The following is a 51,947-nucleotide window of genomic DNA, read 5'->3' as shown; positions in this document are numbered from 1 at the left end:
CGACGCCTTCGCGAGCAAGCCCGCTCCCACATTTGCTTGCGCGTTGCAGCTTAGAGGCTGAAATCACCCTCAGCCGCCAACTCGCTCAACGGTCGACGCGGGCTTGGCGCTTCACGGGCCTGCAGGTACTCGGCCAACGTCGCCTTGTCCCCCAGTTTGCCGATCGCCACGGCCGCATGCAGGGCATAGCCCTCGGGAATGTTCAGTTCCTTGCGGGTCAGTTCCTGATCGAAACCGGCCATGCCGTGGGTGTGCCAGCCACTGATGCTCGCTTGCAGCGCCAGATGGCCCCAGGCCGAACCGGTGTCGAAGGTATGCCACAGGGCCGGGGTTTCTTCGGTGGCGCCAGGTACTGCGAAGGTGGTTTTCGAGATCACGATCACCAGCGCCGAGGCGTGTTGCGCCCAGCCGCGGTTGAACTCGTTCAGCAGGCCCAGGTAACGCTCCCAGTTCGGCGTGTCACGACGCGCATACAGAAAGCGCCACGGCTGCGAGTTGTAGGCCGATGGCGCCCAGCGCGCGGCCTCGAAGAAGCTCAGCAGGGTTTCTTCCGGGATGGTTTCGCCGGTGAACGCGCGTGGCGACCAGCGATCGGTGAACTGAGGGTGGATGGCGTAATCGGCAATGCGCGGGTTTGCACTCATCAAGAGATTCCTTGCTACGTTTGAAAGTGAAGAGGTTTGAAACCTGCGGGCGCAGTTGAGCTGAGCGATAAGGTCTGTCGGGAGCCGAAGTCACTGGCCCTGATGCAACGCGGTCGAGCGTTAATGGCATTCGGGCAGGGCTCCTTGCGACTGGCAAAGCTACGTGTCGGGACAAAAACTGACAAGCCCTGATCTACCGGCAGTCGCCAGTGCTTGGCCCGCAGGGCGGTGGGCACTAGACTGGCGGCCTTTTCACCACCTGATGCAGATGCTTGAGCCATGGCCGCCAAAGTCGAACCGTTCTGGATACGCAAAACCCTCGATCAACTCGATCAGGAGGAATGGGAATCGCTGTGCGACGGCTGTGGCCTGTGCTGCCTGCAAAAGCTTGAGGACGAAGACGACAACAGCGTCTATTACACGCGCATCGCCTGCAAGCTGCTGGACCTCAAGACGTGCCAGTGCACGGATTACCCGAACCGCCGGGCTTCAGTGCCCGACTGCATCCAGCTCACGCCCGGGAAGGCCGACGAATTCAAGTGGTTGCCGCCGACCTGTGGATATCGTCTGGTCAGCGAGGGCAAGGATTTGCCTCTGTGGCATCACTTGGTATGCGGTGATCGTGATGCCGTGCACCACGAACGCATCTCCCAGTCCGGGCGTATGCTCGCCGAAGGCAGCGTGCCGGAAGATGACTGGGAAGACCATTTGATTTTCCGGGCGGGTTGAGCGTCCGGGCGATTCCAGGTTTCAACAAGGAGTGTGTATGGCTGTGGAATGGCGACGGGCACTGGTTGTTGGGCTGCTGACCTTGAGTTCGCCCGTGTGGGCGGCGAAGAAGGTCGATCTGGATTACCACGTGCGCCTGTTGCCCCAAAGCGACCAGGCTGAAGTGCGTCTGACCCTGGCCCAGGGCTCGGCGGTGCGCAGCCTGGATTTCGACCTGGGCGACGGCAGCCATTACAGCGACTTCAAGGCCGACGGCCAGTGGCAGTTGACGCCGGGCGCGCAGGCCCGTGGTAGTTGGCATCCGGCCACGGACAAGGCCAGCCTGACTTACCGCGTGCACGTCAGTCATGGCCGCAAGAGCGGCAGTTTCGACACACGCATGACCCCGACCTGGGCATTGCTGCGCGGCGAGGATCTGGTGCCTCCCGCCAAACTCGATCAGCAGGACGGCACCGAGCTGGTGTCGCGCCTTGAATTCGAGCTGCCCAACGGCTGGAAGAGCGTTGAAACCGCCTGGCCGCGCATCGGCAAGAACAAGTTCCGCATCGACAACGCCTCTCGGTTGTTCGACCGGCCGACCGGCTGGATACTCGCCGGTCACCTCGGCAGCCGGCGCACGCGCCTGGGGGAGACCGAAGTCACCGTCGCTTCGCCCCTGGGGCAGGGCATGCGACGCATGGATGTGCTGACGTTGCTGACCTTCGTCTGGCCGCAAGTGCAGGCCGTCTATCCGCGACATCCCGCCAAGCTGTTGATCGTCGGCGCCAACGACCCGATGTGGCGCGGCAGCCTGGCAGCGCACGAGTCGATCTATCTCAACAGTCGCCTGCCACTGGTCAGTGAAAGCGGCAGCAGTGCAGTGGTACGGGAATTGGCTCAGTTGTTCGGGCGGATCAACGACCAGCATCGCAGCGACTGGATCAGCGAAGGCTTTGCCGAGTATTACGCCATCGAACTGGTGCGCCGGGCCGGCGGCATGAGTGACGAGCGTTATCAGAGTTTGCAGGGGCGGCTGGTCAAGGCAGGGCAGAAAGTCACCACCTTGCGCGGCGAACAGATCAACCCGGCGCAGGTGGCCAAGGCGGTGATATTGATGCAGGAACTGGATCGCGAAATTCGCCTCAAGACCCGCAACAAGCGTTCGCTGGACGATGTGTTGAGGGGGGCGATGCGGTTGGGGAACGTGGACACCAAAGATTTTGTTCAGCTTTCGGAAACCGTTATCGGCGATTCCTCAAAGGTGCTGGACACCGAGTTGCTTCAGTAGTACCGCATTCGCGGGCAAGCCTCGCTCCTACAGGCGAACGACACAACCCTGTAGGAGCGAAGCTTGCTCGCGATGAGGCCTTGACTCTCACCTGACGATCCGGCTCAAACCCCGGCTTTCGGCGATTTCAATGAATCGTTGCCAGTCACGGTCGCGGTGTTGGTCGCCGCCTCGGCATTGGCCTTCAATTTGGCCAGGTCTTCGCCGGCACGCTGGATCTTTGCCCGCACGTTATTCATGTCCTGACGGCTCTTTTCCAAAAGGCTTTTCGCCGAACTATGCCCGGTGATGCCCCGGGCCAGGGCGACCCCACCAATGGCCACCTGGATCAGGCCGAAGATGCCGCCGCGACGCAGGCCCTTGCCCACCATCACCACGCCGCCGGCCAGCGAGCCGATACGCTCCCAGCCCTGTACGTTCTGGTCTGCAGGCGTCTGGAATGGGGTGGATTCGATGCGTTCCACGCGTTTGAGTTCGCTCATGATCTGTCTCCAGGCAGGAAGGCTGCTTCGTTGGTCGATAGTTAAGCTGACTGCCATAGCCCTCAGCTTGTTCCATCCAATGTTGCGCAATCTAGCGGAATTTCGGACCTGAGCGCGTGTTCAGGCCTTTGGCCATGCGGTCGTAAAGCACGACGTTGACCGTGGCAGCCAGGTTCATGCAACCGGTGGTGGGGATGTAGACCACGTCTTCGCACCAGTCGCGAATCTCTTTATCCAGCGAGCCGTCTTCCGGGCCGAAGATGTACAGCGCGCGGTCCGGGTGAGTGTACTCGGGCAGCGGGCGGGCACCCTCGACCAGTTCCACGGCGACCGGGACGCAATTGAGCGGCAGGATTTTCTTCAGGTCGTCGATACCGATCAGCGGGATGTCGTAGTGCACGCGCTTGGTGTCGGTGACGAAGTCGGCGGCGCGCTCATAGCGCTTGCCGGTGTAGAACACCGACGCCACGCCATAACAGCCAGCGGCGCGCATCACGGAACCGACGTTTTCCGGTGATTTGGGGTTATACAGACCAATGCAGCTGTACCGTTTGTCTGCCACGAGCGGGGTGCCTTTCGGGAAAAAAGCGCGATTATACGGGGATTGGAGGAGGGGTGGTCAGTTTGAGATTGGTGGTGTCTGTACGATCGTTTTCGCGAGCAAGCCCGCTCCCACATTTGATCTGTGTCGTGCACAAAACCAATGTGGGAGCGGGCTTGCTCGCGAAGAGGCCGGCACCGGCCCTGAAGATGTTCAGTCTTCTTTTTTCATCAATCCAGCCAACGCAGCGAACGGGTTATGCGTAGCCTTGGCGATCTTCGGCGTGCTCAGCGAACCCTCGCCAAAATACTGCTGGTCGGTATAACGCGAGTGCTCGTTGTCGTGGCAATACAGGCACAACAACTCCCAGTTCGAACCGTCCTGCGGGTTGTTGTCGTGGTTGTGGTCGCGGTGGTGCACGGTCAGTTCGCTCAGGCGTTTGCCGGAAAATTCCCGGGCACAGCGACCGCACACGTGCGGGTACATTTTCAGGGCCTTGTCGCGGTAGCCCATTTCCTTGTCGCGCTGGTTGTCGGCGAGGATGCGGTCCAGCTTCGACGTGTTGGTTGGGGTGGACGAACTCATGGGTTCACCTTTGTAAAAAAGACTAATGACGGTTATGGGTGAAGTTTAGCTCAGCCCTTGAGCTTCTCGGCAATCCAGATGGTGTGGCGGGTGCCCTTGTTGCCATGGGCGAAGACCTGCACTTCCTCGGCCTTGAACCCGGCTTTCTTCAGTTTGTCGGAAAACTGCCGGTCAGCGCTCGCTGACCAGACGGCCAGCACGCCCTTGGGTCGCAGGGCTTTGGCGCAGGCACTGAGGCCACCGGCGGAATAGAGCCAGCTATTGGCCTTCTGAGTCAGACCTTCCGGGCCGTTGTCGACGTCGAGCATGATCGCGTCAAAACCTTGCGGTTCGGCTTGCAGCACCTTGGCCACGTCTTCCATGCGGATCACCGTGCGTGGGTCGAGCAACGGGTTGCCGGCCTTCTCGCCCAAGGGGCCGCGATTCCACTCCACGACACCCGGCACCAGTTCGGCGACCACCACTTCAGCGGTCTTGCCCAGGTGCTTGAGCGCCGAGGCAAGGGTGAACCCCATGCCCAGCCCGCCGATCAGCACTCGCGAATTTGGCCGCCCGGCGACCTTGCGGCAAGGAATCTCGGCCAGGGCATCCTCGGAGCCGTGCATGCGTGTGTTCATCAGTTGCCCGCCATCGCCGCCCTGGATCTTGATGACGAAATCCTCCCCGTACTCGAACAGGCACAAGGCGCCGCCGTTATCGGGGATAGGGGTGGTGTCGAGCAGAACGAAACGTTTCATGGGGCTCACTTGAGGACAAAATGGCGGCAGAGGGGAAGGCAAAGGGACGCAGTTGGGAGTAGCCTGCACATGACAACAAGGCCAACGGAGCCATTGATGAAGCGCACCATTCTAACGGTCATTGCCCTGGCCGCGCTCTCGATTACTGCAGTGCAGGCCCAATCGCTGCAAGCTACGCCCGTCAGTCCTGCACCGATGCCCGGTTCGCCCGGCACCGCGACGCCCACCCCATACCCGCAAATCACCCCGGCACCGCTGCCGAAAGTCGGCCCGGGCAGTGGTGGCCCACCGCTGGTGCCCATCGAAATGCCCAGCCCGCCCACCAAGGATCAGCCCGTGCCGGGGATCGAGCAGAACCCGCCCAAGGTCAAGTCGCCCGGCGGTTAGACCTGTTGCGACAGCAGTTGCCCGTCGACCATGCGCAAGCGTTTGGACAGGGAAACGGCGAGGGCGCGGATGATCTTGGCGGCAATTTTCGGCGCGTCGTTGAGCATTTTTTCCAGCGAATCCTTGCCCAGGTTGAGCAACTGACAGTTGCTCGCCGCCACGCAACTGGCTGAACGGCGCTCGCCATCGAGCACCGCCATCTCGCCGAACGAGCGACCACTGCGCAACGTGGCGATAGTCACCAGTTGGCCGTCGCTGGTGGTCTTCTGCACGGCTACTTGGCCGGTGTGGATGATGCACATGAAGCTGCCGGCATCCCCCTCATGGAAAATCTCTTCGCCCTGGGCGATGGTGCTGATGCTGAAATAGCCCGAGGCCGCGGCAAAGTCTGCAGGCAACAGCTGGTTGAACAGGCCGCAGTCCATCAGCCAGTCGCGGATTTCATTGTTCAGCAGGGTGGTTTCTGACATGGCGTGCGGTCTTTGTTATGTCGGGTTCCGGTTTTTTTTGGTATCCACAATCCCCTGTGGGAGCGGGCTTGCTCGCGAAAGCGGTGGATCAGCCGGCACCGATGTTGACTGACATACCGCTTTCGCGAGCAAGCCCGCTCCCACAGGAGGCGTTTGTGTTGTATCGGCTTGCGGTGTCTGGAATTAAGACCGGTTCATCGGACCAAGTTCCTCAGGCAATCCCCAAAACCTTGAACAAAAACGCGTATTCGAGCGCTACGTCACGCAATCCCTGGTAGCGACCGCTCATGCCGCCATGCCCGGCGCCCAGTTCGGTCTTGAGCAACAGCAAATTGTCATCGGTTTTGCACGCGCGCAATTTGGCCACCCATTTGGCGGCTTCCCAATACTGAACGCGGCTGTCGTTGTAGCCGGCGATCACCAGCGTCGCCGGATAGGCCTGCGCGGTGACGTTTTCGTAAGGAGCGTAGGCCTTGATCCGTTCATAGACCTCTGGCTCCTGAGGATTGCCCCATTCGTCGTATTCGGTGACCGTCAGCGGCAGGTCCGGGTCGAGCATGGTGTTGAGTGCATCGACGAACGGCACTTCGGCAATCGCTGCGCCGAACAGCTCGGGTCGCATATTGAGCACCGCACCCATCAACAGGCCGCCGGCGCTGCCACCGCTGATTGCCAGTTGTGGCGCGGTGGTCAATCCGTTGGCGATCAAATGCTCGGCGCAGGCAATGAAGTCGCTGAAAGTGTTGTGCTTGTGTTCCTGCTTGCCGGCGCGGTACCAGGCTTCACCCAATTCGCCGCCGCCGCGTACGTGGGCGATGGCAAATGCCATGCCGCGGTCGAGCAGGCTCAGGCGTGCGTGGGAAAACCAAGGGTCCAGGCTTTGGCCGTAAGCGCCATAACCGTACAGATAAAGCGGCGTCGGCTTGCCCAGCGACTCACGCTTGACCACCAGGCTGATCGGCACTTGCGTACCGTCAGGCGCCGTTGCCCACAGGCGCTGACTGACGTAGTCGTCGGCGTTGAACGGGCCGAGTACCGGCGTTTCCTTGAGGACTGCCTGCTGGCCGTTGACCAGTTCCAACTGACGGATCTGCGCCGGACGGTTCAACGCCTCGTAGCGCAGGCGAATCCGTTCGCTGACGAACTCCAGGCTGTTCTGCACATGCAGGCTGTAGGCCGCGTCGGGCAGTTGCACGCGATAGCTCGGCAAACCCTGTGGATGCACCTCGATGATCGGCAATCCCCCCTCGCGCAAGCTCAGGGTCATGGCGCCGGCGTTCAGGCTCATGCCGTCGATCATCACCGTGTCGCTGTGGGCAATCAGGTTTTGCCAAGTGGATTCCAATGGCGCCGCGCCGGTGTCGACTGCGGTGTACAGGGCAAAGTTGATGCCGTCGCGGTTGCTGCGAATGAACCAGGTCCACTGGCCGTCGAGCGCGCCGTGATCGACGTCGTACTCATGGGCTTCGACCCGTGGCGCGATGCAGGTGAACGCCTGCTGCGGCTGGTTGGCGTCCAGTACCCAGACTTCGCTGGTGGTCTTGCTGCCCAGGGACAACAGCAATTGCTGCTCGGAACTGGAACGGTAGCAATGCATGAAGAAGCGCCCGTCCGGCTCATGGAACACTTCTTCGGCCGCCGTGCCATCAAGGCGATAGCGGTACAGCTTGTGCGGGCGATGGGTGTCGTCCAGTTCGCCGAAAAACAGGGTCAGGCTGTCGTTGGCCCAGGTCATGCTGCCGTCGCAGTCCTGGAACTCCAGTTCACTGACACGACCGTCGGACAATTCCTTCACGAACAGTGTGTAGATCTCATCGCCCGTTGAATCGACGCTGTAGGCCAGGCGCTGATGGTCCGGGCTGATGCTGAACGCACCCAGGGAGAAGAAGCCGCCGTTGGCCAGCACATTCGGGTCCAGCAGCAGGACTTCCCGGGTTTCATCGAGGGTCAGGCTGTCGTCCGCCGGGCGCGGGCAACGGTAGTGCCGGGCATATTCGTCCCCGGCCGTGGTGCGGGTGTAATACAGATACGGCCCCCACGGGGAGGGCAGGGACAGGTCGGTTTCGAGAATCCGGCCCTTGATCTCCTCGAACAGGGTTTCGCGCAAGGCGGCCTGATCGGCGGTTTGCGCCTCTTGATAGCTGTTTTCGGCCTTGAGGTAGTCGAGCACCGCAGTGGTGTCGCGCTCCTGTAGCCAGGCATACGGGTCGGAGCCTTCGGCCTTGTGGGCAATCGGAGCGTCGATGTTGGCAGATAGGGACATGGAGGGCTCTCGGACGATGTATGGAATAGGACTTCGCACCCTGTGGGAGCGGGCTTGTTCGTGAAATCGGCGTGCCAGTCAATAGAGAGATTGAATGGGCTGGCCTTTTCGCGAGCAAGTCCGCTCCCACAGGTTCTGTCCATGCACCCACTGGCATTGGTGCAGCCTGACAGGCGAAAAGCCGTTATCATAAGCGCCTCTTTGCCTGCCTTGCCATGGACACCATGACCGAGAACGACTATCTGATCGCTTGGGGCCTATACGCCTTCGCCGCTTTGGGCTGCCTGTTGGTGTGGATGCGACTTACCCGCTGGATGTGGCGCTGGCTGCGCGAGCCGCTGCGTGTGCTGATGGCGGTGCTGCTGTTCAGCCCGACCATCATCGACCCGGTCAAGGAAAAGGTCGCCCCGGCCATCGCCATTACCGCCCTGGACCTGTTGTTCAAGGTCGGCAACAACGCATGGCGGGCGATTTCCGACCTGTTCATGTACGGCATGATCGCCTTCGGCATCTACCTGGTGTTCGTGGCGATCCGCTTTCCCATCGAACGCGCCTCCAGAGCCCGCAAGGAACAGGCTGAAGCCGCCAAGGCCGCGGCCCTGGCCGACGATCCGCAAGAGGATCATCCCTTTGGCGGTGCCGGCGATGACCGCTACGGTCGCCCACCTGTGCCGAGCAATCCCCAGCGTATGCGGGTCGAGCCCCGTTTGTAACCTTATCCCTGCGATTGAGCGAGCGTCCGAGCATGTGTGAGTTATTGGGCATGAGCGCCAATGTCCCGACCGATATCGTGTTCAGCTTCACCGGGCTGATGCAGCGCGGCGGGCGGACCGGGCCGCACCGGGACGGGTGGGGCATCGCGTTCTATGAAGGGCGGGGACTGCGCCTGTTCCAGGACCCGGCGGCCAGTTGCGAGTCGGAGGTGGCGAACCTGGTGCAACGCTACCCGATCAAGAGCGAAGTGGTGATCGGCCATATCCGCCAGGCCAACGTCGGCAAGGTCTGTCTGTCCAACACCCATCCGTTCGTCCGTGAGCTGTGGGGGCGCAACTGGTGCTTCGCCCACAACGGCCAGTTGGCGGATTTCCAGCCGAGCACCAGTTTTTACCGCCCGGTGGGCGATACCGACAGCGAAGCGGCGTTCTGCGATCTGCTCAATCGCGTGCGGGCTGCGTTCCCCGAGCCGGTGGAGGTCGAGGCGCTGCTGCCGGATCTGGTGGCGGCCTGCGCTCAATACCGCAGCAAAGGCGTGTTCAATTGCCTGCTCAGCGATGGCGACTGGTTGTTCTGCTATTGCTCGACCAAGCTGGCGCAGATCACCCGTCGTGCTCCATTCGGCCCGGCACGTTTGAAGGATGTCGACGTGATCGTGGACTTTCAGGCCGAAACCACCCCCAACGACGTGGTGACCGTCATTGCCACCGAACCCCTGACCGAAAACGAAACCTGGACCCGTTACGAACCGGGCCAATGGAGCCTGTGGCGACGCGGTGAATGCGTCAGCCAGGGCGTGACCGAATAAGGATTGCTCCCCATGTTGCTCAGTTATCTACGGCTGGTGTTGTTCGCGGCGGGCCTGTTGATCGGTGTCCAGGTGCCGGGGTTCATCAATGACTATGCCAAGCGGGTCGAAGCGCATCTGATTGAAGCGCAGGCCGGTTTGAGCGGGTTTCAGAACACCGCCAATCAATTCTTCAAGGGCGACATGCAGGCGCTGGTGGCCCATTACCGCGCCAGTGAGGATCCGATCTTTCGCAGCGACGCCGACAGTCTGAGCAACCTGCTGACCCGTCAATTGGCCCTCGATAAACAGTTCCAGGCCATGCAGGGCCCGTGGTACATCCGCTTGCTGCAAGTGGTGCTGGCCGCTGACCCGGACATTCGCAAGGAAACATGGAACGGCTACAGCTACCAGATCCTGCTGACGCCCGAAGCGATGATCTGGGGCATGAGCGGCGCGTTGCTGCTGTCGTTCGGCCTGGAATGCCTGTTCCGTTTGATCGACTGGGTGGTGCTGGGCGGCAAACGCCTGCGTCAGAGCCGGCCGATCGAAGAGCGGGATTTGCGCGGGCTTTGAGTCTGAGGGCGCTTGCGCTGTTTTTTGGGACCACGGCTAGCCGGCGATGGCGATCTCAATGGGCCATTGCGGGCAAGCCTTGCGCCCGCAGTCAGGGTTACGACTGACTGTCAGTCAGCCAGGTTGATGTAAGCCTGACCCACCCGATGCGCATACCCCTCCAGCACCTGCTGACACAACGTCACAATCTCCTCGACCCACTCCACCCCCACCCGCCACGACACCACCACCTGCAAATCCGGCGGCCGCTGGTCGATGGCCAGTAAGGTCAGTTCGCCACGGGCCAGTTCTTCGGCCACCAGCACCGGTGGCAAGGCGCCGATGCCGAAACCGTCGCGCAACAGCCGGGTGATCGCCGACACCGAATTCACGCAGTTCAGCCGGGGCGTCATGACGCCGTTTGCCTGCATCAGGGCGAGCACTTCCTGATGCGGATGGGAGTTTTTCGAGTAGGTGATGATCCGTTCATTGGCCAGGTCGGCGAGGCCCGAGTACTCACGGTTGTAGATGGAATTGCTGGCGACGATCCAGCCCATCGGGTGGCTGGCCAGTTCCAGGCTGCGCACGCTTTCCTGGCGCACCAGATCGGTTTGCAGGATCAGGTCGAGAAAGCCTTTTTGCAGTTGATCGCAGAGGTTGAGCGAGGTATCGGCCACCAGCTCGATTTCCACCAGCGGATAGTGCTCGGTCATCTGCGCCACCAACGGGCTGAGCCAGGTATGGATCACCGTGTCCATCACCCCGATGCGCACACGCCCGGCCTTGCTCGATCGGGTCTCGATCGACTGCTTGAGCGCCTGCATGGTGTCCATCATCTGCTCGGCATAATCGAGCACTTTCAGGCCTTCCGGCGTCAGGCTCACGCCCCGCGAGTCACGCAGAAACAGCTTCACCCCAAGCTCGCTTTCAAGCACCGCGATGCGGCTGGAAATCGACGCCTGGGTGGTGAACAACTTGTCGGCGGTCAGGCGAAAACTCTTGAGGCGAGCGACCCAGACGAAGGTCTCGAGAAACTTCAGGTTCATGGGATAAAAATTTCTTATGCCTAAGGCGGGTTTTTATTAGTTGGACGCGACAGGGCGGCGCGCCCAAAAATCTGGCCATCCGGTTCCCACGATAGGCGTCGTCGGGGCTCAGAACAATACCAATAAAATCAGCGCGGAGATTTGCCATGAGTGCGCCCGACACCCCCTTGATCGCGAAAGCCACGGCTCGCCCCGGACCTTTCGACTGGTACCGCAACATCAATCAGCAAGAGCGCCGCACCTTCTGGAGCTGCAAGATCGGCTATGGCCTGGACGGCATGGATACCCAGATGCTCAGCTTCGTGGTGCCGACCCTGATTGCCCTGTGGGGCATCACCACCGGACAGGCCGGGCTGATTCACACCAGCACCCTGATCGCGTCGGCCATTGGTGGCTGGGTGGCGGGGATTCTGTCAGATCGCATTGGGCGCGTACGCACCTTGCAACTGACGGTGCTGTGGTTCGCCTTCTTCACCTTTCTGTGCGGTTTCGCCCAGAGCTACGAGCAGCTGCTGATCGCACGCACCCTGATGGGCTTCGGGTTCGGCGGCGAGTGGACGGCCGGTGCCGTGTTGATCGGCGAGGTGATCCGCGCCCAGGACCGCGGCAAGGCGGTGGGCATGGTGCAATCGGGCTGGGCGCTGGGTTGGGGCCTGACCGCGATCCTCTATGCGTTGCTGTTCTCTGTCATGGCGCCGGAAGACGCTTGGCGCGCCTTGTTCATCTTGGGCATCGTGCCGGCGATTTTCGTGATCTTCGTCCGCCGCCTGGTCAAGGACCCGGAAATCTATCGTGAAGCCAAAGCCAAGGAAGCGCCGAGCAACCCTGCGAAGTTTTACGAGATTTTCGCCCCCGGCATGCTGTTCACCACGATTCGCGCTTCGCTGCTGACCACCGGCGCGTTGGGTGGTTATTACGCGATCACGTCCTGGTTGCCGACTTTTCTGAAAAACGAACGGGGCTTGAGCGTGCTGGGCACGGGCGGTTATCTGGCGATGGTGATCGTCGGGTCCTACGTCGGCTACGTCATCAGCGCGTATTTGACTGACATCCTGGGGCGAAAAAAGAACTTCATCCTGTTCGCGGTCGGTTCGTTCACCATCGTTCTGCTGTACACGCAAATGCCGGTCAGCAACGGTGTGATGCTGTGGCTGGGCTTCCCACTGGGCTTTTTCGCCTCGGGGATCTTCAGTGGCATGGGGGCGTTCCTGACCGAGTTGTTTCCAACCAGAATTCGCGGGTCGGGGCAGGGCTTCTGCTACAACATCGGCCGGGCGCTGGCGGCGTTGTTCCCGCTGTTGATCGGCCTGCTCAGCCAGACCGTACCGTTGAGCGTGGGGATCGGCGCCTTTGCCGCGGTCTCCTACGGTGTGGTGATCCTCGCCGCCCTGAGCCTGCCGGAAACCCGTGGCAAGCAACTCGACGCCCAGTAACTGATAATCTGCGGGCATGTCCTACGGATATGTCCCGCAGCACAAAAGAATAAAACTTACAGGAGTGTTCATCGTGAGCCGCCTGCTATTGAACTGCGATATCGGCGAGAGTTTCGGCAGCTGGACCATGGGTCTGGACGCGGAGGTCATGCCCTTCATCGATTGCGCCAACATCGCCTGCGGTTTCCATGCCGGCGACCCGAGCATCATGCGCAAGACCGTCAGCCTGGCCCTCAGCCATGGCGTGCAGATCGGCGCCCACCCGGCCTATCAGGACCTGGTGGGGTTCGGCCGCCGTTCCATGGCCTACGCCACCCAGGAACTGCAGGACATTCTTCACTACCAGATCGGTGCCCTCGACGGTATCTGCCGGGCCCAGGGCGGCCGGGTCAGCTACGTCAAACCCCACGGCGCGATGTACAACGACATGATGGCCAACCCGGCGCAATTGCGCGCGGTGCTGCAAGCGGTGGCCTCGTATGACCGCAGCCTGCCGTTGATGCTGATGGCGACCAAAGACAACAGTGCCGCCCAGCAATTGGGCGACGAGTACGGCGTGACCCTGTGGTTCGAGGCTTTCGCCGACCGCGCCTACGACAGTGCCGGCAGGCTGGTCTCGCGAAGCCTGCCGGAGGCGGTGCATCACGAGCCGGAAAAAATCATCGGCCAGGCGTTGACCATCGCTCGCGGCGATCACCTCACCGCCAGCGACGGCAGCGCCTTGCACTTGCAGGCCAACACCCTGTGCGTGCACGGCGACAACGCCAGTTCGGTGGCCGCCGTGCAACGTATCCGCCAGGCCTTGAACGAGCAGAGCGTGTCATGAAACTGCGGGTGGAAGTGGTGGCGCTCGACTGCCTGATGGTGCGTCTGTTCGATGAGATTGCCGAAGCCAACATGCCGTGGATGCTGGCGGCCAGCGAGAGTCTGCGGGCTGCATTTGGCGAGCATTTGATCGATCTGGTGCCGTCCTACACGACCTTGATGGTGCATTACGACCTGACTGCGTTGAGCCCGGCTCAGTCTAGGGAGCTGATCGCCAACGCGTTGATCGATCTGTCGCCCAATGCCCGCACTCGCGGCACCTGCCACGTGCTGCCGGTGTGGTACGACTTGAGTGTCGGCCCGGAGCTGAGCCTGTTGTCGCAACGCAGCGGCCTGGCGGTGGAGGAGGTGATCCGCCGTCACAGCGAGCGTGAATATCAGGTGTTTGCCCTGGGCTTTGCGCCGGGGTTTGCCTTCATGGGGCTGGTGGAAGAAGCGCTGGCCGCACCACGGCTGAATACGCCGCGCAAGAGAGTCGCCGCGGGCAGCGTCGGCATTGCTGAACGACAGACGGCGGCCTATCCGGTGGTGTCGCCGGGTGGCTGGAACCTGATCGGCCGCACCCCAGCCAGATTGTTCGACCGCAACCGTGATGGCTACAGCCTGATGCAGCCGGGGGACACTGTGCGATTCGAGGCGGTTGGCCACGCCGAATTCATCAACCTGGGCGGCGACGACACGCCTCTGGAGGCCCTGGCATGAGCCGTCTGACGATTGAGGCGAGTACGCCGTTGTGCCTGTTGCAGGACGCCGGGCGATTTGGCGTGCGGCACCTGGGCGTGACCCAGGGTGGCGCGCTGGACTGGCGCTCGATGGCCTGGGCCAACTGGCTGCTGGGTAACGGCTTGAATGCGGCGGTGATCGAAATTACCCTCGGTGGTTTCACGGTAGTGGCCGAGGATGATTGCGTGCTGGCGCTGGCAGGGGCTGATCTGGGCGCCAAGATCGACGGTGAGCCGCTGGCGCCGTGGCGCAGTTTCAGACTGCACAAAGGTCAGCGTTTGCAGTTCACCCAACCTTTGCTCGGCGCCCGCGCCTATCTGGCCGCGCCGGGCGGTTTTGAAGCGCCAAAGGTGCTGGGCAGCAGCGCGACGGTGGTGCGTGAAGAGCTCGGTGGTCTCGATGGCATGGGGCGTGCGCTGGGCAAAGGTGCGAGTTTGAGCTATTCGGGCAATTCGGTGATGTTGCTGCGGGAGTTGAGCGAAGAGCAGCGGCCCGACCTGAAACTGGATGTGCCTCTGGACCTGGTGCTGGGGGCGCAAATCGGAGAATTCAGCGGCCAGAGTCTGTTCGATGCATTCAATGCCGTGTGGAATCTCGACAGCCGCGCCGACCGTATGGGCATTCGCCTGCTGGGCACGGCGCTGCAGTACCAGGGCAAACCGATGATTTCCGAAGGCATTCCGTTGGGTGCGGTCCAGGTACCGCCGGACGGGCAGCCGATCGTGCTGCTCAATGATCGACAGACCATTGGCGGTTATCCGCGCCTGGGGGCATTGACGCCGTTGGCGTTGGCCCGTTTGGCGCAATGCCTGCCGGGAGAGCAGGTGAGGTTAAGGCCGGTGGTGCAGGACGTGGCGCATCGTGAGCAGATCGGGTATCTGCGGCGGTGGGTAGACGGCTAGAAGCTTCGCGAGCAAGCCCGCTCCCACATTGAAACGCATTTCAAGGGTGGGAGCGGGCTTGCTCGCGAATAGGCCCTTTCAGGCAACTCTACTTGGACAAAAACCGCATCCCTTCTTCCAACCCGCGCAACGTCAGCGGATACATCTGATCCTCGATCAAGTCCCGCACGATATTGGTCGACGAGGTATAGCCCCAGGTGTCCTTCGGATAGGGGTTGATCCAGATGAGCTTCTTGTATTTTTCCTTGAAACGCTGCATCCACACGTAGCCGGCTTCTTCGTTCCAGTGCTCGACGCTGCCGCCGGGCTGGGTGATTTCGTAAGGCGCCATGGCGGCGTCACCGATGAAGATCACTTTGTAGTCGGCACCGTATTTGTGCAGCAGGTCCATGGTCGAGGTGCGCTCGGAGGTACGGCGCATGTTGTTCTTCCATACCGATTCGTAGATGAAGTTGTGGAAGTAGAAGTACTCCAGGTGTTTGAACTCGGTCTTGCAGGCCGAGAACAGCTCTTCGCAGATCTTCACGTGGGCGTCCATCGACCCGCCGATGTCGAACAGCAGCAACAGTTTGACCGTGTTGCGTCGTTCCGGACGCATCTGGATGTTCAGCAGCCCGGCATCCTTGGCGGTGTGGTCAATGGTGCCGTCGATGTCCAGCTCTTCGGCCGCACCCTGGCGGGCGAACTTGCGCAGGCGGCGCAGGGCAACCTTGATGTTGCGCGTGCCAAGCTCCACCGAGTCATCGAGGTTCTTGTACTCGCGCTGGTCCCAGACCTTGACCGCTTTGCCCTGGCGCTTGCCGGCGTCGCCCACCCGAATGCCTTCCGGGTTGAAGCCGCCGGAACCGAACGGGCTGGTGCCACCGGTGCCGATCCACTTGTTGCCACCGGCATGGCGTTCCTTCTGTTCTTCCAGGCGTTTCTTGAACTCTTCGATCAGCTTGTCCAGCCCGCCGAGAGACTGGATCGCCGCCCGCTCTTCATCGGTCAGGGAACGTTCGAATTCCTTGCGCAGCCAATCTTCGGGGATCAAGGCCTGCAAGTGGTCGTCGAGTTTTTCCAGTCCGTTGAAGTAGGCACCGAAGGCTCGGTCGAACTTGTCGAAATGCTTTTCGTCCTTCACCAGGATCGCCCGGGACAGGTAGTAGAACTCGTCCATGTCGGCGAAGGTCACGCGCTGTTTCAGCGCGTTGATCAGGTCCAGCAGCTCGCGCACCGAAACCGGCACCTTGGCTGCGCGCATTTCATTGAACAGGTTGAGCAGCATGGCGATTGCCCTTTTTAGCGAGAGCCGCGACGGCTCATGAACGCCAGGCGTTCGAGCAGTTGCACGTCCTGTTCGTTTTTCACCAATGCACCGGCCAGTGGCGGGATAGCCTTGGTCGGATCGCGTTCGCGCAGCACCGCTTCGCCAATGTTGTCGGCCATCAGCAGCTTCAGCCAGTCCACCAGTTCGGAGGTCGAGGGTTTTTTCTTCAGGCCCGGCACCTTGCGCACATCGAAGAACACGTCCAGGGCTTCACTGACCAGGTCTTTCTTGATGTCCGGGTAGTGCACGTCGACGATTTTCTGCAGGGTGGTGCGGTCAGGGAACGCGATGTAGTGGAAGAAGCAGCGGCGCAGGAAGGCGTCCGGCAGCTCTTTTTCGTTGTTGGAGGTAATGATGATGATCGGACGCTTCTTGGCCTTGATGGTCTCGTCGATCTCGTAAACGTAGAACTCCATCTTGTCGAGTTCTTGCAACAGGTCGTTGGGGAACTCGATGTCGGCCTTGTCGATTTCGTCGATCAGCAGGATCACCCGTTCTTCGGACTCGAAGGCTTCCCAGAGCTTGCCCTTTTTCAGGTAGTTGCGAACGTCGTGGACCTTTTCCGTGCCCAGCTGCGAATCGCGCAGACGGCTGACCGCATCGTACTCGTAGAGGCCTTGGTGGGCCTTGGTGGTGGACTTGATGTGCCAGGTAATCAGCTTGGCGCCAAAGGATTCGGCCAGTTGCTCGGCGAGCATGGTCTTGCCGGTGCCCGGTTCGCCCTTGACCAGCAGCGGCCGCTCCAGGGTGATGGCGGCGTTGACCGCCAGCTTCAGGTCATCGGTGGCGACGTAGGCCTGGGTGCCTTCGAACTTCATCTGCTAATCCTCGAACGGTAACACCTACCTGAAAAGGCAGGGCGGGGCGCAATAAATGGTCAGCCCCGACTATAACGCGGTGTCCGGTCGACTGTGAACGCAGATGGCTTATTCAGTCTCTGAATGGGGCGTCACATCTTGACTCATTATCGGCGGTTGCCGCTTCAATCTGCCAAAGGCCGCCGAAGACAAAGGCCGATACAACGTGACCCGCAAGCGTTAACCGGTTTCAGGCTTCGGCCGCTCATACCGTGCGTTGAAGGCTTGAATGAAACCATTGCGCAAAATCTGCAAAAACGCCTGGAACGCGCTGATATCTTGCCGGTGGACATTGCCGCTCAGTTCGACGCGGGTAGCAAACTGATTTTTACCCTGGTTTTTCAGGACGGTTTCCGAGCCACCGACGATGGCTTCCCAAATGGAGCGGAAGATCCCTTTGTCCTTGTTTTCCACGTCCTGTTGCCAGTTGAACACGTCGACGTCCTTGAGCAGCGGTTTGATATAGCCGCTCAGTGCGGCCTTTTTGGCTTGCGCCTCGATGACCACATCGCCATGGCCGGCGTTGAAGTCGAATTTGCCGTAGGCCGAGGCGAAGTCATTCATCTTTCTGAGCTCGATATCCTTGGCCCGAAGCCGGAATTCGAAATCTTCGAAGTTGCTCAGCGGATCGAACGTCGCAGTGGTTTCAAGCGGCGCATGCCCCAGCAGCAGGGCTTTGCCTTCGAAGCGAGCGTCGCGTTTGCCCTCGGTATCGACCACGTTGGTCAGGTTGTAGATGGTGGCATTGACCTTGGTCGCATTCATGTTCACGGGCGGTTTTGAATTGAAGTTGCGGAAACTGATCTTGCCGTCATCGATATGCACTTCGTTCAGGGTGATGGGTAGCAGTTTGCCCAACTGGGCGCGCCAGTCGGTGCCCTGACCGGTCTGCGAATTCTGTTTATTGGCGCCGCCGTCGACGAAGTTGACTTCGGGGTTGACGAACCTCACTTCGGCCACCACCGCGTGGTCATACCAGAGCGAATGCCAACTGACCGAGAGGTCGATCAACGGCGCATCGACGAAAGGCACCGGGACCTTGCCGTCGACCTTGACGATTTTCAGGCCGTTGATTTTGTAGGCGCCGCGCCATAGGGCCAGGTCCACGTCAGTGATCTGGCCGCGGTATTCACCCATGTCCGCCAAGCGGTCGTTGAGGTAATTGCGCACCATGTAGGTCAAGGCGATGTGCAGGGCAATCAGTAGCACGACGAGACCGGCGACGGTCCACAAGGGCCAACTGTATCGACGTTTCATGATGGCAAATCTCTGGCAGTCTAAAGCCATTGACTGCGCGGGTGTCCGGACGTTCGACCTGACTGGACGACCACGGGCAACAGGCTTACCTTTGTGCGCTATCAAATGCTGTATCAAGGACCCAGTCATGAGCCGTATTTTCGCTGACAACGCCCATTCCATCGGTAATACGCCGCTGGTGCAGATCAACCGTATCGCCCCGCGCGGTGTGACCATCCTGGCCAAGATCGAAGGGCGCAACCCGGGGTATTCGGTCAAATGCCGGATTGGCGCGAACATGATCTGGGACGCCGAAAGCACCGGCAAGCTCAAGCCGGGCATGACCATCGTAGAGCCGACCTCCGGTAACACGGGCATCGGCCTGGCCTTCGTGGCTGCCGCCCGGGGTTACAAACTGATGTTGACCATGCCGTCGTCCATGAGCATCGAGCGGCGCAAGGTACTCAAGGCGCTGGGGGCCGAACTGGTGCTGACGGAACCGGCCAAGGGCATGAAAGGCGCGATCGAAAAGGCCGGTGAAATCGTTGCCAGCGATCCCTCCAGATACTTCATGCCGGCGCAGTTCGACAACCCGGCCAACCCGGCCATTCACGAAAAAACCACCGGTCCTGAAATCTGGAAAGACACTGACGGTGCGGTCGATGTGTTGGTGGCAGGGGTGGGAACCGGTGGAACTATCACGGGCGTATCGCGGTATATCAAGAATACCCAGGGCAAACCGATTCTTTCGGTCGCAGTGGAGCCTATGGCCTCGCCAGTGATCACCCAAGCGTTGGCGGGTCAGGAGATCAAGCCAAGTCCCCACAAGATTCAAGGCATTGGTGCCGGTTTTGTACCCAAGAACCTGGACCTGTCGATCGTCGACCGGGTGGAGCTGGTCACCGATGAAGAGTCAAAGGCCATGGCCCTGCGCCTGATGCAGGAAGAAGGGATTTTGTGCGGTATCTCTTGCGGCGCGGCGATGGCGGTGGCGGCGCGCCTGGCCGAAACCCCGGAAATGCAGGGCAAGACCATCGTGGTGATCCTGCCTGATTCCGGCGAGCGTTATCTGTCGAGCATGCTGTTCAGTGATCTGTTTACCGATCAGGAGAACCAGCAGTAACGGCTGATAAGGCCGTGGCGAGCAGGCAAGCCTGTTCGCCACGCAACACCGTTGTCCGCCATCGCGCTTGCGATTGACTCAGGTCAGCCCCCGTTCAGGGGGGCTGTGTTAGAAGTGTTTATTGCGCAATCCTTAACACTGAATGTTGTTGCGGGCGGTTTATCCCCGAGGTCGGTAGTGTTTATCATGCCGGCTGCAACGTCGGGTAAATGACGTTGTGCAAAATGTCCATTCCCAAGGAGTTGTTGATGACCTTTTCCTTTGCCGCGAAGGCATCGTTATTGTTGCTGTTCCTCGGCAGCACGCTCTATGTGCATTTGCGCGGCAAGGCGCGGTTGCCGGTTTTGCGCCAATTCGTCAACCATTCCGCACTGTTCGCCCCCTACAACGCGTTGATGTACGCGTTTTCGGGCGTTCCTTCCAAACCCTATCTGGATCGCAGCAAGTTCCCTGAACTGGACGTGCTCAAGGACAACTGGGAAACCATTCGCGACGAGGCGATGCACCTGTTCGACGAAGGGTATATCCGCGCCGCCGAGAAGAACAACGACGCCGGTTTCGGCTCGTTCTTCAAGAAGGGCTGGAAGCGCTTCTACCTCAAGTGGTACGACAAACCCTTGCCTTCGGCCGAACTGCTGTGCCCGAAAACCGTGGCACTGGTCAGCCGCATTCCCAACGTCAAGGGCGCCATGTTCGCGTTGCTGCCAGGCGGCAGTCACCTCAACCCGCACCGCGATCCGTTTGCCGGGTCGTTGCGTTATCACTTGGGCCTGTCGACCCCCAATTCTGACGACTGCCGCATCTTTGTCGATGGTCAGGTGTATGCCTGGCGCGATGGTGAGGATGTGATGTTCGATGAAACCTACGTGCATTGGGTCAAGAACGAAACCGACAAGACCCGCGTAATCCTGTTCTGTGACATCGAGCGCCCGCTGAGCAACCGCTTCATGACCCGGATCAACCGTTCGATCAGTGCATTTCTGGGCCGCGCCACTGCGCCGCAGAATCTTGATGATGAGCGCGTGGGCGGTATCAATAAGGCTTATGCCTGGAGCAAGAACTCCAGTGACAAGGTCAGTGGGGTGGTCAAGCAGTGGAAGCGGCGTCATCCCAAGGCGTATCGGGTGTTAAGGCCAATACTGGCGGTGGTGGTGTTGACGTTGCTGGGATATTGGTTGTTTGGGTGAGTTAGTTTGAAAAATTGGAAACCGCTCCTTTTGAGCGGTTTTTTTTGCCCGGATTTTCAACGGCGCCCGGCAAGCACGTTAGGTTCGTCGCCTTCGATGCCTGTCGCGAGTACTTCCAGGGTGCGGCGCTGACTGTCTGTGAGCACCAAAGCATTTTGTTTTCTGACCAAAGTGGATAAGCGTATGTTTGTAGGCTTTTTCTTATTTGGGGTACCCATTTTTCCTCCCATGATTGATCATTAATTGATCAGTTTCTACGATACTTGGCTTCCCACAGCTTTGACAAGTCGCCGCTCAGTATCAAAGTAAAAGCCATGTTGTTGATAAATGGGAATTGCCCCCGTCAGGGGCTCCTGAACTTCGATGAATCGACTCCCGAGAATGACGGCGTAGTGTTCAATGGCCAATATGGATAATGTCGCAATTCGTCTTTTTAAAAGATGGACCTTTCCTGGCCTTCCTTCCAGCCGAACGATGCGAATTCGTTGCCGACTTTTGTTCGGGTTCGCGAAACAAAGTCCACACAGTTGCTCTTCAAACCAGATGGACAGATCCAGCGCCATAGGCTCCTTCGCTTTCCATTCAACAACGTCATGCCATGAAAAATGCGGATCATCCCAGCGCGAGCAGGCACTCAATGCCTGTGCGTCAATCGGTTCAAATCGGACTCTCGATAAATCGAGAGCGTCACGGCCGGGTAATTCCTTTTTTTCTTGCATCTCAACAGTGGTGGCGGCTGCAAGCTTTCTAGCTCTCGACCTATATATCTGATACCGAAGCTGCGTCCTTTCCCTTGGCATGTGATCACTTGCATTCCATGGCTCCCAGAACGGCTTGTTCCGTCTCGTTCAGCCTAAGCAACGTGTTTTCGGCTGTCGCTACTGGCCCTTTGTCCAAGTCGTTGCAATCCATGTCAGCCGCTGGTTATAGTCAGCCATCGGTTCTTCTGTCCCTCACCAAAAAAGATCACCCCCAATGCCTGCCTCCCTCATCAACGCACTACCCGACTCAGCGCCCAACGCTGTCGTCGTGCCGTGCGGGAATCGGCAGCCGGGGCAGATCAGTCATTACCCCCCACCTTTCAGTCGCTCGCCAGTGTGCGCGGTGGTCTCGCCGCCAGGTGTCGGCGTTTCGGGCTGATCAGCACTTTCTGCTGTTTCCCTGCGCCCATCTCGAAAAACGACTGAATTTCAGCTTCGGCTGAGTTGGCTTTTTGCCTGACTACAGGTGGTATTCATGTTTGTCCTTTCTCGAAAGTCCGCGCTCGCGGCGGCTTCCACGAGCCTGTTTGTCCTGCTGTGGAGCAGCGGGGCGATTTTCTCCAAGTGGGGGCTGGCCCATGCGTCGCCCTTTGCCTTCCTGTTGATCCGTTTTGCGATTGCGCTGTGTGGCCTGGTGCTGCTGGTGCCCTTGCTCAAGCTGAAGTTGCCCAAGGGCGGCAAACCGATGCTGTACGCCATGGCCACCGGCGTGGTGCTGTTGGGGGCTTATCAGATTTTCTATCTGTTGGCCCTTGACCTGAAAGTCACGCCCGGGGTGATGGCGACCATCATGGGGGTGCAGCCGATTCTCACGGTGGTGATCATGGAGCGTCAGCGCTCGGCCAGCCGGATTTTCGGGCTGTGCCTGGGGTTGGCCGGGTTGATCATGGTGGTGTATCAGGGCATCGGCGTGGCCGGCATGTCGCTGGCCGGGATGCTGTTCGGGCTGCTGGCGCTGGCGAGCATGACGTTCGGCTCGATCATGCAAAAGCGCATCACCGAAAACCCCCTCGGTACGATGCCCGTGCAATACCTGGCGGGATTGCTGCTATGCGGGATCTTCGTGCCGTTCCAGCCGTTTCATTTCGAGCGCAGTACGGGTTTTATCGTGCCGGTGTTGTGGATGGGGCTGGTGGTGTCGGTACTGGCGACCTTGCTGCTGTACCGCTTGATCGCCCAGGGCAATCTGGTGAACGTCACCAGTCTGTTCTACCTGGTGCCCGCGGTGACGGCGGTGATGGATTACCTGATTTTCGGTAATCGCCTGGCAACGCTGAGCCTGTTCGGCATGCTGTTGATCATCGTCGGACTGGTGTTCGTTTTCCGTAAGACCGCCTGAGACCGCGTCACCCTTGGAGGCCCGTTGCATTGCATCGGGCCTCTTTCATTTACTCAACCCATGCTCGGCCCGCACCGAATGCATGAACGCCTGCATCGCCGACGATTGAATGCGATGACGCCGTGTAATCAAGCCGTACGGCGGCAGTCGCGCCTCGAACTTGATCGGCAACACCGCCAGCAGATCGCGCCCCGGGTAATCCTCGACCACCGACAGCGGTGTCACGCCGAGCATGTCGGTCTGCTGGATCAGCGAGAGCAGGGTCATGATCGAGGTGGTTTCGACGATGCTGCTGGGGATGTCGACCCGGGCGTTGTGAAACACCTGGTTGATGATCGCGCGCATCGGGCTGGGGTGCTGTTGCAGCACCCAGGTCTGGTGTTGCAGCTCGGCCCAGGTCAGTTGCGTCTCCTGCGCCAACGGGTTTTGCGCGCCGCAGATCACGCACAGGGCTTCTTCACCGAGGCTGTCGAACAGCAACTCTTCAGCCCGCGCCCCTGCGGGAATCCGTCCCAGTACGATATCCAGCTGATCCTGCAGCAGCGCCTGTACCAGCACATCGCTGGTGTCGACCTGGATGCTCATGGACAGGCGTGGATGGCTCTGCTTCAAAGTGGCGATGGTGCGGGTCAACAGGCCTGAGGCCAGCGCCGGAATCGCGCCGACCGCGACCCGGCCAAGGTTGCCGGATTCCAGCGCCACCAACTCCTCGCGCATGCCGCTCAGTTCAGCGAAGACCATGCGCGCATAGTAAATGACGGTTTCGCCGAACGGCGTCGAGCGCATGCCCCGGGGCAGGCGCTCGAACAATTCAACGCCGAGCAAGTCCTCAGCCTCGTGCAGCATCTTGGTCGCCGCTGGCTGGGTCATGCCGATGTGGTCGGCGGCGCGGCGCAACGAGCCGAATTCCTGCAACGCCAGCATCAGCCGCAGTTGGCGCAGACGCAGTCGACTGTGGATTACATTGGCATCAGGAATTCGGGTCATGGGCCGGGCTCGAAGAAAAGACTGCGGCAAGCCTGACAACAAATGTCAGGCGTTGCCAGCATTGCCGTGTCACAGCACCGATTTTGGCTTGGCGACGTGGGGTTTGCGCAGACCCATCAGGGTGCCCAGTGCCTTGGAAATCAGCGGCCAGAACAGCATCAGCAGCGCTGCGGTGGTCAGGCTGCCCACCAGTGGGTTGGACCAGAAAATCCCGATGTGTCCATCGGAAAACAGCATCGACTGGCGGAACGCATCTTCGGCCTTGTCACCCAGCACAGCGGCCAGCACCAGCGGCGCAATCGGATAGCCGAGTTTCTTGAACAGATACCCCAGCGCGCCGAAGCCCAGCATCAGCACCACGTCGAAGAACGAGTTATGCACCGAGTAGGCACCGATGGCGCAGACCATGATGATGATCGGCGCAATGATCGAGAACGGAATGCGCAGGATCGAGGCGAACAGCGGCACGGTGGCCAACACCACGATCAGGCTCACCACGTTGCCCAGGTACATGCTGGCGATCAGGCCCCAGACAAAATCATGCTGCTCGACGAACAGCGTCGGCCCGGGGTGCAAGCCCCAGATCATCAGGCCGCCGAGCATCACCGCTGCGGTGGCCGAACCCGGAATTCCCAGGGTCAGCATCGGCAGTAGGGCGCTGGTGCCAGCGGCGTGGTCGGCGGTTTCCGGGGCGATCACGCCTTCGATTTCACCGTTGCCGAAGTTGTCACGGTTCTTGGAAAATTTCCGCGCCAGGCTGTAGCTCATGAACGAAGCCGCCGTCGGCCCGCCCGGGGTGATGCCCATCCAGCAACCCACCAGGGTGCTGCGTACGATGGTCCACCAGTAGCGCGGCAGCTTGGCCCAGGTCCGCAGAATCACCATCGGCGTAATGCGTGCATGTTCGCCGCGAAACACCAGGCCTTCCTCCACGGTGCAGAGGATTTCGCCGATGCCGAACAGGCCGATCACCGCCACTTCGAAGCTGATGCCGGTCATCAGGATCGGCTGGTCGAAAGTCAGGCGCAGGTTGCCGGACACGGTGTCCATACCGACCGCCGCCATGGCGAAGCCGATCATCATCGCCACCACGGTTTTCAGCGGCGGGTTTTTGCTCATGCCGATGAAGGTGCAGAACGCCAACAGGTACACCGCGAAGAACTCCGGCGAACTGAACGACATCGCGAACGCGGCAATCTTGGTCGACAGGAAGGTCAGCAGCAATACCCCGCACAGAGCGCCGATCAGTGCCGAGCTGAAGGCCGCGGTCAGGGCTTCGGCGGCGCGGCCTTCGCGGGCCATCGGGTAACCGTCGAAGGTCGTTGCCACCGATGAGGGCTCACCGGGAATGTTGAACAGAATCGAGGTGATCGAACCGCCAAACAACGCCCCCCAATACATGCACGACAGCAAAATGATCGCCGACACCGGCGACATGGTGAACGTCAGCGGCAATAGCAAGGCCACGCCATTGGGGGCGCCAAGGCCAGGCAGTACACCGACCAGAATGCCCAGCAGCACGCCGATCACCATCAAGCCGATGTGGCCCGGGGTCAGGATCAGGTTCATGCCTTGCAGCAGGGAATCGAACTCGCTCATTTGAAATTTCTCCCGGCCAGGACAATCAAGTCGCCCAGGGGACCGGCATCCAGCGGGACCTTGAACCACAGTGCGAAAATCAGAAAACTGGCCAGCACCGCGCCAAGCGACACGCTGGCGATCATCAACTTGCCGTAAGGCTGGGCGCGAACCTTGTCACGCCACATGAACCAGGCGATGAAACAGGCCGAGGCGACGTAGATGCCGGTGAACGGCATGGCACCGACGAACAGCGCAATCGGAATAAACACCGACAACACTTGCCTGAACGCGCTGCGGCTGACGAATGCAATGTTCAGGGCTTGCCAGCGCACCAGGGTCAGCACGCCGTTGGCCACGCTCGCGGCGCTCAGCAGCAGGCCGATGTAGAAGGGGAAGTAACCCGGCTCGGGGCCGGAATCGCCCCAGCCGATACCTTGTTCGACACTGCCGAACATCACCACCACACCGATCAGCGTGGTGAAGAGTGTCAGGCCGAGCTCGACCCAGCGGGTACCGACCAGCGCCGGTGAATCCGAAGAATGGGACATGAAGACACCTCCAGAGGTGACGGCCGCACGCGAACGGACGGCCGCGGGCAACTCAGTTTTTCAGCCAGCCGGCTTCCTTGAACACCGGGGTGACGCGGGCGGTGTCTTTCTCGATGTAGGCGGTCAGCGGCTCGCCCTCGAGGAAGGTCGGCACCAGGGCGTTCTGCTTGACGTACGCCTTGAACTCCGGGGTCTCGGTGACCTTGCGCATCAGCTCGACATAGAACGCCCGTTGCTCGGCAGTGATGTCGCCGGGCATGAACACGGTGCGCGGGAAGCGGTACTGATCGATGCCCAGGCCCTGTTCGTGACAGGTGGGGACGTCGGCCCAGGATTTATCGCCGGCGACCTTTTCGGTGTAGAGCATGCGTTCCTTGCTGAACACGCACAGCGGTTCGACCTGGTCACCGCGCCACTGGCTGATGCTTTCGCTGGGGTTGTTGACGTTGGCGGCGATGTGTTTGCCGGCCAGTTGCGTTGCGGCTTCGCTGCCACTCTTGAACGGGATGTACACCAATTTGCTGTGGGTGGTCTGGTTCAGCAGCAGGGTAAGGGTCTGGTCGACGTCCTTGGACTGGCTGCCGCCCATGCGCAGGTTCGACGGGTCGGCCTTGACCGCTTCGTAGAAGCCTTTGGCGTCCTTCCAGGGCGCGTCCTTGTAGCTCCAGAGAATGAAGTCATCCTCGGCCACGGCGGCGATCGGCGTCAGTTCCTGCCATTGGTAGCCGAGCTTGGACACCAGCGGCAGCAGGTAGATGTTGTTGGTGCCGATCACCAGTTTCTCGGCGTCGCCCTTGTTCATCTTCATGTCGAGGAAGGCTTCGGCGCCATTGCCGCCGCCCTTGTTCAGGACGATGGTGTTGACGTCGAGCAGTTTGTGGGTGGTGATGATCGACTGGATCAGTCGGCCCAGTTGATCGGTGCCGCCACCGGGGCCACCGGCGACGACGATTTCAACGTTCTTGTCCGGTTGCCAGGCAGCCTGGGCGAGCGCGGGAAGGGTGCCGGCGGCGATCAGCATGCAGCCAAGAAACAGACGGGAAGTGCGACGGACGAATGCATTTCGCATGATGGAAGAGCCTCGTTTTTGTAGTTGTTATGAGTGACTTGTCTGCGCCGTAAAGCCGCAAGCCTGGGCTGAGTGTGGGAACGCCGCGCCGCCGCGTCTAGTCAAAACAATACATACACCGATAGCCTGCGGTTATAGCTGTCGACGTAGAAACCCGCGTCTGCGGCTCAATCCATCGGACTAGAGCGTTGTTTGTAATAAGTGGAAACAGAGCCTCTGTGCTGAAAGCGCATTGAAAGTCAGGTATGCCATAACTCGAGGCTATCGCCTGATTTCAAGTTTTGATTAGACGGTTATCACTGAGCCTTCGATAGTGCACATCAAGCGCTGCCCCAAGGCGCATCGGCATCCACAAAAATAATAAGCGAGGTACGCACCATGGCTCGTCCCAGTGCTTCCCTGCATCTGCCCGGCGCAGTTGCCCAGCCCACCGCAGCGCCCACGGCGTTGAGCGGTGTCACCCAGGCCAGCAGCGTGCGCTGGCGGATCTTCGCCATCATCTTCGCCCTGACCATGGTCAACCTGATCGATCGGGTCTCGCTGTCCATCGCCATGCCGACCATTGCCCATGAATTCTCTTTGTCGCCGAGCATGCAGGGACTGATCCTCAGCAGTTTCTTCTGGGCCTATGCGTTGTTGCAGATCCCTGGCGGCTGGCTGATCGATCGCTTCGGCCCGCACCGCGTGATCAGTTGGTCCACCGGTTTGTGGGGGACGTTCCAGGTGTTGGCCGCATTCGCCACCGGCGGTTTGTCGTTGTTGTTTGCCCGGGTCGCACTCGGTGCTGCCGAGGCGCCGTTGTTCCCTTCCGGCGGGAAGCTGATTTCCCTATGGCTGGCGCCGAGCGAGCGCAGTCGCGGCGCGGTGCTGATGGACAGCGGCAGCCCGTTGGGTGTGGCCCTTGGCGGGCTGATCATCGCTTACCTGATCGCCTCACTGGACTCCTGGCGCCTGGCCTTCGTGATCGCCGGTATCGCCACCCTGGTATTGGCCTGGCTGGCGCGGCGTTATCTGCGCGACGACCCGGCCACCCACCCGCAGGTGAATGCCGAAGAACTCGAGAAGATCAACGCCGGACGCGCTACGCCGGCTGCCGAAGCTGCGCGCTTGCCGGTCAAGGGCCTGGGCATCGCCGCCCGTTCCCTGAGTGGTTTGCTGATCGGGCGGGCCAGTTGGGCGATGGTGTATTTCGGTCTGCTGACCTGGGGGCCCAGTTACCTGGCCCAGGCTCGTGGTTTCGATATCAAGGGCATCGGCGCGGCGACCTTCGTGATTTTCGTCTGCGGCGCCTTGGGTTCCTTGACCGGTGGTTTCCTCTGCGATGGCTTGATTCGCAAGGGCGTCAGCCGTGGCGTAGCGGTCAAGAGCCTGCTGGCGTTCTCCGGTCTGGTGGCCCTCGGTGCCTTCCTGTTGCTGCCGACGCTCACCAACCCCTTTGCCGCCGTGGCGCTGTTGGCCATGACCGCATTTTTCCTGATGTGGGGCAGCCTCTACTGGAGCTTCCCGGCGTTGCTGGCAGCACCGGCGCGGGTCGGGCTGATTGGCGGCGTGATGAACATGGCCGGCAGCACCGGGGGTATCGCGGTGCCGATCCTGGTCGGTGTGATCCTGCAAGCGGCCGGTGGCTTTGCGCCGGTGCTGGGGTTCTTCGCGGTGTGCTCGGCGGTGTTCGTGCTGGCAACTCTGTTCATCAGTCTGGATGAGGTGCGTCATGGCTGAGCGTTGGAACGGGCCGATCATCGATGCCCACCATCACTTCTGGGACCCGACGGTCAATTACCATCCGTGGCTTGCGCCCGAGGCCAACATTGCGTTTCGCTACGGGGACTACAGTGCGATCAAGCGTCGTTACTTTCCCGACGATTATTTCGCCGATGCCGGTGCGCACAACGTCGTGCAAACGGTGTACATCGAAACCGAATGGGACCCGCAGGACCCGATCGGCGAAACCCGCTTCATCGAACGACTGGCCGCGCGCTACGGCGTGCCCAACGCGATCGTCGCCCAAGCCTGGCTCGATCACCCGGACGCCATCGCCGTGCTCGCCGAGCAGGCCAGTTACAAGTGCGTGCGCAGCGTGCGTCACAAACCGGGCGGCCCGGCCACGCCCTCTCAGGTCGGCCACGTGCGCAGCCTGATGAGCAATGAACACTGGCGCCGCAGTTACGCCGCGCTGCAGGGGCTGGGGCTGCATTTCGATCTGCAGACGCCCTGGTGGAACCTGCACGAAGCCGAACGGTTGGCCCGGGACTTTCCCGGCACCACGCTGATCCTCAACCACGCCGGTTTGCCCAGTGATCGCAGCGCCGAGGGCCTGGCCGGTTGGCGCATGGCGATGGCGCGGCTGGCCCAGTGGCCGAACGTGCAGGTGAAGATTTCCGGCCTGGGCATTCAGGGGCGCGCGTGGCGCGCCAAGGACAATGCCTGGATCGTGCGGGAGGTCATCGCCATGTTCGGCACCGATCGGGTGATGTTCGCCAGCAACTTTCCGGTGGACAGCCTGTGCGGCTCGTTCGATGACATCTACAGCGGTTTCAAATCCATCGTCGCCGATCTGCCCCTGGCCGATCAGGAGCGACTGTTCTACAGCAACGCGCAGCGGATCTATCGCTGCGAGCCTTGCGCCATCGACCGGGCGCGGCCTGAACCCTTGAGGAGTGAAGCATGAACAAGACAACCATCGCCATGGTCCTGGGCGACCCGGCGGGCATCGGTCCTGAACTGATCGCACGACTGCTGGCCGAGCCTGAGGTGCGTAGCAAGGCCAACGTGATCTTGATTGCCGACGAGGCAGAAATGCGTCGCGGCATGGACATCGCAGGGGTGGAATTTCCCTACCGTCCCGTGGCGTCGCTGGAGCAACTGTCGTTCGCTGACGACACGCCGTTGTTCTATGACTTTCGCGGCGGCGCCGTGGGTGAGTTCCCGCGCAGCGAAGCCAGTGTGATTGGCGGTCGCTACAGCCTCGACACCCTGGAAAAAGCCCTGCGCCTGACCGAAGCGGGGATGACCGATGCGGTGCTGTTCGGTCCGCTGAACAAGACCTCGCTGCACATGGCCGGCATGGCCCATAACGATGAGCTGCACTGGTTCGCCGAGCTGCTGGATTTCCACGGGCCGTTCTGCGAGTTCAACGTGCTCGACAACCTGTGGACGTCACGGGTGACGTCCCATGTGGCGCTGTCGGAAGTCTCGGGCCTGTTGAGTGAGCAGCGGGTGGTCGAAGCGATCCAGCTGATCGACACCGCACTCAAGCGCAGCGGCCTGGAAAAACCGCGCATCGGCGTCTGCGGCCTGAACCCGCACAACGGCGACAATGGCTCGTTCGGCCGCGAAGAGCTGGACATCATCGGCCCGGCAGTGCGCACTGCCCAATCCCTGGGGATTGCGGCCGAGGGGCCGTATCCCGGCGACACGATTTTCCTCAAGGTCCAGGGCGATGCCAGCGCGTTCGATGCGGTGGTGACCATGTATCACGACCAGGGACAGATCGCGATCAAACTGATGGGCTTCTCCCGGGGCGTCACGGTGCAGGGCGGTCTGCCGATCCCGATCACCACCCCGGCCCATGGCACGGCGTTCGACATTGCGGGGCAGGGCAAGGCCAATGTCGGCGCGACGCGCCAGGCGTTCGAAATTGCCTGCCGGATGGGCGCCAACAGCTACTGATACTCGGCCTATAAACCAACACAACCCTAATGTGGGAGCGGGCTTGCTCGCGAAAGCGGACTGTCAGGCGACATAAGTGTCGACTGACACGACCCCTTCGCGAGCAAGCCCGCTCCCACATTTGTTTGGTGTACTGCCTGATAACCCTATCTAGCTGAAAATCCTTTTTTGCCATCACCCCAGGTTATCGCCGGATACGCATAAGTGATTATCCGCACCCCCCGACCGCTGGCTAAAGTCGGTCCATCGAATGCCCGGCACCGCCCCTATCTACGGTTCTGCGCAGCGACTCACACAACTACAAGAAACCGGCAGCGCAAGGAATCCGTACCCATGAAAATCAAAGCCATCCGTACCCGCGTCTTCGAGTGGAAAGGCAAAGTCGTCCCGCCTCAAGCGCACTTCTGCACCAACGCCAGCGACATCCTGTTCGAGCGCGGCGATGCCATGGGCTCGTTCCGTTTCCACGGCTGGCTGGTGGTGGAAGTCGAGACCGACAACGGCCTGGTCGGGATCGGCAACTGCGCCCTGGCGCCCCGTGTGGCCAAGGAAATCATCGACACCTACCTGGCCCCGATCGCCATCGGTGAAGACCCGTTCGACAACGAATACATCTGGCAGAAAATGTACCGCCAGAGCCACGCCTGGGGCCGCAAAGGCATCGGCATGGCGGCGATCTCGGCGATCGACATCGCGATCTGGGACATCATGGGCAAAGCGGTCAACAAACCGGTGTTCAAGCTGCTGGGCGGGCGCACCAAGGAAAAGATCTGGACCTACGCCTCCAAGCTCTACGCCAACGACAACCTGGACCTGTTCCTCGAAGAGGCCCAGGGCTACCTGAGCCAGGGTTTCACCGCCCTGAAAATGCGCTTCGGCTACGGCCCGAAAGACGGCCCGGCCGGCATGCGCAAGAACATCGAACAAGTGCGCGCCCTGCGTGAACTGGCCGGCCCGGACGTCGACATCATGCTCGAGTGCTACATGGGCTGGACCCTGGAATACGCCCGGCGCATGTTGCCTAAACTGGCGGAGTTCGAACCGCGCTGGCTCGAAGAACCGGTGATCGCCGATGACATCGAAGGCTACGTCGAACTGAAGAAAATGGGGATCATGCCGATCTCCGGCGGCGAGCACGAATTCACCTCTTACGGCTTCAAGGACTTGCTGGAGCGCCGCGCGGTCGACGTGATCCAGTACGACACCAACCGCGTCGGCGGCATCACCGCAGCGCGCAAGATCAACGCCATGGCCGAGGCCTGGTCGGTGCCCGTCATCCCCCACGCCGGGCAGATGCACAACTACCATCTGACCATGTCCACCACCGCCTCGCCGATGGCCGAGTTCTTCCCGGTGTTCGATGTCGAAGTTGGCAACGAACTGTTCTACTACGTGTTCAAGGGCGAGCCGCAACCGGTCAATGGCTACATCCAACTCGATGACCACAAGCCGGGCCTGGGCCTGGAAATCTCCGATGAATACCTGAGCGACTTCAACATCATCGAGTGACCCTGGGTCCACGACTTTCCGGAGGGCCGACATGCGCCTGATTCAATTTGAAAACACTGCCGGTGAGCGCCAGGTTGGCCTGGTTGAAGGCTCACAGGTTCAAGTGCTGAAAGACACCCGCAGCACCCGGGAACTGGCACTGGCGGCAATTCGCGCCCAACGCAGCCTGCAAGAGGAGGTCGCCTTGCGCGGCACCGAACCGGGCCCGGATTACGCACAGCTGTTGCAGCAGGGCCAGGTCCTGCCGCCGCTGGACCACGAGGATCCGGCCCATTGCCTGATCAGCGGCACTGGCCTGACCCATCTGGGCAGCGCCTCGGCCCGGGACAAGATGCACCAGCAGGACGGCGCGGTGGAAGCCGGCATGACCGACACCATGCGCATCTTCAAGTGGGGCCTGGAGGGCGGCAAACCGGCGGCCGGGCAGGTCGGTGCGCAACCGGAGTGGTTCTACAAGGGCGACGGCAGCATCGTCGTGCGTCCCGGCGCGGATTTCCCGGTGCCGCCATTTGCAGAGGATGCGGGCGAGGAGCCGGAGCTGACCGGGCTCTATGTGATCGGCGATGACGGCCAGCCGTACCGCCTCGGTTACGCCTTGGGCAACGAGTTTTCCGACCATGTCATGGAACGGCGCAACTACCTGTACCTGGCCCATTCGAAACTGCGTTGCTGTGCCTATGGTCCGGAACTGCGGGTGGGGGAATTGCCGCGGCATTTGGCCGGCACCAGCCGTATCACGCGCAATGGCGAAACCCTCTGGGAGAAGGAGTTTCTCAGCGGTGAAGACAACATGTGCCACAGCCTCGCCAACCTCGAATTCCATCACTTCAAGTACGCGCAGTTCCTGCGCCCCGGCGACGTGCACGTGCACTACTTCGGCACCGCCACGCTGTCGTTTGCCGACGGAGTGAAAACCCGTCCGGGGGATCGCTTCCAGATCAGCCTCGACGAATTCGGCGCGCCGCTGGAAAACGGTATCGGCGAGAGTGCCCAGCCACTGGCGATCGGTCAGGTGCGGGCGCTTTGAATCTTCAATCGCCGGCGCTGTTGGCCGGCCGGGAAACCTTCATGAGCACATTACTGGGACACAACTACATCGGCGGGCGGCGCAGCGCCAACGGCACCGTGCAACTGCAAAGCCTGGACGCCACCACCGGTGAACCCTTGCCGGCCCGGTTCTTCCAGGCCAGCGAGGCGGAAGTGGACGCCGCTGCCAAGGCCGCCGCTGCGGCCTACCCGGTTTACCGCAACCTGAGTGCGGAAAAACGCGCGGTGTTCCTCGACGCCATCGCCGATGAGATCGACGCGCTGGGCGATGATTTCGTTGCCACCGTGTGCCGGGAAACGGCGCTGCCGGCGGGCCGAATCCAAGGCGAGCGCGGACGTACCAGCGGTCAGCTTCGGCTGTTCGCCAAGGTCCTGCGGCGGGGGGATTTTTACGGTGCGCGAATCGACCGCGCCATGCCTGATCGTCAGCCCTTGCCGCGTCCGGATTTGCGCCAGTACCGCATCGCTCTGGGGCCGGTGGCGGTGTTCGGTGCCAGCAACTTTCCCCTGGCATTCTCCACCGCCGGTGGCGATACCGCGTCGGCGCTGGCCGCCGGTTGCCCTGTGGTGTTCAAGGCTCACAGCGGACACATGGCAACCGCTGAATGGATCGCGGACGCGATCATCCGCGCCGCCGAGCGCAGCGGGATGCCGGCCGGTGTGTTCAACATGATTTATGGCGGCGGCGTCGGCGAGTGGCTGGTCAAGCACCCGGCGATTCAGGCGGTGGGTTTTACCGGCTCGCTCAAGGGCGGCAATGCCTTGAGCCACATGGCGGCGACCCGACCGCAACCGATACCGGTGTTCGCCGAGATGTCGAGCATCAACCCGGTGTTCCTGCTGCCCGAAGCGCTCAAGGTTCGAGGCGAGCAGATCGCGGCGCAACTGGCCGGTTCGGTGACCTTGGGCTGTGGCCAGTTCTGCACCAACCCGGGCCTGGTGATCGGCTTGCGTTCGCCTCAGTTCAGCAGCTTTGTGCAAACCTTTTGCGCCAGCATGAACCAGCAACCGGCGCAGACCATGCTCAATGCCGGCGCGCTGGCCAGCTACAGCCGGGGCCTGGGCGATCTGCACGAACATCCGGGCCTGACGCACCTGGCGGGCAAACCGCAGCAGGGCAATCAGGCGCAGCCGCAGGTGTTCAAGGCGGATGTCAGCCTGCTGCTCAAGGGCGATGAATTGCTTCAGGAAGAGGTGTTCGGGCCGACCACCATCGTCATTGAGGTCGAGAGCCGGGCGCAATTGGCGCAGGTCCTGCACGGCTTGCGTGGACAGCTGACGGCGACCTTGATCGGTGAGCCCGAGGAGTTGCTGGAGTACCGCTGGCTGGCGGAAATGCTGCAGGAGAAGGTTGGGCGGATTTTGCTCAATGGTTATCCGACCGGGGTCGAGGTGTGTGAGGCGATGGTGCATGGTGGGCCGTATCCGGCGACCTCCGATGCCCGGGGCACCTCGGTCGGCACCCTGGCCATCGACCGCTTCCTGCGGCCGGTGTGCTTCCAGAACTACCCGGATGCATTGCTGCCCGAAGCCTTGCAGAACAGCAATCCGCTGGGGATTCGGCGGTTGGTGGATGGGGAGGTGAGTCAGTCGGCTTTGTAGCGTCTGAGCCGGCCTCTTCGCGAGCAAGCCCGCTCCCACAGGTTGAGCGCAATCCCTGTGGGAGGGGGCATGCTCGCGAAGGCGTCATCGGCACCACCGCCAATCTATTTGGCTATGACCTCTGCCACTTTCACCCCCGCCGGCTTCAGCACCAGCCACAACGCCACCGCAATCAACACCCCGCCATATATGTGCGCCATCGACAGCGGCTCACCCAGAAACATCGCCCCCCACAACACCCCGAACGGTGGGATCAGGAAGGTCGTGGTCATCGATTTCACCGGCCCGACCGAACTGAGCAGGCGGAAGTAGATGATGTAGGCAAACGCGGTGCACATCAGGCCCAACCCCAGCAACGACAGCCAGACATTCAATCCGCCCCAGCTCGCCGGTGGCTGGGTGATCACGCTGTAGCCGAACAGCGGCAACAGGAACAGCGTCGCCCCCAGCATGCTGCCCAGCGCCGACAGTCGGCTGTCGAGCCCGCCGGCCTGATCCAGCCAGCGGCGGGCGAGGAACCCGGCGAAACCGTAACAGGTGGTCGCCAGCAAGCATGCGACGGCGCCCATCAGCAGCTGCAGATCGAACGCCACCGGACCGGCGCGGGTCAGCACGCCGACGCCGAACAATCCGAGGAACACGCCCCCCAGCTTGGCAGCGGTGAGTTTTTCATGGAAGAACAGACCACCGATCAATACGCCCATCAGCGGCGTGGTGGCGTTGAAAATCGCCGAATAACCGGCGGGCAGTACCTGCGCGGCCACCGAGTAGAGGGTTGCCGGGATGCCGGAGTTGATCACCCCGAGCAACATGACGGTCTTGAGCTTGCCCTTGAAATCCCAGTTGATGCGCATCAGCCCGAGAATCACCAGCAACCCGGCGGCGGCGATGGACACGCGAAAAAATGCGGTGGGGATCGTGCCAATCACCGGGGCGATGATGCGCATGAACAGGAAACTCGCCCCCCAAATGGCCGCCAGCGACAGTAATCTGAATAAATCGACGGGGTTCACGGTGCGCTCCTGGCTTGATCGGGACGAGAGTGTTGCCGAGCGCCGGATCGATGGCAACCGGAAAACGGGCATTCAATTCGCTGGAAAAATTACACTTCTCCTGCACCCGCTTCACTGGCTAAGCTCAGGGCTCACGAATTCCCGCAGAGGTCTCACCATGCCGCAGCATTGGCCAGCCGCCGACATCGCCCGCTTGATCCTCGACGGCTTTGACGACTACCGCGAGCATTTCCGCCAGATCACCGACGGCGCCCGCGCCCGTTTTGAACAGGCCAAGTGGCAGGAGACGCAATCGGCGTCGGCGGCGCGGATCAATCTGTACGAAGAGAAAGTCAGCGAAACGGTGGGGCGGCTGCGCATCGCGTTCGACGCCGACACCCTGGACGCCAGCTGTTGGCCGCTGGTCAAAAGCGCCTACATCAGCCTGATCGACCTGCGTTTCGACGATGAGCTGTCCGAGACTTGGTACAACTCGATTTTCTGCGGGCTGTTCAGCCATGACCTGATCAGCGACGGCTGCATGTTCATCCACACCACCCGGCCGAGCCTGCGCCGGGCCCGGGCCGCACAAACCCGCACCTACAAACCCCAGGGCCAGTTGTCGGGCATGCTGGCCAGCATCTTTGCCGATTACCGCTTCAGCGAGGCGTACGCCGACCTGCCCGGCGACCTCAAGCGCCTTGAGGCGCAGTTGCGCGAGAACCTGCCGGACTGGGTGTGCAAGGACCCGGAACTGAGCGTCGAGCTGTTCTCTTCGGTGCTCTACCGCAACAAGGGCGCGTACCTGGTGGGGCGCATCTACACCGCCGATGAGCAATGGCCGCTGGCGATCCCCTTGCTGCACCAGGAGGGTCGCGGGATCCAGATCGATGCGCTGATCACCGACGAAGCCGACGTGTCGATCATCTTCTCGTTCACCCGTTCGTATTTCATGGTGGATGTGCCGGTGCCGGCGGAGTTCATCGGCTTCCTCAAGCGCATCCTGCCGGGCAAGCACATCGCCGAGCTGTACACTTCCATCGGCTTTTACAAGCACGGCAAGTCAGAGTTCTATCGGGCGCTGATCAATCACCTGGCCAACACCGATGACCAGTTCATCATGGCTCCGGGCGTGCGCGGCATGGTGATGAGCGTGTTCACCCTGCCGGGGTTCAACACCGTATTCAAAATCATCAAGGACCGTTTCTCGCCGTCGAAGAACGTCGACCGCGCCACGGTGATCGAGAAGTATCGGCTGGTGAAAAGTGTCGATCGGGTGGGGCGCATGGCCGATACCCAGGAATTCGCCGACTTCCGTTTCCCGCTGGGCAAGTTCGATCCGGCGTGCCTGGAGGAGTTGCTGGAGGTGGCGCCGTCCACGGTGTCGGTGGAGGGCGACACGGTGCTGATCCGCCACTGCTGGACCGAACGGCGCATGACCCCGCTTAACCTGTACCTGGAAAACGCCAATGAAGCGCAGATCCACGAGGCGCTGGACGATTATGGCCTGGCGATCAAGCAACTGGCGGCGGCGAACATTTTCCCCGGCGACATGCTGCTGAAAAACTTCGGCGTCACCCGTCACGGCCGGGTGGTGTTCTACGACTACGACGAGATCTGCTTCCTCACCGAAGCCAACTTCCGCCACATCCCGGCACCGCGCACGCCCGAGGACGAAATGGCCTCCGAGCCCTGGTACTCGATCGGACCGCTGGACGTGTTCCCCGAGGAGTTCCCACCGTTCCTGTTCGCCGATGCCGGGCAGCGCAAGTTGTTCGACCGGTTGCACGGCGAGTTGTACAACGCCGACTACTGGAAAAGCCTGCAAGAGGCGATTCGGGCGGGCAAGGTGATCGACGTGTTCCCGTATCGCCGCAAGGGGCTGGACAGCGAATAGCGGTCCTGAGTGCAACCCCCTCACCACAAAAGCGCGTCCCAGTCGTGCTCGATGCAGCTTTTCTGCGACAATCGGCAACCTGCGCCACTAGACGACCGAATTGCACCCCCGATGACCGACGAATCGCCCTCCATCGACAAACTGCTGAAAAACCTCGATCACGCCATGCTCGCCGACCGCCACCGGCTGCGGCGGCAGTTGCTTGAGCTGCGCAAGAAGCCCGACGAAGCCAAGCTGGCGCAGTGGGTGGCGCGGATGCAGGCGTCCTGTGATCAGGTGCTGGCGCGGCGTGCCAGCCTGCCGGTGATTCGTTACGACGACAGCCTGCCGATCGCCGCCAAGCGCGACGAAATCAAAAAAGCGCTGGAAAAGCATCAGGTGCTGATCATCGCCGGCGAAACCGGCTCGGGCAAAACCACCCAGTTGCCGAAGATCTGCCTGGAAATCGGTCGTGGCCAGCATGGTCTGATAGGCCACACCCAGCCACGGCGGATTGCCGCGCGCAGCGTCGCCAGCCGGGTCGCCGAGGAGTTGGGAACACCCTTGGGCGCACTGGTCGGCTATCAGGTGCGGTTCGAGGATCAGAGCGATTCCAACACCCTGATCAAACTGATGACCGACGGCATCCTGCTGGCGGAAACCCAGAACGACCGCTACCTGGAACGCTACGACACGATCATCGTCGACGAGGCTCACGAACGCAGCCTCAACATCGACTTCCTGCTCGGCTACCTGAAAACCCTGCTGCCGCGCCGTCCGGACCTGAAAGTCATCATCACCTCGGCGACCATCGACCTGGAACGCTTCTCCAAGCATTTCGATGACGCGCCGATTGTCGAAGTATCCGGTCGCACCTTCCCGGTGGAGACCTGGTATCGCCCACTGACCCTGGAGCAGGACGAGGAGGGCAACCGCGTCGAGGACGACCTGACGGTGGATCAGGCGATTCTCGCCACCCTCGACGAAATCGCCGCCTATGAACGCAGCGAGCGCCGCAGCCCGGGCGATGTGCTGGTGTTCCTGCCCGGTGAACGGGAGATTCGCGACGCCGCCGAGATGCTGCGCAAGGCCCAGCTCAAGCACACCGAAATCCTGCCGTTGTACGCGCGGTTGTCGCCGGCCGAGCAGCAACGGATTTTCCAGTCGCACCCGGGGCGTCGCGTGGTGCTGGCGACCAACGTCGCGGAAACCTCGCTGACCGTGCCAGGCATTCGTTATGTGATCGACAGCGGCACCGCGCGCATCAGCCGCTACAGCTACCGGGCCAAGGTCCAGCGCCTGCCCATCGAAGCGATTTCCCAGGCCAGTGCCAACCAGCGCAAAGGTCGATGCGGGCGGGTGGAGCCAGGCATCTGCGTGCGCCTGTACAGCGAAGAGGATTTCCTCGGTCGCCCGGAATTCACCGATCCGGAAATCCTGCGGACCAACCTGGCCGCCGTTATTCTGCAAATGCTGCACCTGCGCCTCGGCGAGGTCACAGCGTTCCCGTTCATCGAGCCGCCGGACGGCAAGGCCATCAGCGACGGCTACAACTTGCTGCAAGAGCTGTCGGCGGTGGACCGCAACAGCCAGTTGACCCCGCTCGGCCGGCAATTGGCGCGTCTGCCGGTGGACCCGCGCATGGGTCGCATGCTGCTCGAAGCGGCTAAGCTCGGCAGCCTGCAGGAGGTGCTGATCGTTGCCAGCGCCATGTCGATCCAGGACCCGCGCGAGCGCCCGCCGGAGCGTCAACAAGCGGCCGACCAGGCCCACGCGCAATGGAAGGATGCCGACTCGGACTTCGCCGGGCTGGTCAATCTGTGGCGCGGCTTCGAGGAGCAGCGCCAGGCGCTGACCGCCAGCCCGCTGCGCAACTGGTGCCGCAAGAATTTCCTGAATTACCTGCGCCTGCGCGAATGGCGTGATTCCCATCGCCAGTTGAGCCTGATCTGCCGTGACATGCAGCTGAGCCTGAACAAAGAGCCGGCGGATTACCCGAAACTGCACAAAGCGGTGCTGGTGGGCCTGCTCAGCCAGATCGGTCAGAAGACCGAGGACGGTGATTACCTGGGCGCCCGTCAGCGGCGCTTCTGGATTCACCCGTCCTCGGGCATCGGCAAGAAACGCCCGCAATGGCTGATGACCGCCGAACTGGTGGAAACCACCAAGCTGTATGCGCGGATGGTGGCCAAGATCGACGCCGACTGGATCGAGCCGCTGGCCGGGCACCTGATCAAGAAAAACCACTTCGAGCCCCATTGGGAGAAGAAGCGCGGCCAGGTCGTGGCCTTCGAGCAGATCACCCTGTTCGGCCTGATCGTGGTCGGGCGTCGGCCCGTGCATTACGGCCCGGTGGACCCGGTGGTGTCCCGCGAACTGTTCATCCGCGAAGGCCTGGTGCGCGGCGAGATCCAATCCAAGGCCAAGTGCCTGGCGGCCAATGCGCGGCTACTGGAGCAGCTCGACGAACTGGAAGCCAAGGCCCGCCGCCGCGATATTCTCGCCGACGAAGAAACCCTGTTCGCCTTCTACGACGCACGGTTGCCGGCGGAGATCCACCAGACCGCGACGTTCGACAGTTGGTACCGGATCAACAGCCAGAAAGACCCGCAGCTGCTGATCATGCGCGAAGAAGACGTGCTGGCCCGCGAGGCCAGTGAAATCACCGCCCAGCATTACCCGGACACCCTGCACATCGGCGATCTGGAACTGGCGCTGAGTTACCACTTCGAACCCAACCATCCACGGGACGGCGTGACCCTGCGCGTACCGGCGCCGCTGCTGCCGATGCTGCCGCCAGAGCGCCTGGAATGGCTGGTGCCGGGTATCATCGAAGCCAAGTGCATTGCCCTGGTGCGCAACCTGCCCAAGGCCCTGCGCAAGAACTTCGTGCCGGTGCCGGACTTCGTCAAGGCCGCGCTGCAACGCATGAATTTCGCCGAGGGCTCGCTGCCCCAGGCCCTGGGCCGTGAGTTGCTGCGCATGACCGGTGCCCGGGTCAGCGATGAAGCCTGGGCCGAAGCGGCGCAGCAGGTGGAAAGCCACCTGCGCATGAACCTGGAAATCGTCGACGCCCAAGGCAAGTTCCTCGGCGAGGGGCGTGATCTGGCGGAGTTGACCGCGCGCTTTGCCGAGGCCAGCCAGGCTGCCCTGGCCGTGCCGCAAACTGCGAAAAGCCAGCAGCCGGTGGAGCCGAAAGTGTTTGCCGCCGTGGCCGAGAAAACCCAGCAGAAGATTGCCGGGCTGTCGATGACGGTGTATCCGGCACTGGTGGAGGAGAGCGGTACAGTCAAGGAAGGGCGGTTCTCGACCCCGGCCGAGGCCGAGTTCCAGCACCGTCGTGCCTTGCAGCGCCTGTTGCTGCAACAACTGGCGGAACCGGCGAAGTTCCTGCGTGGCAAGCTCCCGGGCCTGACTGAACTGGGCCTTTTGTATCGCGACATGGGCCGGGTCGACGCGCTGGTGGAAGACATTCTGCTGGCCAGCCTCGACAGCTGCATTCTCGACGGCGAAGACCCGCTGCCCCGGGATGGCGCCGGGCTGGCGTCGCTGGCCGAGCGCAAGCGTGGCGCCTGGACCGAACACGCCGAGCGCCTGGCGAAGCTGACCCTGGAAATCCTCAAGCTCTGGCATGGCCTGCAAAAGCGCTTCAAGGGCAAGATCGACCTGGCGCAAGCCGTGGCCCTGAACGACATCAAGCAGCAACTCAGCCACCTGGTGTATCCGGGTTTTGTCCGCGAAACGCCGATGCAATGGCTCAAGGAGCTGCCGCGCTACCTGAAAGCGGTCGAGCAACGGTTCGAGAAAATCGGCGCTCAGGTTCAGCGCGACCGGGTGTGGAGTGGCGAGTTGACGGGGTTGTGGACCCAATACCAGGCCCGCGCCAGCAAGCACGCCCAGGAAGGCAAGCGCGATCCGCAGCTGGAGTTGTATCGCTGGTGGCTGGAGGAGTACCGGGTGTCGCTGTTCGCCCAGCAACTGGGGACCAAGGTGCCGATCTCCGACAAGCGCCTGAGCAAGCAGTGGAGTCAGGTAGAGGCATAGCACAATCCCTGTGGGAGCGGCGGTGCGACGATTCGACGTGCTCGCGAAGGCGGTGTGTCAGATAACGAATCTGGAGGCTGACGCAGCGCCTTCGCGAGCAAGCCCGCTTCCACAGGGTTGCGCGGTGTTTGTTCAAAAGGCGCCAAAACCCAAGGTTTATGGCAAACTTCGCGACCATAAACGCCGGTTTCCCGATCCAGAGCCTTCGGCCAGGTCGCGTGCCGGAATAAAGCGACGCCAGGTTTGCGTCCCCCTCGGATGGGAATAGACCCTTTGTGTATTGGTACGTCGGTGCCAATGCTTTCTGCCTGAACAGATTAGAGACACGACCATGCATAACGTCGTCATCAGCGGCACCGGCCTTTACACACCAGCCAACAGCATTTCCAACGAAGAACTGGTGCAGTCTTTCAATACCTACGTGGCGCAATTCAACGCCGACAACGCCGACGCCATCGCGCGCGGTGAAGTCGAAGCCTTGACCGAGTCCAGCGCCGCGTTCATCGAAAAAGCGTCCGGCATCAAGAGCCGCTTTGTCATGGACAAGGAAGGCATTCTCGACCCGCAACGCATGGCGCCCCGCTTGCCGGAGCGTTCCAACGACGAATGGTCGGTGCTGTGCCAGATGGCCATCGGTGCTGCCGAACAAGCCCTGCAGCGTGCCGGCAAGACCGCCGCCGACATAGACGGTGTGATCGTTGCCTGCTCCAACCTGCAACGCGCCTACCCGGCCATCGCCATCGAAGTCCAGGAAGCGCTGGGCATCCAGGGTTTCGGTTTTGACATGAACGTGGCCTGTTCTTCGGCCACCTTCGGCATTCAGGCTGCTGCCAACAGCGTTCAACTGGGTCAGGCCCGGGCGATCCTGATGGTCAACCCGGAAGTCTGCACCGGTCACCTGAACTTCCGCGACCGCGACAGCCACTTCATCTTCGGCGACGCCGCCACCGCGGTGATCATCGAGCGCGCCGACCAGGCCACGTCCAAGTACCAGTTCGACATCGTCAGCACCAAACTGCTGACCAAGTTCTCCAACAACATCCGCAACAACTTCGGCTTCCTCAACCGCGCAGCGGAAGAGGGCATCGGCGCCAAGGACAAGCTGTTCGTCCAGGAAGGGCGCAAGGTGTTCAAGGAAGTCTGCCCGATGGTCGCCGAACTGATCGGCCAGCACCTGGAAGAGAATCAGCTCAACGTCAGCGACGTGAAGCGCTTCTGGCTGCACCAGGCCAACCTCAGCATGAACCACCTGATCGTCAAGAAACTGCTGGGCCGCGACGCCACCGAGCAGGAAGCCCCGGTGATCCTCGACACCTACGCCAACACCAGCTCCGCCGGTTCCGTGATCGCGTTCCACAAGAACCAGGACGACTTGCCGGCCGGCTCGCTGGCGGTGCTCAGCTCGTTCGGTGCTGGCTACTCGATCGGTAGCGTGATCCTGCGCAAGCGCTGATTCGCGCTTTACCCTGTGGGAGCGGGCTTGCTCGCGAAGAGGGCGTGTCAGTCGACATCAAAATCGACTGACCCACCGCTTTCGCGAGCAAGCCCGCTCCCACATTGGGTGTCTGTGAACTCAGGCTCGTGGCAGGCGAATGACCGCGGTGAGCCCGCCCCCCGGGGTTTCTTCCAGGCTCAATTGCCCGCCCATCCGTTGCGCCGCTTCCCGCGCAATGGTCATGCCCAGGCCGACGCCACCGGAGTTGCGGTTGCGTGAGCCTTCCAGGCGGAAGAAGGGTTCGAACACCGCTTCGCGTTGCTCCGCTGCGATGCCCGGCCCGTGGTCGATGACCCTGATCAATAACTGCTCCCGATGATCTTCCAGGGTGATCGATGCCTGCCCGGCATAACGCAGGGCATTGTCCAGCAGGTTGTTGACGCAGGAGCGCAAGGCCATCGGTTGTACCTGCAGCGGCACACAATGGCCGCTGGCCTGGACATCGGCGCCCTGGTCCTGGGCGTTCTCGCTCAGGGACTCCACCAGCGCCTGCACGTCCATCCACTGCGGCGCCTCACTGGTGCGCTGCTCGTGCAGATACGTGAGGGTGGCGTCGAGCATGCTGATCATGTCGTCCAGGTCTTGGCGCATCTGGCCCTGAAGCTTGTCGTCACCGATCTGCTCCAGCCGCAACTTGAGTCGCGACAGCGGTGTGCGCAGGTCGTGGGACACGGCACCGAGCATGCGCGAGCGCTGTTTGACCTGCTCGATGATGCGCCGCTGCATCTTGTTGAAGGTGTTGGCCGCTTGCCGCGCTTCCCGTGGGCCGGACTCTTCCAGTGGCGCGCTGTTGAGGTCCTCGCTGAGACGCTCGGCGGCGTCGCTCAGGCGTTGGATCGGCCGGCTCAGCAGTTTGGCGCCGTACCAGGCGGCAATGATCAGTGAGATCAATTGAAAGGTCAGCGGCACCACCGGCCCGCCAAACCATGGCCGGGGCGGCCGAGGGGTGAACCGCGGGTCCGGAGGCGGGCGCTGGCCGTCGAAGTTTTCGGTGTATTGCGGCGGTTGCGGCGGAGGCGGCGGTGGGCCGTAGTAGTGAAACCAGGCAAAGGCCAGCAGGTGCGCCAGGATGATCGCGATCAGCAGTACGCCAAACAGCCGGCCGAACAGCGTATCGAAGCGCCCGCGCATCAACCGATGTCTCGGGCGTCGAACAGATAGCCTTCGCCACGCACGGTCTTGATCAGTTGCGGTGCCTTGGGATCATCACCGAGTTTCTGCCGCAGGCGCGACACCAGCAGGTCGATGCTGCGATCAAAGGCCTCGATCGACCGGCCTCGGGCAGCATCGAGCAATTGCTCACGGCTCAGCACCCGGCGCGGACGTTCGATGAACACCCACAACAGGCGGAATTCGGCGTTCGACAGCGGCACCACCAGGCCATCGGCGGCGATCAACTGGCGCAGCACGCTGTTGAGTCGCCAATTGTCGAAGCGGATGTTCGCCCGTTGCTCGCTGCGGTCATCGCGCACCCGGCGCAGAATGGTCTGGATCCGCGCCACCAGTTCCCGGGGCTCGAACGGCTTGGCCATGTAATCGTCGGCGCCCAGTTCCAGGCCGATGATGCGGTCGGTGGGTTCGCAACGGGCGGTCAGCATCAGGATCGGGATGTCCGACTCGGCGCGCAGCCAGCGACACAGCGACAGGCCGTCTTCGCCGGGCAGCATCAGGTCCAGCACCACCACGTCGAAGTGCTCCGCCTGCAGGGCCTGGCGCATGGCGGCGCCATCGGTGACGCCGCTGGCGTGGATATTGAAACGGGCCAGGTAGTCGATCATCAGTTCACGGATCGGGACGTCATCGTCGACGATCAGGGCGCGAATGTTCCAGCGCTTGTCATCGCTGGGCGCTTTTTGATCATCGTTCACAGGGGCGTGGGTGTTGTGCATGCGTGCGTTCATCTGCCAGGTTGGCTGCCAACCACAAAGATAGGCTGCGAGGTGGTGGTTCCAGCATAGGCGTCCGGCCCGGAGGCGGGAAGTGCTGCAGGGACATGTTGCGGCCAGGGAGGGTAGCGGGGCGGGGTGTTGTGGGCGTGTCCGCTATGTATCGGCCTCGACACAATGGCCTCAAGGGCTAGGCTTGCCTGAGCGTTCTCGACGATTTACCGATCATCGGGTCCCCCAGCGGCGCTGGTTCCGCTACAATGCGCGCCGATTTCGACTTGCCTTGAGAGCCCGCTCATGTCCGCCTGCCAGACTCCTATCATCGTCGCCCTGGATTTCCCCACCCGTGACGCCGCACTGAAGCTGGCCGATCAGTTGGACCCGAAACTGTGCCGGGTCAAAGTCGGCAAGGAATTGTTCACCAGTTGCGCGTCGGAAATCGTCGGCACCCTGCGCGACAAGGGCTTCGAAGTGTTTCTGGACCTCAAGTTCCACGACATTCCCAACACCACCGCCATGGCCGTCAAGGCCGCCGCGGAAATGGGCGTGTGGATGGTCAACGTGCACTGCTCCGGCGGCCTGCGCATGATGGCGGCCTGCCGTGAAGTGCTGGACAAGCGCAGCGGCCCGCAGCCGTTGCTGATCGGCGTGACCGTGCTCACCAGCATGGAGCGTGAGGACCTGGCGGGTATCGGACTGGATATCGAGCCGCAAGAACAAGTGTTGCGCCTGGCGGCACTGGCGCAAAAAGCCGGGATGGACGGTCTGGTGTGCTCGGCCCTGGAAGCCCAGGCCCTGAAATCGGCGCACCCGTCGCTGCAACTGGTGACCCCGGGGATTCGTCCGACGGGCAGCGCCCAGGACGACCAGCGCCGCATCCTGACCCCGCGTCAGGCGTTGGAAGCCGGGTCCGATTATCTGGTGATCGGCCGTCCGATCAGCCAGGCGGCGGATCCGGCACAGGCGTTGGCTTCGGTAGTGGCCGAACTGGCCTGATCTGATACCGACCGTCCAGATGTGGAAGCGGGCTTGCTCGCGAAGAGGGCGTGTCGGGCAACAGCAATGTTGCTTGACCCACCGCATTCGCGAGCAAGCCCGCTCCCACAGTGTTGGTGTCAGACCTTGAGCACCAACTTGCCGAAATTCTCCCCGCTGAACAATTTCATCAGCGTCTCCGGGAAGGTCTCCAGGCCTTCGACAATGTCTTCCTTGCTCTTGAGTTGTCCCTTGGCCATCCAGCCGGCCATTTCCTGCCCGGCAGCGGCGAACTGCGAGGCGTAATCCATCACTACGAAGCCTTCCATCCGCGCGCGGTTCACCAGCAGCGACAGGTAGTTGGCCGGGCCCTTGACCGCCTCCTTGTTGTTGTACTGGCTGATGGCGCCGCAGATCACTACCCGCGCCTTCATGTTCAGGCGGCTCAACACGGCGTCGAGGATGTCGCCACCGACGTTGTCGAAATACACATCGACGCCTTTCGGGCATTCACGCTTGAGGCCGGCGATGACGTCTTCGTTCTTGTAGTCGATGACGCCGTCAAACCCCAGTTCGTCGATCAGGAAACGGCACTTGTCCGCGCCACCGGCGATCCCCACCACCCGGCAACCCTTGATCTTGGCAATTTGCCCGGCAATGCTGCCCACCGCACCGGCGGCGCCTGACAGCACCACGGTCTCGCCGGCCTTGGGTGCGCCCACATCGAGCAGGGCGAAGTAAGCGGTCATGCCGGTCATGCCCAGGGCGGACAGGTAGCGCGGCAGAGGCGCCAATTTGGGATCGACCTTGTAGAAGCCCCGCGGCTCACCCAGGAAATAATCCTGCACCCCCAGCGCGCCGTTGACGTAGTCCCCGACCGCAAAACCCGGGTTGTTGGACGCCACGACTTTTCCCACACCCAGCGCTCGCATCACTTCACCCAGGCCTACAGGCGGGATGTAGGACTTGCCCTCGTTCATCCAGCCACGCATGGCCGGGTCCAGGGACAGGTATTCATTCTTGACCAGGATCTGACCGGCAGCCGGCTCGCCGACCGGGACTTCCTGATAGGTGAAGGTCTCGCGGGTGGCCGCGCCGACAGGACGTTTGGCGAGCAGGAACTGGCGATTGGTCTGGGTAGTCATGACAGGCACTCAAGATGAATGAAGCCTTGTAGATAGACCTTCGACGGCGATGCCGCAAGTTTGGCTGATGCGGCGAATGCAGGTTGATCCAGCGCAATGATAGTTGGCAGGGCAGTTCCATCACTGCAACTCATGGGGGCACAACCGGCCTTCTGATAGTGCTGCCGCGCCGGTGGGCGCTGTGGCTAGACTGGGAAAACGCGATCCCCCGCACACTTCTCTTCGAGGACATAACAATGAGCATGACGTTTTCCGGCCAGGTCGTCGTAGTCACGGGCGCCGCCAACGGTATCGGTCGCGCGACCGCCCAGGCGTTCGCCGCCGAGGGCTTGAAGGTGGTGGTGGCGGACATGGACACCGCGGGCGGCGAAGGCACGGTGGCGTTGATTCGTACCGCGGGCGGCGAAGCGACCTTCGTGCGCTGCAACGTGACGGTGGAAAGCGAAGTGAAAAATCTGATGGACGAGGTGATCAATACCTACGGCCGCCTCGACTACGCCTTCAACAATGCCGGCATCGAGATCGAGAAGGGCAAGTTGGCCGAGGGCACCGTTGATGAGTTCGACGCGATCATGGGCGTCAACGTCAAGGGCGTGTGGTTGTGCATGAAATATCAGTTGCCGCTGCTGTTGGCCCAGGGCGGTGGCGCGATCGTCAACACCGCTTCGGTGGCCGGCCTGGGTGCTGCGCCGAAGATGAGCATCTACGCCGCTTCCAAGCACGCGGTGATCGGCCTGACCAAATCGGCGGCCATCGAGTACGCCAAGAAACAAATCCGCGTCAATGCGGTCTGCCCGGCGGTGATCGACACCGACATGTTCCGTCGTGCCTATGAGGCCGATCCGAAGAAGGGCGAATTCGCCAACGCCATGCACCCGGTAGGCCGTATCGGCAAGGTCGAGGAAATCGCCAGCGCGGTGCTGTACCTGTGCAGTGACGGCGCTGCGTTCACCACCGGGCATTCGCTGGCGGTGGACGGCGGGGTCACTGCGTTTTAATCATCCGCCGAACCTGAGGGAGCGGGCTTGCTCGCGAAGAGGGCGTGTCAGCAACATCAATGTTGCTTGACCCACCGCATTCGCGAGCAAGCCCGCTCCCACTGTTTTTTTGTAGTGTTGCAAAGGGTTATGTCGCACATCCCGCGAGTGACCCGCGAGCCCAGGCGTTTTTTCAGACCATCGCTCCGGATCGACCTCAAGCGTTCTGAAAACGACGTGGGCGTAGCTTTTTGCCATTATTCCGACGCCAGAGACTTGTGTTGCCACAGGCCCATTGCGAATCTGCGGCTATCGATAATGGCGGGGGACTTGGTGCAATGATTTCGGCCGTGCAAGGACGTTTTGCCAACCTCGGTATGGCAAAAAAAATGGGTGTCGGGTTCGTACTGGTGCTGCTGTTGACCGCTCTGGTGGCGGTCATCGGCGTCTGGTCCCTGCAGACCATCAGCCATCGCTTCGACGGGCTCAAACAGATGTCGTCGCTTAACAGTGGCTTGCTCAAGGTCCGCCTGCTGGAGCAGGAATATGCCTTGCGCGGCAATCCGAAGACTGTCGATGCCCTGCACGACGGGGTCGATGGCTTGATCGCCCTGGCCAACGAGCTCAAGGCCGGGTCGTCGGCCAATGTGCCGGTGATGAGTGATGTCGAACAGTCGCTCGGTGCCTATCGCAAAGCGTTTGACGAGTTTGTCTCGCTCAGCCAGGCCAAGGACCTGGCGCTGGAAATGGCCAGTTGGTCAGTGTCCAGCGTAGCCAACAACCTTGATGTGCTGCAGGCGGGGCTGGCCGATGACGGCACCTATGCCCTCAAGGATTCCGAGGGCAAGGACGGCGCGCAATTCATCGAGCAGGCCAATCAGGTCAGCCAGGTATCGCGGTTGATGTTGCAAGCCATGAACGAGGCACGGGTGCGTCTGGACCTGAGCCGCAAGGGCGACGACAGCGGTGCGCAGGGCAAGATCGAACAGGCCAGTCAGGCACTGGGCCAGGCCGAACAGCTGAAAACCACGGTCAAGGATGAGGGTTACCAGACCGTGCTCAATGAAGTGACCGGGCATATCGCCAGTTTCAGCGACAAGCTCGCCGAGTACACCGGTTTGCTGGAACAGGAAAAAAACGTCTATCAGCAACTGCATCAACGGGCGACTCAGGTGATGGAGCGGGTCGATCAGGCGTATGTCGCCGAAGACCAGTCGATGCAGACCGAACTGAAGAAGAACTCACTGCTGATCATCGGCTCCTCTGCGCTGGCGTTGCTGGTCGGATTGATTGCCGCCTGGGTGATCACCCGGTTGATCGTCGGGCCGCTGCGTAGCGTGATTCGCGTGGCGCAGCAGATTGCTTCTGGGGATTTGAGCCGCACGGTCGAAGTCAATCGTCGCGACGAAATAGGCCAGTTGATGCAGGCCATGCAGCAAATGGGCGCGGGGCTGAGCCAAATCGTCAGCGGTTTGCAGGCCGGCATCGAACAATTGGCCTCATCAGCGCAATCGTTGTCCGCGGTGACTGAGCAGACCAACCTCGAAGTCAGCAGCCAGAAGGAAGAAACCGAGCAAGTCGCCACGGCAATGAACCAGATGACGGCCACTGTGCACGATGTCGCACGCAACGCCGAAGAGGCTGCGGTGGCGGCGCAGACCGCGGACGGCAAGGTCGAAAGCGGTCAGTTGGTGGTGCGCCAGAGCATGGCGCGGATCGAGCAACTGGCGGATTCGGCAACGTCGGCCAGTTCCAGCATCGAAAGCCTGAGCGCGGAAATCCAGAACATCGGCACGGTGCTCAGCGTGATCAAGAGTGTGGCCGAACAGACCAATTTGTTGGCGCTCAACGCAGCCATCGAAGCGGCCCGAGCGGGCGAGCAGGGCAGGGGTTTTGCCGTGGTGGCCGATGAAGTGCGCGCGCTGGCCAAACGCACCCAGCAATCGACCGAGGAAATCGAACGCCTGGTCAGCGCCCTGCGCTCGGCGGCACAGACGTCGGTGCAGCAGATCCAGAGCAGCGGCGAATTGGTCAAACTGGCGGTCAGTGATGCGCTGCAGACGGAAAGTGCGCTGGGCAGCATCGCGGCGGCGGTGTCATTGATTCAGCAGATGAACCAGCAGATCGCGGCCGCCGCCGAAGAGCAGAGTTCGGTGGCCGAAGAGATCAATCGCAGCGTCACCAGCATTCGTGCCAGTGCGGATCAGTCTTCGTTGGCGATGCAAGGCAATGCGGCGTCGAGCATCGAGCTGGCGCAGTTGGGTGTCGAGTTGAAGGGGATGGTGGGGCACTTCAGGTTGTGATCCTTGTCCTGCAGGCGCGATGCTTGCTCGCGATGGCTGAGTGTCGGTCGACATTGATGCAGCGACGAGCCGTCATCGCGAGCAAGTTCCTGCAAAGGCAACGGACAAAAAAAGCCACCTTGCAAGGTGGCTTTGTCGTGTTCGCTGATCAGTCGTAGATCACTTTCTTCTTCCAGTCCGCATCCGCCTCTACATCCTTGAGACCCTCGGTCAACTGGTTCACCTCGCCTTCCACAGGGGCGATGCGGTCCATGACCTGATCGTTGGCGCGAGCCAGGAGTTTTTCCAGGTATTCCAGCTGCTCTGCGTAGATCTGCGGCTCCTGCTGCTTGCGCAGGTATTGCACGCCGCGCTCGAACGCCAGACGCGCCTGACCGGGCTGATTCTGTTGCAGGGAGTGCTGGCCGAGGTTGTTGAAGAACTCGATATGCAGCAGTACCAGAATGTGGCGCACTTCGCGGATCCAGCGCTTGGCTTCGTTGGGCGGCAGGAAGCCGTCCTGGGCGGCGCGGGTGATCTGGCCGTGCAGGGCCTCGAGCAGGAAGCGCACGTCCTTGGCCTTGGCTTCGGTCTGGATCGGCGCTGGCGGGTTGTTGACCGGGATCGATTCGCCCTGCGCGACCAACGCTTCAAGCTCAACGATGCGCGCCTTGAGATTGGCGCTGGTTTTTTCCAGGTTGAGCAAACGCCGGCAGACATTCAATTCCAGCCGGGCCAACAGCAGCTTGAGTGCCGGTGTCATCAACTGACCAGGGAACGTCTCGGTAATCTCGCCGCAACGACGCAGGCGGTCATTGAGTTCAACCTTGGTACGGGCCCTTTCCAGCTTGTTGTTTTCCACTACATGGTTGATGTAGCCAATGGCGATCAAGAGTGCGATCCCGGCTACGACGAGCAGGGTGATCATGAGTGGTGTCACCGGTAAGACCTCTTCTATATAGGTTCGCGTGCGAGTGTAGTGACTCGGTGTATCAGCGCATAGCGCCGCTCGACGAGCTGGATCAGCGTGGCTCAATCTGTATCGGCGGGCGTGTCCTTATATGAATACTGGCACCATATAGGCAGATAGCCATCACTGATGGAGTGGACTATAACGTCTTGGCGGGTGTCAGAATATAGGCGTCAAACACCGGGCGACGGAAAAACCCGATCGGGGCTGAAAAGCACGGCCAAGTCATTGATTTAAAAAAATTTATAACAGGGGGTTGACGACCTCTCAAACCATCCATAGAATGCGCGCCACTTGCAGCGTAAAGCACACAGCGAAACGAAGCAGGCAGTGAATGTTGTACGTGTGTCCCCTTCGTCTAGTGGCCTAGGACACCGCCCTTTCACGGCGG

General features: G+C 61.4%; 46 protein-coding genes and 1 pseudogene. 26 read left to right on the top strand and 21 right to left on the bottom strand.

The features are described 5' to 3' along the window. Positions 1-50 precede the first annotated feature (50 nt). Positions 51-644, bottom strand: coding sequence for a nitroreductase family protein (locus tag B0W55_RS13475; protein WP_077046473.1), 594 nt, complete (start codon positions 642-644; stop codon positions 51-53). A 279-nt stretch (positions 645-923) separates the two neighbouring features. On the opposite strand from B0W55_RS13475, the gene B0W55_RS13470 reads away from it, so the two are divergent. Both B0W55_RS13470 and B0W55_RS13465 read left to right on the top strand, forming a co-directional pair. Next, positions 924-1,373 (top strand): YcgN family cysteine cluster protein, encoded by a 450-nt coding sequence (locus tag B0W55_RS13470; RefSeq protein ID WP_077046472.1) that lies wholly within the window; start codon positions 924-926, stop codon positions 1,371-1,373. Between the two features lie 37 nt (positions 1,374-1,410). Beyond that, entirely contained in the window at positions 1,411-2,640 is a 1,230-nt protein-coding gene (locus tag B0W55_RS13465; RefSeq protein ID WP_077046471.1) for a hypothetical protein, read from the top strand. Positions 2,641-2,744: 104 nt separating this feature from the next. Here B0W55_RS13465 and B0W55_RS13460 read toward each other — a convergent pair whose 3' ends face one another. From B0W55_RS13460 to B0W55_RS13445, 4 genes are all read right to left on the bottom strand, one after another. Next, positions 2,745-3,122, bottom strand: coding sequence for a DUF2892 domain-containing protein (locus B0W55_RS13460; protein WP_077046470.1), 378 nt, complete (start codon positions 3,120-3,122; stop codon positions 2,745-2,747). Positions 3,123-3,213: 91 nt separating this feature from the next. Continuing rightward, on the bottom strand, positions 3,214-3,684 hold the full coding sequence (locus B0W55_RS13455; RefSeq protein WP_007911337.1) for an RNA methyltransferase: 471 nt from the start codon (positions 3,682-3,684) through the stop codon (positions 3,214-3,216). Positions 3,685-3,876: 192 nt separating this feature from the next. Further along, a complete protein-coding gene (locus B0W55_RS13450) occupies positions 3,877-4,248 on the bottom strand; it encodes a YajD family HNH nuclease (protein WP_007944009.1) in 372 nt (123 codons plus the stop codon). Between the two features lie 50 nt (positions 4,249-4,298). Then, on the bottom strand, positions 4,299-4,985 hold the full coding sequence (locus B0W55_RS13445) for a spermidine synthase (protein WP_077046469.1): 687 nt from the start codon (positions 4,983-4,985) through the stop codon (positions 4,299-4,301). A 96-nt stretch (positions 4,986-5,081) separates the two neighbouring features. Between B0W55_RS13445 and B0W55_RS13440 the strand changes: the two genes are divergently transcribed. Next, positions 5,082-5,372: a hypothetical protein gene (locus B0W55_RS13440; RefSeq protein ID WP_077046468.1), complete on the top strand. Its 291-nt coding sequence runs from the start codon at positions 5,082-5,084 to the stop codon at positions 5,370-5,372. Here the strand turns inward: B0W55_RS13440 and B0W55_RS13435 are convergent. Both B0W55_RS13435 and B0W55_RS13430 read right to left on the bottom strand, forming a co-directional pair. Next, a complete protein-coding gene (locus B0W55_RS13435; protein WP_077046467.1) occupies positions 5,369-5,842 on the bottom strand; it encodes a cyclic nucleotide-binding domain-containing protein in 474 nt (157 codons plus the stop codon). The genes B0W55_RS13440 and B0W55_RS13435 overlap by 4 nt on opposite strands. Before the next feature lie 211 nt (positions 5,843-6,053). Beyond that, positions 6,054-8,105 (bottom strand): S9 family peptidase, encoded by a 2,052-nt coding sequence (locus B0W55_RS13430; RefSeq protein ID WP_077046466.1) that lies wholly within the window; start codon positions 8,103-8,105, stop codon positions 6,054-6,056. A gap of 215 nt (positions 8,106-8,320) precedes the next feature. Here B0W55_RS13430 and B0W55_RS13425 point away from each other — a divergent pair, with 215 nt between their 5' ends. Genes B0W55_RS13425 through B0W55_RS13415 form a run of 3 tightly spaced genes read left to right on the top strand, consistent with a single transcriptional unit; the run spans position 8,321 to position 10,182 of the window. Further along, the gene (locus B0W55_RS13425) at positions 8,321-8,818 is read left to right on the top strand and encodes an MFS transporter (protein ID WP_077046465.1); all 498 of its coding nucleotides are present in this window, start codon (positions 8,321-8,323) and stop codon (positions 8,816-8,818) included. A 32-nt stretch (positions 8,819-8,850) separates the two neighbouring features. Further along, positions 8,851-9,627 carry a class II glutamine amidotransferase gene (locus tag B0W55_RS13420; protein ID WP_077046464.1) on the top strand — a complete coding sequence of 259 codons (777 nt, stop codon included), beginning with the start codon at positions 8,851-8,853 and terminating at the stop codon, positions 9,625-9,627. Between the two features lie 12 nt (positions 9,628-9,639). Continuing rightward, positions 9,640-10,182 (top strand): DUF2937 family protein, encoded by a 543-nt coding sequence (locus B0W55_RS13415; protein WP_077046463.1) that lies wholly within the window; start codon positions 9,640-9,642, stop codon positions 10,180-10,182. Positions 10,183-10,292: 110 nt separating this feature from the next. Here B0W55_RS13415 and B0W55_RS13410 read toward each other — a convergent pair whose 3' ends face one another. Further along, positions 10,293-11,207 (bottom strand): LysR family transcriptional regulator, encoded by a 915-nt coding sequence (locus B0W55_RS13410; protein ID WP_077046462.1) that lies wholly within the window; start codon positions 11,205-11,207, stop codon positions 10,293-10,295. A gap of 146 nt (positions 11,208-11,353) precedes the next feature. Between B0W55_RS13410 and B0W55_RS13405 the strand changes: the two genes are divergently transcribed. The 4 genes from B0W55_RS13405 (at position 11,354) to B0W55_RS13390 (ending at position 15,090) form a co-directional block, all read left to right on the top strand. Then, a complete protein-coding gene (locus tag B0W55_RS13405; RefSeq protein ID WP_077046461.1) occupies positions 11,354-12,640 on the top strand; it encodes an MFS transporter in 1,287 nt (428 codons plus the stop codon). 73 nt (positions 12,641-12,713) lie between these two features. Further along, positions 12,714-13,466: a 5-oxoprolinase subunit PxpA gene (locus tag B0W55_RS13400; RefSeq protein ID WP_077046460.1), complete on the top strand. Its 753-nt coding sequence runs from the start codon at positions 12,714-12,716 to the stop codon at positions 13,464-13,466. Next, entirely contained in the window at positions 13,463-14,167 is a 705-nt protein-coding gene (gene pxpB / locus B0W55_RS13395) for a 5-oxoprolinase subunit PxpB (protein ID WP_077046459.1), read from the top strand. The genes B0W55_RS13400 and pxpB overlap by 4 nt, the downstream gene beginning before the upstream one ends. Then, entirely contained in the window at positions 14,164-15,090 is a 927-nt protein-coding gene (locus B0W55_RS13390; RefSeq protein ID WP_077046458.1) for a biotin-dependent carboxyltransferase family protein, read from the top strand. The genes pxpB and B0W55_RS13390 overlap by 4 nt, the downstream gene beginning before the upstream one ends. A gap of 88 nt (positions 15,091-15,178) precedes the next feature. Here the strand turns inward: B0W55_RS13390 and B0W55_RS13385 are convergent, their stop codons facing one another. The 3 genes from B0W55_RS13385 to B0W55_RS13375 form a co-directional block, all read right to left on the bottom strand. Next, the gene (locus B0W55_RS13385) at positions 15,179-16,357 is read right to left on the bottom strand and encodes a VWA domain-containing protein (protein WP_046816791.1); all 1,179 of its coding nucleotides are present in this window, start codon (positions 16,355-16,357) and stop codon (positions 15,179-15,181) included. Between the two features lie 14 nt (positions 16,358-16,371). Then, a complete protein-coding gene (locus B0W55_RS13380) occupies positions 16,372-17,217 on the bottom strand; it encodes a MoxR family ATPase (RefSeq protein ID WP_034150015.1) in 846 nt (281 codons plus the stop codon). A gap of 219 nt (positions 17,218-17,436) precedes the next feature. Continuing rightward, positions 17,437-18,513, bottom strand: a complete 1,077-nt coding sequence (locus B0W55_RS13375; protein WP_077046457.1) for a DUF748 domain-containing protein — start codon at positions 18,511-18,513, stop codon at positions 17,437-17,439. A 127-nt stretch (positions 18,514-18,640) separates the two neighbouring features. Here B0W55_RS13375 and cysK point away from each other — a divergent pair, with 127 nt between their 5' ends. Together cysK and B0W55_RS13365 are read left to right on the top strand one after the other, a co-directional pair. Further along, positions 18,641-19,615, top strand: coding sequence for a cysteine synthase A (gene cysK / locus B0W55_RS13370; RefSeq protein ID WP_077046456.1), 975 nt, complete (start codon positions 18,641-18,643; stop codon positions 19,613-19,615). A gap of 248 nt (positions 19,616-19,863) precedes the next feature. After that, positions 19,864-20,802 carry an aspartyl/asparaginyl beta-hydroxylase domain-containing protein gene (locus B0W55_RS13365; RefSeq protein ID WP_077046455.1) on the top strand — a complete coding sequence of 313 codons (939 nt, stop codon included), beginning with the start codon at positions 19,864-19,866 and terminating at the stop codon, positions 20,800-20,802. 254 nt (positions 20,803-21,056) lie between these two features. On the opposite strand, the gene B0W55_RS13360 is transcribed toward B0W55_RS13365, so the two are convergent. Next, on the bottom strand, positions 21,057-21,602 hold the full coding sequence (locus tag B0W55_RS13360; RefSeq protein WP_077046454.1) for a hypothetical protein: 546 nt from the start codon (positions 21,600-21,602) through the stop codon (positions 21,057-21,059). Between the two features lie 436 nt (positions 21,603-22,038). Here B0W55_RS13360 and B0W55_RS13355 point away from each other — a divergent pair, with 436 nt between their 5' ends. Then, positions 22,039-22,902, top strand: a complete 864-nt coding sequence (locus tag B0W55_RS13355; RefSeq protein ID WP_077046453.1) for a DMT family transporter — start codon at positions 22,039-22,041, stop codon at positions 22,900-22,902. A gap of 45 nt (positions 22,903-22,947) precedes the next feature. Here the strand turns inward: B0W55_RS13355 and B0W55_RS13350 are convergent, their stop codons facing one another. From B0W55_RS13350 to B0W55_RS13335, 4 genes are all read right to left on the bottom strand, one after another. Further along, complete coding sequence (locus B0W55_RS13350) at positions 22,948-23,889, bottom strand: LysR family transcriptional regulator (RefSeq protein WP_077046452.1); 942 nt, start codon at positions 23,887-23,889, stop codon at positions 22,948-22,950. 69 nt (positions 23,890-23,958) lie between these two features. Further along, positions 23,959-25,488 (bottom strand): tripartite tricarboxylate transporter permease, encoded by a 1,530-nt coding sequence (locus B0W55_RS13345; protein ID WP_077046451.1) that lies wholly within the window; start codon positions 25,486-25,488, stop codon positions 23,959-23,961. After that, positions 25,485-26,018 (bottom strand): tripartite tricarboxylate transporter TctB family protein, encoded by a 534-nt coding sequence (locus tag B0W55_RS13340; RefSeq protein WP_077046450.1) that lies wholly within the window; start codon positions 26,016-26,018, stop codon positions 25,485-25,487. Before B0W55_RS13340 ends, B0W55_RS13345 begins: the two co-directional genes overlap by 4 nt. 52 nt (positions 26,019-26,070) lie before the next feature. Further along, the gene (locus B0W55_RS13335; protein ID WP_083743186.1) at positions 26,071-27,087 is read right to left on the bottom strand and encodes a tripartite tricarboxylate transporter substrate binding protein; all 1,017 of its coding nucleotides are present in this window, start codon (positions 27,085-27,087) and stop codon (positions 26,071-26,073) included. Between the two features lie 378 nt (positions 27,088-27,465). Between B0W55_RS13335 and B0W55_RS13330 the strand changes: the two genes are divergently transcribed. From B0W55_RS13330 to B0W55_RS13305, 6 genes are all read left to right on the top strand, one after another. Then, on the top strand, positions 27,466-28,806 hold the full coding sequence (locus tag B0W55_RS13330; protein ID WP_077046449.1) for an MFS transporter: 1,341 nt from the start codon (positions 27,466-27,468) through the stop codon (positions 28,804-28,806). Further along, the gene (locus B0W55_RS13325; RefSeq protein ID WP_077046448.1) at positions 28,799-29,755 is read left to right on the top strand and encodes an amidohydrolase; all 957 of its coding nucleotides are present in this window, start codon (positions 28,799-28,801) and stop codon (positions 29,753-29,755) included. The genes B0W55_RS13330 and B0W55_RS13325 overlap by 8 nt, the downstream gene beginning before the upstream one ends. Then, positions 29,752-30,756 carry a 4-hydroxythreonine-4-phosphate dehydrogenase PdxA gene (locus B0W55_RS13320; protein WP_077046447.1) on the top strand — a complete coding sequence of 335 codons (1,005 nt, stop codon included), beginning with the start codon at positions 29,752-29,754 and terminating at the stop codon, positions 30,754-30,756. The genes B0W55_RS13325 and B0W55_RS13320 overlap by 4 nt, the downstream gene beginning before the upstream one ends. Before the next feature lie 333 nt (positions 30,757-31,089). After that, positions 31,090-32,265 (top strand): L-rhamnonate dehydratase, encoded by a 1,176-nt coding sequence (locus tag B0W55_RS13315; RefSeq protein WP_077046446.1) that lies wholly within the window; start codon positions 31,090-31,092, stop codon positions 32,263-32,265. Between the two features lie 31 nt (positions 32,266-32,296). Then, positions 32,297-33,292, top strand: a complete 996-nt coding sequence (gene araD1 / locus B0W55_RS13310) for an AraD1 family protein (protein WP_077046445.1) — start codon at positions 32,297-32,299, stop codon at positions 33,290-33,292. A 41-nt stretch (positions 33,293-33,333) separates the two neighbouring features. Next, entirely contained in the window at positions 33,334-34,914 is a 1,581-nt protein-coding gene (locus B0W55_RS13305) for an aldehyde dehydrogenase (NADP(+)) (RefSeq protein WP_077046474.1), read from the top strand. A gap of 104 nt (positions 34,915-35,018) precedes the next feature. Here B0W55_RS13305 and B0W55_RS13300 read toward each other — a convergent pair whose 3' ends face one another. After that, positions 35,019-35,927, bottom strand: coding sequence for a DMT family transporter (locus B0W55_RS13300; protein WP_077046444.1), 909 nt, complete (start codon positions 35,925-35,927; stop codon positions 35,019-35,021). A 157-nt stretch (positions 35,928-36,084) separates the two neighbouring features. Between B0W55_RS13300 and aceK the strand changes: the two genes are divergently transcribed. The 3 genes from aceK to B0W55_RS13285 all read left to right on the top strand — a co-directional run bounded on the left by aceK (position 36,085) and on the right by B0W55_RS13285 (position 43,279). Next, positions 36,085-37,803: a bifunctional isocitrate dehydrogenase kinase/phosphatase gene (aceK, locus tag B0W55_RS13295; RefSeq protein WP_077046443.1), complete on the top strand. Its 1,719-nt coding sequence runs from the start codon at positions 36,085-36,087 to the stop codon at positions 37,801-37,803. A 111-nt stretch (positions 37,804-37,914) separates the two neighbouring features. Then, on the top strand, positions 37,915-41,826 hold the full coding sequence (hrpA, locus tag B0W55_RS13290; RefSeq protein WP_077046442.1) for an ATP-dependent RNA helicase HrpA: 3,912 nt from the start codon (positions 37,915-37,917) through the stop codon (positions 41,824-41,826). A 331-nt stretch (positions 41,827-42,157) separates the two neighbouring features. Next, complete coding sequence (locus tag B0W55_RS13285; RefSeq protein ID WP_077046441.1) at positions 42,158-43,279, top strand: beta-ketoacyl-ACP synthase III; 1,122 nt, start codon at positions 42,158-42,160, stop codon at positions 43,277-43,279. 120 nt (positions 43,280-43,399) lie between these two features. On the opposite strand, the gene B0W55_RS13280 is transcribed toward B0W55_RS13285, so the two are convergent. Both B0W55_RS13280 and B0W55_RS13275 read right to left on the bottom strand, forming a co-directional pair. Then, positions 43,400-44,452 carry a HAMP domain-containing sensor histidine kinase gene (locus B0W55_RS13280; RefSeq protein ID WP_077046440.1) on the bottom strand — a complete coding sequence of 351 codons (1,053 nt, stop codon included), beginning with the start codon at positions 44,450-44,452 and terminating at the stop codon, positions 43,400-43,402. After that, positions 44,452-45,210 (bottom strand): response regulator, encoded by a 759-nt coding sequence (locus tag B0W55_RS13275; RefSeq protein WP_077046439.1) that lies wholly within the window; start codon positions 45,208-45,210, stop codon positions 44,452-44,454. Before B0W55_RS13275 ends, B0W55_RS13280 begins: the two co-directional genes overlap by 1 nt. 294 nt (positions 45,211-45,504) lie before the next feature. On the opposite strand from B0W55_RS13275, the gene pyrF reads away from it, so the two are divergent. After that, positions 45,505-46,203, top strand: a complete 699-nt coding sequence (gene pyrF, locus B0W55_RS13270; protein WP_077046438.1) for an orotidine-5'-phosphate decarboxylase — start codon at positions 45,505-45,507, stop codon at positions 46,201-46,203. A 119-nt stretch (positions 46,204-46,322) separates the two neighbouring features. Here pyrF and B0W55_RS13265 read toward each other — a convergent pair whose 3' ends face one another. Next, the gene (locus B0W55_RS13265) at positions 46,323-47,327 is read right to left on the bottom strand and encodes an NADP-dependent oxidoreductase (RefSeq protein ID WP_077046437.1); all 1,005 of its coding nucleotides are present in this window, start codon (positions 47,325-47,327) and stop codon (positions 46,323-46,325) included. A gap of 236 nt (positions 47,328-47,563) precedes the next feature. Between B0W55_RS13265 and B0W55_RS13260 the strand changes: the two genes are divergently transcribed. The 3 genes and pseudogenes from B0W55_RS13260 to B0W55_RS31560 all read left to right on the top strand — a co-directional run bounded on the left by B0W55_RS13260 (position 47,564) and on the right by B0W55_RS31560 (position 50,607). Beyond that, complete coding sequence (locus B0W55_RS13260) at positions 47,564-48,325, top strand: SDR family oxidoreductase (RefSeq protein ID WP_077046436.1); 762 nt, start codon at positions 47,564-47,566, stop codon at positions 48,323-48,325. A gap of 317 nt (positions 48,326-48,642) precedes the next feature. Beyond that, positions 48,643-49,701, top strand: a pseudogene (locus B0W55_RS31565) (HAMP domain-containing protein); the annotation flags it as partial. Between the two features lie 24 nt (positions 49,702-49,725). After that, positions 49,726-50,607 carry a methyl-accepting chemotaxis protein gene (locus tag B0W55_RS31560; protein ID WP_371807268.1) on the top strand — a complete coding sequence of 294 codons (882 nt, stop codon included), beginning with the start codon at positions 49,726-49,728 and terminating at the stop codon, positions 50,605-50,607. 148 nt (positions 50,608-50,755) lie between these two features. Here the strand turns inward: B0W55_RS31560 and B0W55_RS13250 are convergent, their stop codons facing one another. After that, complete coding sequence (locus tag B0W55_RS13250; RefSeq protein ID WP_175645504.1) at positions 50,756-51,514, bottom strand: hypothetical protein; 759 nt, start codon at positions 51,512-51,514, stop codon at positions 50,756-50,758. Between the last annotated feature and the right edge of the window lie 433 nt (positions 51,515-51,947).

It is taken from the genome of Pseudomonas sp. KK4 (assembly GCF_001984065.1).
In the GTDB taxonomy this organism is placed as follows: Bacteria; Pseudomonadota; Gammaproteobacteria; order Pseudomonadales; family Pseudomonadaceae; genus Aquipseudomonas.
The sequence above is the reverse complement of the archived record's forward strand: the minus strand, read 5'-3'. Positions and strand labels throughout refer to the sequence as shown.

Coding starts and splice junctions, on each gene's coding strand:
- B0W55_RS13475 (WP_077046473.1), bottom strand. CDS start 644: ATGAGTGCAAACCCGCGCATTGCCGATTACGCCATCCACCCTCAGTTC.
- B0W55_RS13470 (WP_077046472.1), top strand. CDS start 924: ATGGCCGCCAAAGTCGAACCGTTCTGGATACGCAAAACCCTCGATCAA.
- B0W55_RS13465 (WP_077046471.1), top strand. CDS start 1,411: ATGGCTGTGGAATGGCGACGGGCACTGGTTGTTGGGCTGCTGACCTTG.
- B0W55_RS13460 (WP_077046470.1), bottom strand. CDS start 3,122: ATGAGCGAACTCAAACGCGTGGAACGCATCGAATCCACCCCATTCCAG.
- B0W55_RS13450 (WP_007944009.1), bottom strand. CDS start 4,248: ATGAGTTCGTCCACCCCAACCAACACGTCGAAGCTGGACCGCATCCTC.
- B0W55_RS13445 (WP_077046469.1), bottom strand. CDS start 4,985: ATGAAACGTTTCGTTCTGCTCGACACCACCCCTATCCCCGATAACGGC.
- B0W55_RS13440 (WP_077046468.1), top strand. CDS start 5,082: ATGAAGCGCACCATTCTAACGGTCATTGCCCTGGCCGCGCTCTCGATT.
- B0W55_RS13435 (WP_077046467.1), bottom strand. CDS start 5,842: ATGTCAGAAACCACCCTGCTGAACAATGAAATCCGCGACTGGCTGATG.
- B0W55_RS13430 (WP_077046466.1), bottom strand. CDS start 8,105: ATGTCCCTATCTGCCAACATCGACGCTCCGATTGCCCACAAGGCCGAA.
- B0W55_RS13425 (WP_077046465.1), top strand. CDS start 8,321: ATGGACACCATGACCGAGAACGACTATCTGATCGCTTGGGGCCTATAC.
- B0W55_RS13420 (WP_077046464.1), top strand. CDS start 8,851: ATGTGTGAGTTATTGGGCATGAGCGCCAATGTCCCGACCGATATCGTG.
- B0W55_RS13415 (WP_077046463.1), top strand. CDS start 9,640: ATGTTGCTCAGTTATCTACGGCTGGTGTTGTTCGCGGCGGGCCTGTTG.
- B0W55_RS13410 (WP_077046462.1), bottom strand. CDS start 11,207: ATGAACCTGAAGTTTCTCGAGACCTTCGTCTGGGTCGCTCGCCTCAAG.
- B0W55_RS13405 (WP_077046461.1), top strand. CDS start 11,354: ATGAGTGCGCCCGACACCCCCTTGATCGCGAAAGCCACGGCTCGCCCC.
- pxpB (WP_077046459.1), top strand. CDS start 13,463: ATGAAACTGCGGGTGGAAGTGGTGGCGCTCGACTGCCTGATGGTGCGT.
- B0W55_RS13390 (WP_077046458.1), top strand. CDS start 14,164: ATGAGCCGTCTGACGATTGAGGCGAGTACGCCGTTGTGCCTGTTGCAG.
- B0W55_RS13385 (WP_046816791.1), bottom strand. CDS start 16,357: ATGCTGCTCAACCTGTTCAATGAAATGCGCGCAGCCAAGGTGCCGGTT.
- B0W55_RS13380 (WP_034150015.1), bottom strand. CDS start 17,217: ATGAAGTTCGAAGGCACCCAGGCCTACGTCGCCACCGATGACCTGAAG.
- B0W55_RS13375 (WP_077046457.1), bottom strand. CDS start 18,513: ATGAAACGTCGATACAGTTGGCCCTTGTGGACCGTCGCCGGTCTCGTC.
- cysK (WP_077046456.1), top strand. CDS start 18,641: ATGAGCCGTATTTTCGCTGACAACGCCCATTCCATCGGTAATACGCCG.
- B0W55_RS13365 (WP_077046455.1), top strand. CDS start 19,864: ATGACCTTTTCCTTTGCCGCGAAGGCATCGTTATTGTTGCTGTTCCTC.
- B0W55_RS13360 (WP_077046454.1), bottom strand. CDS start 21,602: ATGCCAAGGGAAAGGACGCAGCTTCGGTATCAGATATATAGGTCGAGA.
- B0W55_RS13355 (WP_077046453.1), top strand. CDS start 22,039: ATGTTTGTCCTTTCTCGAAAGTCCGCGCTCGCGGCGGCTTCCACGAGC.
- B0W55_RS13350 (WP_077046452.1), bottom strand. CDS start 23,889: ATGACCCGAATTCCTGATGCCAATGTAATCCACAGTCGACTGCGTCTG.
- B0W55_RS13345 (WP_077046451.1), bottom strand. CDS start 25,488: ATGAGCGAGTTCGATTCCCTGCTGCAAGGCATGAACCTGATCCTGACC.
- B0W55_RS13340 (WP_077046450.1), bottom strand. CDS start 26,018: ATGTCCCATTCTTCGGATTCACCGGCGCTGGTCGGTACCCGCTGGGTC.
- B0W55_RS13335 (WP_083743186.1), bottom strand. CDS start 27,087: ATGCGAAATGCATTCGTCCGTCGCACTTCCCGTCTGTTTCTTGGCTGC.
- B0W55_RS13330 (WP_077046449.1), top strand. CDS start 27,466: ATGGCTCGTCCCAGTGCTTCCCTGCATCTGCCCGGCGCAGTTGCCCAG.
- B0W55_RS13325 (WP_077046448.1), top strand. CDS start 28,799: ATGGCTGAGCGTTGGAACGGGCCGATCATCGATGCCCACCATCACTTC.
- B0W55_RS13320 (WP_077046447.1), top strand. CDS start 29,752: ATGAACAAGACAACCATCGCCATGGTCCTGGGCGACCCGGCGGGCATC.
- B0W55_RS13315 (WP_077046446.1), top strand. CDS start 31,090: ATGAAAATCAAAGCCATCCGTACCCGCGTCTTCGAGTGGAAAGGCAAA.
- araD1 (WP_077046445.1), top strand. CDS start 32,297: ATGCGCCTGATTCAATTTGAAAACACTGCCGGTGAGCGCCAGGTTGGC.
- B0W55_RS13305 (WP_077046474.1), top strand. CDS start 33,334: ATGAGCACATTACTGGGACACAACTACATCGGCGGGCGGCGCAGCGCC.
- aceK (WP_077046443.1), top strand. CDS start 36,085: ATGCCGCAGCATTGGCCAGCCGCCGACATCGCCCGCTTGATCCTCGAC.
- hrpA (WP_077046442.1), top strand. CDS start 37,915: ATGACCGACGAATCGCCCTCCATCGACAAACTGCTGAAAAACCTCGAT.
- B0W55_RS13285 (WP_077046441.1), top strand. CDS start 42,158: ATGCATAACGTCGTCATCAGCGGCACCGGCCTTTACACACCAGCCAAC.
- B0W55_RS13280 (WP_077046440.1), bottom strand. CDS start 44,452: ATGCGCGGGCGCTTCGATACGCTGTTCGGCCGGCTGTTTGGCGTACTG.
- B0W55_RS13275 (WP_077046439.1), bottom strand. CDS start 45,210: ATGCACAACACCCACGCCCCTGTGAACGATGATCAAAAAGCGCCCAGC.
- pyrF (WP_077046438.1), top strand. CDS start 45,505: ATGTCCGCCTGCCAGACTCCTATCATCGTCGCCCTGGATTTCCCCACC.
- B0W55_RS13265 (WP_077046437.1), bottom strand. CDS start 47,327: ATGACTACCCAGACCAATCGCCAGTTCCTGCTCGCCAAACGTCCTGTC.
- B0W55_RS13260 (WP_077046436.1), top strand. CDS start 47,564: ATGAGCATGACGTTTTCCGGCCAGGTCGTCGTAGTCACGGGCGCCGCC.
- B0W55_RS31560 (WP_371807268.1), top strand. CDS start 49,726: ATGCAGGCCATGCAGCAAATGGGCGCGGGGCTGAGCCAAATCGTCAGC.
- B0W55_RS13250 (WP_175645504.1), bottom strand. CDS start 51,514: ATGATCACCCTGCTCGTCGTAGCCGGGATCGCACTCTTGATCGCCATT.